This is a genomic window from Photobacterium alginatilyticum, from assembly GCF_009910675.1.
Taxonomy (GTDB): domain Bacteria; phylum Pseudomonadota; class Gammaproteobacteria; order Enterobacterales; family Vibrionaceae; genus Photobacterium; species Photobacterium alginatilyticum.
Genome location: NZ_RSEJ01000003.1, coordinates 57,672 through 115,342 on the forward strand (window position 1 = coordinate 57,672; position 57,671 = coordinate 115,342).

Consider the following 57,671-nt stretch of genomic DNA (forward strand, 5'->3'; position numbering starts at 1 on the left):
AAATTAGGGATACAGACACTGCGTCTTAGCCAGGCTAGCCTGACGATGCTTTCCCAGTATGGCTGGCCGGGTAATATCCGCGAGCTGGAGCACTGTATCCACCGCGCGGCTATTTTGGCCCGTTCTGAATATGGTGCCGAATCACCACAGATTCATCCTCATCACTTTAATTTTGACGGTGTTGTCCAAGATGGCTTAGGTCAAGAAGGTTCAAGTCCAGAGGCTTCTAGACAGGGGATTGCGATAGCTCGATCTGCCCGGGGAGGTGTCCACTCATCGATGCCTGTGTTTACCGGTGATAACTTGCGTGATGCGACTGAGTTATTTCAGGCGCAGTATATTCGCCAAGCACTGGAGGCGAATGATAACAACTGGGCAGCGACCGCAAGGCAGCTTGGCATCGACAGCGGTAACCTGCATCGTCTGGCTAAGCGATTGGGCTTGAAGTAGCAGTGGCTGAAATCGCGGTGGTTCTAATCGCAGTAATACAAAAAGCTCCCGGAAGCTAATAACCTGCCGGGAGCGTAATTGGTTAATATCGAGTTATTCTATAGTGTTACGCCGATTGACAGAACCACACAGTTAAGCACAACAAAGAAAGCGACTAACGGGGCTATGAACTTCAGCCAGGTGATATAAGGAATACGTGCTATCGCTAATCCGCCCATTAGTACACCATAGGTTGGCGTAATAAACAGGATAGTGCCGATTCCGCTCATAAAGGCGGTTACCACTAGCTCGCGGCCTGTATTGGCAAAATCACCCAGTGGCGCCAGGATAGGCATACTCATTACCGCCAGGCCTGAGGTTGAAGGAACGATGAAAGAGAGCAGCATCTCAATCCAATAAACGGTGTTAATGAACAAGACCGAACTTTTGCCTGCCACTATCCCTTCAGCAAAGTTAAGAATGGTGTCAGTGATGTTACCGGCTTCCATGACCACAACAATTCCGCGGGCGACACCGACAATTAATGCCACACCAATTAGATCGGCCGCCCCGGCCACGAATGAGTTGATCAGATCGTCTTCTTTCAGGCGGCCGACAATCCCGCACAGAATACCCATAAAGATAAATAGCGTGGCCATCTCAGCCATCCACCATCCGAGCACAGAGACGCCATAGATCATGATGCTGAAAGTCAGGATAAACAGGATCAGCACGCCTTTCTGTGAGGCGGTTAGAACAGGCAGATTGTCAGTGGCATCTTTGTCACCCAGAAAGTGCGCTTCATGATCGTGACGCAGGTGAGCAAGCAGGGAAGCGTCTGGGTTTTTCTGGATCTTTCTGGCATAGCGCATCACATAGCCACAGCCAGCGACAAGGGCAACGGCAAGAATGACAAACCGTAATTCAACTCCGCTGAGGAAATCGACACTGGCGGCGTTAGAGGCAATGACAGTACCAAACGGGTTGATGGTTGAACCCAGCGTGCCAACACCAGTGCCGACAAATATAACGGCTACGGCAACCAGGGGATCAAAGCGGGCTGTCATAAAGATTGGGATAAGCAGGCCATAGAAGGCCAGTGATTCCTCTGCCATACCATAGGATGTCCCACCAAGTGCAAATAGGGTCATCAAGATAGGGATCATGTATATTTCCCGTCCCTTTAGGCGAACCATGATCCTGGCAATGCCTGTGTCAATGGCACCTGTCTTGGTAACTATACCGAGGAAACCGCCGACCATCAGGACGAAAAGGCTGACATCGATGGCACCGATGACGCCGCTTACCGGATCATAAAAGCCGGAGATGGGAGCCATAAGGGTATCAAAAAAACCTTGCGGCGAAGATTCAATGACATGATATGAGCCAGGAAGAGGCACTTCCCGGCCGAGCTGTTCATTCATTTCTCGGGTGTATTTACCTGCCGGCAATATATAGGTCAGCATGGCAAAGAACGAAATGAGAAAGAATAGGATCGTAAAGGTGTTGGGGAACTTCTTAATTCTTAACATGGTGCATCCTTAGCGCGATGTTGAAGTGGTATTTGCATTCATATTTTTGGTTTTAGATAAAGCGTTTTGTGATGTATTCGGAGGTCATGCATTGCAAGACGCCGCCGTAGGACAGATCGAAATCAACTAAGCTACCGATTTGGTAATCGGGTTCGCAGTCGTTGATATCGAGAATAAGGTGATCGCTGCTACCGCCAATGACGATAATGTTTGGGTCTTTCGGGGAGATCTGGCTGATATCGACATCTTGTTTTCCGACCGCGCAAATAGCACGCTTACGAAGTCCGCGATCAATAAAATCAGGCTTGTTGCCAAAAGCATCGAGGGCAGTGGAGCTGGTCGGGACTGAGGGTTTGACTTTGATCTCGACGATTTCTGCTGTGAGGTCAAAGGTATCTTGGCGGGTGTCGGGGATAGGATCATCGTTCAGCCCAATTCCCATCAGAAGTGAAGCCCCGAGTCTTAGCTGGTTGATGCCTTGTGGCAGTTCACCGCTGAACATCAGAGGCAACCCGGCTGAGCTTGCTCCGGAGATGTACTTGAGTGTGATGCCGAATGACGCTTCTATCTGTCTGGCTATCGCAATCAGCGTGTTTTGATTGTCGGAGGTGGGCTCTACGCCACCATAGCAGGCGAGGTTGCTACCGAGGCCGACAAGCTCGATCCCCGGTAGTGACACGGCCTTGCGAGCAAGGGCAAGGGTTTCTTCTTCGTAGAACCCGCCTTCCCGCAGATCGCCTAAGTCATGCATCAAAATAACCTGATGAGTTTTATGTTGCTTGACCGCTTCAGCAGACAGCGCATCTAAGGTCGCCATTTCGGAGTTAAGGGATATATCGGCGTATTTGATAACCTCGCTGATCTCACTGAGAGCCGGCAGGCGCAAAAGCAACGTCTGGGCATTGAGGTGACGTATTTTTTTTAAGTTCCTGATACGGGAATCAGCAAGCAGCTGAATGCCGCCATTTAAGATAGCCTGTCCGACATCTGGAGTGGCGCAGGCTAGCTTGGTAACACCGGCAGGCGATACGCCCTGGGCTTGACATGCTGATACCATGTGTTGGGTATTTTGGGTGATCGTATCTAAATGGATATTAATACACGGGTAAGTGCTCATAGTTTTACCTCTGGGTAATATTGTTCTTTAGGAACATTGAGCGCTTTTTAGTGAAGAAGATAAATAATGGGTTTTCTATGGTTACTTTGTATGAATTCGATATAAGAATAAAAAGTTGCATTCACGGAATAAAGGGCGAATATTCCGTGAATAAATTTCAAAGCGGTTGGATGGGATCAAACAGAGAAATGAAGTGACGGCTTTATATTTTGGTGGGCGCTGGAAATCGCATGCATTAATTCAGTTGCGGCTAATGAAAGTTCCTTGGATTCCAGGGTGGTTAAATGAAATTCAGCAATGTACTCAAGAGACGGGGCGTTGACTCTGACCATCTCTCCACGTTGTTCCCAAATCGAAGCATAGTGATCCGGCAGGTAGCCGACAAAATTGCCGGATAATACCAGATGGGCTGTTGCTTCCATATTGGTGCTGCTGGCAAGGTGTAGCAAGTTTTTAGTATTGCTGAGCGGAGTGATTTTGTGGGATACCCCTCGCTCTACAATAGGCGTATCAAGCAGATCGTCAGTCGTGATCTCTCGTGGAATTGAGAGAACCGGATGGTCCGGCGCGCAATACAGGCACTGTTTTTCACCAAATAAATAGATATATGTAAGACCGTCTTTGGGGACCTCTGAGGACGTGATCCCTAGCTCGGCCTTTCCATCAAGCACCATCATTTCAATTTGGTACGAGTCGCAGATCTCCGTATCGATTGTCACCTTTGGGTGGTCTTTGCAAAAGTGTTTGATAGCCTGCTGGATTTTACATTGCGGGTTGGTAGCAAGGTTATCAGTCAGTGCGAGTTTGATGTGCCCATGGGAGACATTTCTGATGCTATCGAGTTGATCTTCAAAGCTGGCAATATCACTAAATAACGTTTGGCAAAGCTGGTAGACCTTGTTGCCATCATGAGTCAGGCGGAACCCTCTTCGTCCCCGGTGGCACAATGTCATACCAAGCCGGGTTTCCAGATCGTTCATGCGAGTACTAATTGTCGATTGGTGCATGTTTAATTTAAATTGCGCAGCTGAAAAGCCACCGGAATCAACAATGGTCACAAATAAGTGGAGTAGCTTTAAATCAAAGTCGTGTATTTTTCGCATCTCAGTATCTCTTTTTTGGTTTGATTTTATTCTTTATTGGGATGGCGTTCTGAGATGTATCGCTAATTACAGGCTTGAATGCTTGGCTGGGGGGGATTGATAGGAGGAGAGGCAATGCTGTGCTGGGCAGGCTGGTGTCATTTTTATAAATGACACCATTTTCAATTAGATCGTTAGTTCAACTTGCTGGTGGATTTCTTCAATGAGCTTGTTTAACAAATCGTCAAGATTAGTCAGCTCAGCCTCGGTTGGTTGTTTGCCTGCCTTGACCTTCTTCTCAATGACCAGCGCCGCCTCACGGACATAGACGGCACTGATACTGCCTGACGCGCCCTTCAGAGAGTGGCTGAGCAGTATGGCAGAATCAAAATCATCCTTGGCCAGTGCCTGCCTGAGTTTGTCTATATCCTGACTGTGCTCTTCGGCAAACATCTGGAGGAACTGCATGATGATATCGTGGTCTTGATCCATCATATCAAGCAGGGCATTGATTTCGATTTGCTGGAAACTCTCGGCCAACAACTGGCTTTCACTGTTGTCGTTGGTATGGCTACCATCCTGAGTGATTTCACTGATGATCTCGTCGTTTAGCACGCTGCTGCCGACACAGCCATCCGTTAACCCCTCCCCCTCTTGCTCAATGACGTCAATAGCATCTATCGCGTCAGCAGTATTGTCCGGAGCTGTTTCTGTCTTTTGTTCGGCTTCATAGGCCGCGCGTAATAATGCCATATGGGTGATCTTGCTTTTAAAGCGCTGGAGGGCGTCAAGTAGCTTTTGTTCATCGAGAGGTTTGGTGATCACGCAGTCGACGCCGGCAATAATCATGTTCTTTTGGGTTTCTTCAAACACATCGGCCGTGCAGGCAAAAATAGGGATCTGGCTAACTGGAGAGTGTAAAGCCCGGATTTTAGAGGTTGCCTCGATACCGTCCATGATTGGCATATGGTTATCCATGAGAACAACATCGAAAAACTCGTTTTCGAGGATCGCCAGGGCTTCGGCTCCGTTTTCGGCCACACTGGTCTGGAAACCGCGTTGCTTGAGGAAGGAGTCGATAATCAGGACATTGAGGTTGTTGTCTTCGACGATCAATACCCGGAGGTTGGCAAAGGCACGGTGGTCAAACTCGAGGCTTTCTTGTGCCGGTACCATGTACTGCCCTTGGTGAATGCCAAGCGTGACCGTAAAGGTTGATCCTGCTCCCGGAACGCTGTCGAGGTGAATCTGCCCGCTCATCAGTTCCGCCAGCTGTTTGACTATGCTCAAACCGAGGCCTGTGCCACCGAAGCGGCGACTGGTTGAAGCCTCTGCCTGGGCAAAAGGATCGAATATGTACTGGATCCGTTCCGGGTCGATGCCAATGCCGGTATCTCGGGTCATAATGGTAAGGATCTTCTCGCCGGGGTTTTCTCCATCGTCCAGCTTCAATGTCACCTGCACCTTGCCGCGCTCCGTGAACTTGATGGCATTGCTGATCAGGTTAAATAGAATCTGGCGGATCCGAGCTTTATCGGCATAGAACCAGTCATTGGGATTGAATTCGCACTGGATGTCGAAGCCGATGCCTTTCTCTTTGGCAAGCGAATAGTAGGTACTCTCTATGGTACCGACCAAATCGGTAAAACAGAAGTTGGTGGGATCCAGCTTAAGTTGCCCTTGCTCGATCTTGGAAAAATCGAGAATGTCGTTCAGTAGCGACATCATATGTTTTCCGGAATCAAGCAGGGTACGAAGGTGGTGATCCTGCTCTTCGGTCAGTTTCGTTTTTAGCAGCAGCTGCGATAACCCCAGCATCCCGTTCATCGGGGTTCGGATTTCATGCGAAAGGTTGGCCAGAAAGGCTGATTTTGCCCGGTCGGCCGCTTCTGCCTTGTGCAGCGCCCGGTTAAGCCGTTCGGTATCGTAGGTGATTTTGTCCGCGCCCTGATTGAGTGCATCGTGCAATACCTGAAACTCATGCGGACCGTCAATGCGTTCGTTGCGGGCATAGTTGCCAAGCTTAAATTGAGCCGCAAAGCGTGACAGTTTGGCCAGCGGCATAGTGATCCGCTTGGTCAGGGCAATAGACAGGATGATCACAATACCTGCCGTCAGAAACAGGGCCAGCATGAAGTAGCGATGCAGGTAGTCAATCGCCTGGGTTACTGTATTTTGCGGAGTTATCGATACCAGTGACCAAAGAGGCTTACCGTCATTTCCCTGGGTTCCGAGGCGGGTTACGGTTGCAATCAGCGGTTCATTGTACCTGTCGGTGTAATGCATGATTTCACTGGTTGATGTGTGGGTGTTGTTATCATCCTGGTTATACACCTGCTTAAAGTTCGTAAATACTTGCAGCGGGTGGCCTTGGTTCACGCCAGAGAGAATCACGTCGCCATCTTGATCGATAAGGATGATGTAGTCAGTATCACTAATGCGTTCGCCGAGGAAGGTCAGCTGGTTATTGATTTCGCTAAGTTCGTATTTAACCACGAGCAGCTTTTGGTTGTCCTGTGTATCTGATTCAGGGGGCTGGTGTGTAACCGTGGAAATGAAGTAGATAAACGGAGTCTTGTCCAGTCCCTGCGGCAGGGAGATATAGACTTCATTGTCCTGTAGGGCAAGCCTGTCAGCCACTTCACTGAGCTGGGTAATACCAGCCTGTTTGAGCTCCTGATTAAGGGCTTGAGTTGTGTGGGATGATGAGGATTCAATGAGCTCGAAGCGGTCCTGGCCGTTGTCATTCTGATTATTTTCAAGCAGGTAAATTGCCGAGAAAGCGGTATCGACTGACGTAATATCAGAAAGGTAGTGACTGAGAAAGCCATCGCTCGTGTTAACGGCGTCGGAAGTAAGTTCAAAAACCGGCGAGTTTGCCAATATTTTGATGCTCAGGATTCGTTTGGCAATGATATCGTCAATGTTCTGCGCGGCAAGCTCGGTTCGGCTACTCAAACCTTGAGAGATCTGGGAAAGCGCCACAGTCGAGAGCTTCTCGCTGCTGACCCAGCTATAAATAAACGCAGGGATAATGCCGACAAACAGCATGCTCGCAAGCAATATGGGCTTAATTCTATTTGGGACTATCCGTATCAAACTGCATCTACCCCGAGTTTTGTTTTTTTATTAATTATTTGTAAATAAATCTTAGGTAATTATCAAATACTACGCGTGATAGAGGGAAGGAAAGTTGATCTGTCCAGCAAAGCGTGGCTCATTTTAAACAGAAGAGGATGACATTGAGTGTTAAGCATGACGGAAGCTGAGTGTTTGCACTCTGGTCGGGCTTCCCAGCTGATGTGGGACATGTTCAGGGCGGGATGAGATGCAGAAATTGAGGCTGCCGTATTAGGCAGCCTTGGTGTTGTTATTAGTTGAGTAATTGTTCCAACGTGAGTGGTGCGGAGGTTAGCCCCATTTGCTGAGCGGGGGTTAAGCCCGAGCGGTCCTGGTGACACAGGTTATGCCAGGCGCGGTAGATATCCAGCAGTGGTAACAATCCGGCAGGGCGGAGTTTTCTGCGAGGCTCGTCTACTAGTTGGGCGAACTGGTCATGGAAGCGTTTTTGGTACTCACTGATAGCGTCGTGTGACGCCAGCTCTAGCCATTGTTGCTCGTTGCCTTTCTCGCCGCCGAGGTGACAAATGCCTTTGCCGATATCGTTGTGTCGGGTAAATGCCCAGCGATCTCGCCACCACCCCATAAGCACGATATCCACTCGACCGGCTTCCTGGCCATGTTTCCAGCCTGTGTCCGTTTCGACATAGATTGGATGAATCGTTTTGTTTTTAATACGCTCCATGAAAACCGAGATACAGGCAGAACGCAACAGTGGTTCCTGAGGCATAAAAATAGACAGCGATTCGTTGTATTCCAGCATCTGGGACAAATGCAGATAGTGGGCATATACCGTGTACTGCGGACGGATCAGGCAGCCCTTGGTCGGATAGTTTATCCGTGGCATGCTGGTTAGCGGATCTTCAAGGTTAGGGCGCGAAAGTACCTCGCGGTACTTGGTATCAACGCGTGCCAGGATCCCCTGCGGTGCCGGTGGTGGTACCTCGATCAGTCTGGCACCCGGTGCCGCCATGAATCGGGTTCCGTCTACATACGGGTCGTGCTGGTCGCTTGGGTTCTCAACATCATTTTGCTGATAGTTTACATGCTGGCCGACGACATAACCGGATGCGGCTTCACAACTGGCAATCCAGCTGACACCGTTACTGCTGTGGGGTTGCAGCGGTACCAGATCGGAGGCCAGTGACAGGTTTTGCGCATGCTTGAAGAGTCGAGCATCAAACATTGACAACTGGCGACGACAGCGGCTGGCAATATGCGATAGCTGATCGTAGAAAGATTTCGGATTCATGCCCAGACGACGACAGATATCCCGTACCGAATACCCGGTGAAAAGCAGGGCGAGCAGCTTTTGCTGTACCTGGTTTTTGCCATTGAAGCCAGACCATCGGTCAACGAAGGTAGCCTGGCAGCATTTACAGCGATAACGCTGGCGATCGCCGCTATAGCCAAAAGCATGATAGAGGTGGCGGTGGGTCAGCACGGGAAGCCCGAGGTTTTCACAGTCAGGGTTGCTGCAGGCGGGCAGGCCGCTGCTCTGTAATAATTTGAGTCGGGAAACTTCTTCGGCAACGTCATGGTTGCTCAGGACTGGCGGAAACGCACCACATTCGCGGCAGACCAGGGTCGGCCGGTTCGGGTTGGTGCGCTGAAGCACATAGTGGCTCTTGTCGTCAGAGCCAAAATTACGGCATCCGACGGTTTTGCAGTGATTAAGCTGAAGTTGGCCGCTAGCAGGTGGCAATAAGGTATCGTTGCTATCGGAGTGAAGTTTTTTCATCATATCAGCCTAACCTTATCCTTGTGCCTGAGCAATACGTGCGGCTAACCATAAGGCCGCACATAGAAGGGGGAGGGAAGGGTACTGAATAAAAGAGGTTAACCTTTTATTCAGTACTAAATTAGAAGCAATGAATTTACAGAGATACTACTTAGCACGCCTGAGGGATGCCATCTTGGCAATACTCAGTTTAAATTGTGTAAGACGCCACATTTTACAAAATTTTTGAGCCGCGGCTAAACAATATCCCTATAACTTCGTTAGCTCTAATTGTCCCTAGTTTTCACTAATACCAATATGATCAACCTATTAATAACATTAGTATTAGTGCTAGCTAGCGGAGAAAAGCGGCCAGTGCATCGGGGGCGCACCAGCCACTAAAATTGTTTAGATGTTAATTGCTGTTTCTAGTGCAACATTCATCATCTGGTTGAAAGACTTCTGACGGTCTTCAGAGCTTAGTTTCTCGCCACGCTTGATGTGGTCAGAAACAGTCAGGATTGTCAGGGCTTTCGCGCCAAGCTCAGCAGCAACACCGTAGATACCTGCAGCTTCCATATCAACACCCAGCATGCCTAGCTGTTCCATCTTGTCGAACAGGTCAGCTTCAGGGCTGTAGAACAGGTCTGCAGAGAATACGTTACCTACACGCACTGGAACGTTCTGCAGGCGAGCCTGGTTAACAGACGTTTCCAACAGGTGGAAATCAGCAATTGCTGCGAAATCGTGGTTGTTGAAACGGATGCGGTTAACTTTAGAGTCAGTTGATGCACCCATACCGATGATTACGTCCATCAGTTTTACATCATCATGTACAGCGCCACAGCTACCGACACGGATGACGTTTTTAACACCAAAATCTTTGATCAGTTCGTGAACATAGATTGAGCATGAAGGGATGCCCATACCGTGGCCCATGACAGAAACTGGCTTACCTTTATAGGTGCCGGTGTAGCCGAACATGTTGCGAACGTCACATACTAGCTTTACATCTTCCAGGAAGTTTTCTGCGATGAATTTTGCACGAAGCGGGTCGCCTGGCATCAGGACTGTTTCTGCAAAATCACCAAGTTCAGCATTGATATGTGGGGTAGCCATAGCTCACTCCTAGGAATTTGTTAATAAATAAAATACGGGGGACTTAAGAGAAAAAACGTTCAACAATATTTTGGTATGCAATGCCACCAAGGTAAACACCTACGATACCCATAATGCCCGGTAGTACTGGTGGCGCAGGAAGCGGAAGTTTGATGGCAGAAAAAAATACGCCAACAATTAGCCCTGCAAAAACCGCAAGCAGAATCTCGTTCATGTGTTTACCCTCTGTGTGTTGCATAAGTTTGTGACGGCTTGTGAGGCTGCTCTAAATGGCGCCTTTTTGTTGTTGCCGTTTGATAGAGCCAGTTTAAGGAACGCGCTCTTACATTCTCGCGATCTTGATCACAATTTGTTTCCCTATTATCTAAAAATAGCGCCTTGATTACCAATTCTGTTGAAATTGGGAAGGGAAGCGTTTGCTTTTGGGTGGTTTATATTCAGAAGGTAAATTCATGCTTTGTCATTATAATTATTACTTATCAGGTGTTTATGTGTGGTGGTGGGTAAAAAAAAGCAAATAACCAGGCAATGAAACACGAATCTTCAATGTGTGATCTTGTAATGGATTTCATCCAGGGCGAGCCTGTTTCGGACCCAATCTGCAGCCTTCTTTATGGCCAGAGCCTCATAAGGCTAGGAGCAAAATGTGACGTTGAGGTGAGTCTGTACACGGAAATGAGCGAATGCGCCGGGTTTACGGTATGTTCTTGTGAAATTCTAAGTAATAATAAAGATTACAAATGATTGGGTTCTATTTAACTGCACAAATTTTAGACGAGGGAATGTAACCATGAAGAAAACGTTGCTAGCTGCCATGTTGGCATTGACGGCCCTACCGGCAAGTGCCGATATCTTTGGCTTATCGGTCGGTGCGACTGCAGGTGCCGCTCAGTTAGACTTTCAAGGTAATAAAGAATACGGCTATGAATACGGCCTGAATGCCAGCTACGCATTGAATGACTTCTTCAGCATTAATGCTGGTGTTGTTCAGGGTAGCGGCGAGGTAGATTCAAATCTGTCGGCGTCTAAGAATGACATTGACTACACAGCCTTTCCGGTTACATTGCGAGGCGATCTACCTTTGTTGATCGGTAGCCTGTACGCCAAAGCGGGTACTAACTTTTATGATGTCGATGTCGCAAGAGATGGCGTAAAAGCGACTGATGACGGTTGGGCATTTACTGGCGGTGCGGGTTTCGTTCTTACCCTGTTACCACTTGTGGATGTGAGCCTGGGTTACGAGTATCGTGATATGGGCGAAGTAACAAACAATGCTGTTGTTGTTGGTGTGGATATTAGTTTGTAGGTTCGGCTGTCTATATTGAGTATTTAAAAAGCTGCGTTATGCAGCTTTTTTTAATTGTCTTATCACACCGTTGACTTCGAAGGAGTGATGTTCCTTGAAAGTTGTTCATAGGTGTCATTGTATGTGACGATGAGACTATTCTGGTTACAGGCTAATTGTCTAACGGTTTGGTCAGTTAATTTTTCCCGACTTAAGATTTGCATACCACAGCAAGGTATCGGGTGATGAGTAACACTCGCCCATACGCCAACAAGTACTTTAGCTTCGCTGTTTACGGGATTTTTAAAGATCAGGTGATCTTTATATTGTTCATCTTCACTGATGGCATAGAAATAGATGATCCCGTTTCTGTTTTCCAGATACCCTTTGTGAATGACTGAAGAGCCTGGGTAAGTAATCGTTGTTTTAACGCTACGTGAAAGAAAAGAGCGATATATATTGATATCGATACTGATGACTTCAGAAGGTTTACTTGGGTTAATGTAATAACCATAGTAGCTTCCCAATATATTGTTTAGTTCCTTTTTTCTACTGTTTGCAGCAAGTTTCCACGAATATGCAAACAAAGAGACAAAACAGCTGATCACAGCAGGTATCAGCATTTCTAACCAATTAACGTCAGAAAAGCTGCCTAACCCCCAAAAATCCAATCCCGACAACCATGATCCCATAGCAACTCCCCCTAGCTCTTAAATAAACCACTAATGACATTTTCTGTCTGAATAAAAAAGATGGCGGCATCATCAATTTCTATGGGATATGCAGTGTTGCGGCTTATCTCTCAATGGCAGCCCAAAAATGTAACTGATAAGTATATTGATAACGTATGGCATCACTCGTGGTGATTTTTTTAGTCAATGAATTTAATGTGTTGCAGGAATGCATTTATTGGTAAAGATTATAGAATGTAATTATCGCTAGCTTTATTTTTGGCTCTGGCAGGATAAATTGATAAAAAGACGAAACTGATCAAGGTCGATGCACTTGTAATCCTTTACTATGAACTTAACAATTTGAGGTCATCAGCGGAGGGTAGAAAATGTCAAACTATGAGCATTACCAGGCAACAGTTGCAAGGGTTAATGCTGCTATCCTTCGAAAGTTAACTCGTCCGTGGCAGGTTCAGTACCAGGACGTTAATGACTCTGATGAGCAGCAATTATTATTAGTTGCACCGAGTGGCTCTATTTGCCAGCGATTATCCTTGCCAAAAGCCATGGCTGAATCATTCTGGGCCGACAATGAACCGGTGAGCAACCAGGTAACCGAATATGTCGTGCGTGGTGCAGCACGTCTTGCACCGTTGCGTCAGACATCCTATCGAAACAACTTTCCTCACTGGCTCGAACACTGCCTGCAGCAACTGCATTATCTGATGCTCTCCAAAGAGCAGTTAATGAAGGTGATGGCAGATACCCATTATCCTTATCCCAGTAAAGTTAAGATTCAGGGGAACTACTTACCATGTTGGGTGTGGTATGCAGATGACGAGCAACGTGCCGTGTCGGTGATAGACAAACGGACCGGATTGTTCAGTAAGCCCCGGATGGTCGAAGGCTATCAGCTGGTGGATAGCGAAAAGTGGTTTGGTGCCCAAGTGATAGATTCTGCCGAGGAATCAATTGAGACAGTGACCTATTATGTTGCTGAGCAGCTGAAAGGCCAGAAAGTGCCTGATGACAGCGAACCGACTTTGACTGATGCTCTGCATAATCCTTGCTCGTCAACGTTAAGCCCGGTGTTGAGCGTAGCCTTGGTTACCGGGGTACTGGTTGGCTTCTTTATTATCTTGAAGATGCACCTAGGTTTTTAGAACCTAGAACCTAGAACCTAGAACCTAGAACCTGGTAACTGGGTGTCCAGTTGATTTAGCCCATTGGTCTGAAGCTAAAAATCGGCTAATATCGGCGCTGTGTTTTACCGTGGTACTGGGCTATGCATAATCTAACGCTGTTATCTGACGCTGAAAAAAATCGTATTGAACTCGACAAGCAGGCGGCCTACGCCGTTTGGCAAGTCAAAAATGCCAAGAAGGGATATGAGGTCTTTGCCGAGCTGAGTAATAATATTGACGATGATGACGAACGAGACTTTTTCGAGCGTTCCGTCAGTAAATACAAGTCTCAGATGGGCGTGGCATAGCTTCACTTAATGCGTTCTATGAACCGTTTACCGAACAGACGTATGAATTGAATGAAAAGCTGCTGATGGCAGCTTTTTTGATCTGGCTGTATTTTTTGCGCGCGCTTTTTATTTCTTTTCGGCCTCAATGTAGCGTAGCTGCTCAGTGATATTCGCGAAGTTCATGATTCTGAGGCATAATGCGCGCCTTTTTCTGTATGGTCTGGTATCTTAGGAAGAGACATAACCGGATGGGGTACTGATGTTTTCTGGCTTCGGCAACCTAGATATTCTGGATTAACTATTTGGTAATACACCGGTGCCCGTTAGCTCAGGCAGAGTGCTTGTAGGCATTTGTTGGCAAGTTGGGCTGCCCGGTATAAAAGGAAGATGAAATGAGTGCGAGCAAGAAGGTCCTTGTTGTTGATGACGATCAGGAGATTCGCGAGCTATTGGATGAATACCTGACGAAAGCAGGGTTTACGGTAACAACGGCTGCCGAAGGCGAAGAAATGAAGCGTCGATTGGCTCTGGGTTATCCCGATCTCATTTTATTGGATGTCATGATGCCTGGTGATGATGGCTTCACCTTGTGTCAGTACATTCGTAAAACGTCCGACGTACCTATTATTATGCTGACGGCTGTCTCAGACGAGATGGATCAGATCATCGGCCTCGAGCTAGGGGCGGACGATTATATCGCCAAGCCATTCAGCCCTCGTCAGCTGATGGCCCGTATAAAAGCCTTGATGCGCAGGGTGAAAACAACCGAGGAAGCCCAGCAGGCAGCGCCGGCCACCCCTAAAGCGATTAGGTTTGCCAACTGGCGCTTGGAAACGGCTTCGCAGCGTTTGTTTGATTTGGAAAAGGGCAAGGACTATGAGCTGTCCGGCAGTGACTTTGCCTTGCTGATGCTATTTCTTACCCGTCCGAATGAGGTGCTGGATCGCGATACTATCTCGTTTGCAACCCGTGGCCGTGAAGCACATCCCTCGGAGCGTGGTATTGATGTTCAGCTGAGCCGCCTACGTCAGCGGTTGGGTGACAAAGGCACGCAGCAAAGGCTGATCAAAACCAGCCGAGGTAACGGTTATTCGTTCAATGCCGAAGTAACCTACGAAGAATAATTTCGCCCGATTGTGACCGAAGAAGGCATTGAGACATGAATTGGAAAAAGTGGTGGCCGAAGTCTCTTCTGGCGCGCACCTTGTGGTTTACCTTGCTGGCGGTATTTCTGGCACAGCTGATTGCCACTATTATTTGGTACGGGCAGTCAAAGCAGCGGGACTTGGAAGGGCTTGAGTCGGCATCGGCCAGTATGGCCAACATGTTCGCATCGACGGTCACTTTCTTTCAGTCACTACCTCTCGAATACCGTCATATCGTCTTGGATCAGCTTCGGAATATGGGCGGTACCCGTTTCTTTGTTTCGTTTAACGAAGAAGAAATTCTGATCGACCCCATTCCGTCTTCACAGATGAAAAATACCGCGGTCAGGGTATTTGAAGAAGTGCTGAGCGAGAAATTGCCTCGGTTGGATGTTATCCGGGTTGAGTTCTCCCGTCCGGAAACTCTGCATGTGCTGAAAAATGATATTTTGCTGACCGATCTTCCTCGCTCCTGGGCACATTACACCTTGAGCCTGGAACCGTTCAACCCGCCAATTTTGGTTGTGCAGCTGGAGCTTGCAACCAATGAATGGCTGTATATTGCCGCCTTGTTGCCATCGCCGTATGTGACGCTGGAAGATGAGATCATTACCAAACAGCAGGTGATTTTTCTGATCTTTATTACTACGCTGCTTTTGGTTTTCACCTACTTCATGATCCGTCGTCAAACCAAGCCGCTTAAGCGTCTGGCAAACGCGGCCAATGCGCTCAGTCTGGATATCTATCAGCCGCCATTGGTGGAAGAAGGAGCCAGTGAACTGGTGACAGCCACGCAGGCCTTTAACCGTATGCAGCTTCGCCTGCGGCGTTATATCGACGACAGGGAACATCTGTTTTCGGCGATTTCTCATGATTTGAAAACGCCGATCACCCGGTTACGACTCCGTGCCGAGCTGATTGATGACGAGGCCAAGATTGAGAAATTCAACCGCGATCTTGATGAGCTTGAAATGATGGTCAAGGGTGCGCTGCAAACCGTGAAAGACACCGACCTTCATGAAAACCTAACCCAGGTCGATCTGTCTGAAATGCTGCGCAGCATCGCCGAGCGCCATAATACCAAAAAGATAAAGGTGCATATCCCCAATACCAAGATTGCCCCGATGACAGGTAAGCCGCTGGCGCTGAAGCGTTGCCTGAGCAACCTTATCGATAATGGCGTCAAATATGGTCACGAAGTGAGTCTAATCGTGTCTGATGAATCTGACGCACTGGTACTGATCATCAAAGATAAAGGGGACGGTATCCCTGAAGAAATGCTCGAGACCGTTTTTGAACCGTATTTCCGGATTGCCAAGGATGATGAAGGACATGGGTTGGGGATGGGGATTGCCCGAAATATTATTCACGCCCACGGCGGTGATATGACTATTCATAATGCCAAAGAAGGCGGGCTGGAGGTGAAGGTTTATATTCCCCGCCTGCTGAAAGAATAGCGTCACTGGTCGTTTTTGTAGTAAGAGCGAGATGATGAAACTAAAACAGACACTGTCAGCAATTACCCTGTCTTTGATGGCTGCCGCGTCCCATGCCGGTGAAGTGGAGGTACTCCACTGGTGGACATCCGGGGGCGAGGCCAAGTCGGTGTCGGTCCTGAAAGGGTTGATGGAAGAGCAAGGCAACAGCTGGAAAGATTTCGCGATTGCCGGTGGTGGCGGTGAAAGTGCCATGACTGTATTGAAAACCCGGGCAGTATCGGGTAACCCTCCGTCGGCGGCTCAGATCAAAGGCCATGATATCCAGGAGTGGGGCCGGTTGGGGTTTCTTACTGATTTGAGCGATGTTGCCAGAGAAGAAAACTGGGACAACGTATTGCCGGAAGTGGTTACCAAAGTCATGAAATACGATGGTGACTATGTGGCCGTGCCGGTAAACGTTCACCGTGTAAATTGGCTGTGGGTAAATCCGGACGTACTTAAAAAATCAGGCGCATCGATACCGACAACCTTGGATGAGTTTTTCAAGGTGGCCGATAAGGTCAAAGCAGCCGGATTTATCCCTCTGGCACACGGTGGCCAACCATGGCAGGACATTACATTGTTTGAAGCGGTAGCCCTTGCCGTACTGGGTGCCGAGGATTACCAGAAAGCCTTTGTTGATTTGGATATGGATGTATTGTCAGGCGAGGGGATGACGGAAGTTTTCGTCCAGTTCAGGAAAATGCGTGACTATATCGATCCTAAATATCGGGGTAGGAGCTGGAACTCGGCCACATCGATGGTGATCAATGGCGAGGCGGCCATGCAGATCATGGGAGACTGGGCCAAAGGTGAATTTGCGGCTGCTGGTAAAACGCCGGGCAAAGATTACCTTTGTGTTTCTGCTCCGGGTACCCAAGGCCAGTTCACCTACAATATTGACAGTTTTGCTTTTTTTAAGCTGAGTGAGGAAGCTGATCGCAAGGCACAGAAAGACTTGGCGCGAACCATACTCGATAAAGACTTCCAGGAAGTCTTCAATTTGAACAAAGGCTCGATTCCTGTTCGCCTGGACATGGATATGAGTCGTTTCGATAAGTGCGCACTGGATTCGATGGCAACATTCAAGACCACATCCTCAAGTGGCGGGCTGGTGCCGAGTGTCTCGCAAGGCCTCGCAACAACAAGTTATGTTCAGGCTGCCATATTCGATGTGGTGACCAATTTCTTTAATGCCAAGGATCCCAAGCCTGAGAAAGCGGCCCGAAAACTGGCGCGCGCAGTCAAAGCCGCTATGTAAGATATTTCGGCCCTGGAGACCAAGGCCGACCTTCCTCTCATCCCCATTTATTTGGGGGGTGTCTCTTTCCCTTTACCACGTTTTCAAAAGGGATCTATATACTTATACCAAACGGAATGAGTATCGACGTATGCGCTACGCTGGAGGGGACGTTGAGAATGAAGCTATTATTTTTAGTTCGCCATGCAAAGTCTTCCTGGGACGATCCGACACTTGATGATCATGAGCGTCCACTGAACGATCGAGGTATGAAGAATGCGCCGGAGATGGTGCACCGCCTTAACGCCTGGCAAACTGGTCCTCAGCTGATTATCTCCAGTTCGGCGTTAAGAGCTGCTCAGACCGCGTATTTCTTTTCCAAAGGGCTTTCCAGCGAGCCTAAACTGGAGACGTGTTCTGAACTCTATACGGAATCAGCTTTCGATTTGCTGGATGTTATCAAAGACAGCTCGACACAGGTCGATCGCCTGATGGTGGTATGCCACAATCCGGCGATCAATGACTTGGTGAACATGCTGGGTTTGCACATCGATAATATGCCAACCTGCGGCGTAGCGGTGTTTGCTTTTGAAGTTGACTGTTGGCAGGCAGTAGTGAGTGAGCAGGCCGAGGCTATCTATTACGATTACCCAAAGCGAAAAAAGAAGGTGTTTGTGATGCGGGATGACGAGTAAACCGCCCGTAATTTGCTACTCTGCTGCAAACTTCACCACTTGATTAATAAAGGCCTCTATGGTGCTTTACAAGCTTAAATGTCCTCTGTATTATTCGCCGCACTTACGGAGAGATGGCTGAGTGGTTGAAAGCACCGGTCTTGAAAACCGGCATACGTTTGTAGCGTATCTAGGGTTCAAATCCCTATCTCTCCGCCACTTTTAAAGAAAACCGCTAAGAAGTTAGCGGTTTTTTTATATCTAAAATATAGGGTTCAAATCCGCAATACCCTCGAAGCACTCCGCCACATTTGAAAAGCCAGCTTAATTGCTGGCTTTTTTACATCTGTTGCTTGGCAGAGATGCTGGGCTTTGGTCGTTTGAGCTGTTCGAACTGCAAGAGATAGCTAAAACGCCAACTGACTTCGAACGTTTGCTTTTTTCAATATCCTAGGCAACCCACCATTACTGTGATGTCAAACAGGGCCGAAGTGCAATAATTACTTATAATACTGTCATTTAATGGACTGAAGTTGGCTCAGATTCTTATGGATAACAGCTTATCAATAGAGAAGGCTATCAGTAACTTGGTGGGGCAGGCACGCCCGTTTGAGCAGGTGTTGTTTGGCAGTAACCAGCCAGCGCCGCCAGAGCTTGCCTATCAGGTCGATTTTCCGCGGATTGAGCTGGTGCTGGAGGGGCGTCTGCCGATGCAGATAGCGACCCAGGACGGTAAGTCTATCGACATTGAGTTGGTGCCGGGGAAAGTGTTGTATCTTCCTGACTTTTGCTGGAACAAACCGACTTTTACCGAGCCGGTGACTACGCTGAGTCTGCTGTTCGGTCGCCAGAGCCTGGGATTTAGCCTGTTGCACTGGAATGGCGAAGGGTTTGAGGCACCGAAAAAGCGTCATATACCTCGTCGCGGCCCACGTACCGGTACGTTTATCCTGCGGGCACTGGAAGAGCTGTGCTGGCATCAGGAAGAGCAACAAACCGCGCAGTTGTTAATCCATTCTTTGCTGAGCAATTCACAGGAACTCCTCACTCACCCGCCCGAGACACCGTCGAAGGGGCATGCGGTATTTGAGGCTATTCGGGATTATATCGATCACCATTATCAAGAGGCGATCACCCGGGAATCTGTCGCCAAAGAGTTCTATATCTGCCCGAACTACCTGTCTCAGCTGTTTTATAGCAAGGGAGGAGTGAAGTTTCAGGATTACCTCATTCAGGCCCGGCTGGAAAAGGCAAAGTACCTGCTGAAAAAATACGATATGAAGGTGAAAGAGGTCGCCCATAATTGCGGATTCAAAGACAGCAATTACTTCTGCCGGGCGTTTCGGAAAAATACCAACCGTTCACCGTCCGAGTATCGAGTCCACTACCGCAGTAAGCTGACATAGTTGTTAGCGGTAATTGCCAAAATAATATGTCATGAATCGCCGAGCTTCTGAACGCTATACAGAAGCTCGGCAATATTACTGACTGTCGCAATCCTACAGATTATTCTACATCAAGCAGCCACTTTTGTGCCGGGGTCAGGCGGCTAAGTGTCGCTTCGGTGATCCAGCGACGCTGATCCTGCTGCTGCGGATCATCACGGCGGGTGAAATAGCCATGCAGGACACGGCGCCGGCTACCGATATGGTTAATGGTGCCACCATGCCATGTGTGTGCGTTGAAGATCATGACACTGCCTGCAGGGCATTCGAGGATGATTTCGTCGGGGTGCGGGGCATCGGGATCTTGCAAGGCTTCCTCGGGAAGTTCGGGGCGATTGTGTGTGCCGGGAATAATTCGTGGTGAGCCGTTCTCAGCACTTAGATCATCAATGGCCCAAATGGAGTTGAGAACATGTACTCTCGGGAAGTCGGGTCTTGGTTGTTTCCAGTCACCATGGAGGGGCTGGTGGCCACCGCCGGGGTGCGCTTCTCGGCCATTAAGGCTTGATACCCGAAACTCGCCGCCGAAAACGTGCTTGGCCGCGGCAAGAAGCAAAGGGTGGCTCCAGACTTTTTCCCAAACGGTTCCCTTGTTGATGAGATTCGCTACACGGGTCACTGTTGCCTCTGTGTGGTGTTCTCTGGCTAAATCCTGACCTTCGCGTTCAACTAAAGCATCGAAGGTTCTGCGCATTTCATCAAGCCAGTCTGGCTCAATCATGTTGGGTACGATGGTAAAGCCGTGGGTGTCCAATTCGTCAATCATTGTTGGAGACAATGCAATATCGGCACCCAGGGCTGTTAGATGTTGGCTGGCTATCTTACTCATTGGCTGATCCTCTTTTTGTTATGGCTTGGTGTTAACTCAATCCTAAGGAATCATGCGCAAGTGATAATCAGCTCATAAGTTAGATTTACTGGATTAATGTTGACTTGTTTTCCATGTGTGATCTTTGTTGTATTTATGTTTCGTGCGTCGCAGCCTTATTTGCCGATTAATAAATACCGGCTTTGTGCAGCTGAGTCAGGTTGATCACACCCAGAAAGCGTTGTTCGTCATCAAGTACCGGTAATGCCGTAATGCTGTTGTCCAGCATTATTGTAAGAGCATGACTGCAGAGTTCTCCTTGTCGGGATGAGATAAAGTTGCGGGTCATGGTTTCACCGACGCTCTGGTTCAGGGCAGATTCTTTGGCCAGCGCACGGCGTAGATCACCATCGGTGAATACCCCGACAACCTTCTCGTTCTCGACCACGGCGAGCAGGCCTAAGCCGGAGGCACAGAGCAGCGAGATGGCTTCCACGAGCGTGCTGTGGGGCGAGCACTGCGGTGATGCCAGCGCTGTGTCTATCACTGTATCGACTTTCAACAGGAGCTTGGCACCCAGGCTGCCTGCCGGGTGAGAGCGTGCAAAGTCATGGTGGTCGAAGTTACGCATCCTCATGGCGGAGATAGCAAGCGCATCGCCCATCATCAAGGTATTGACGGCGCTGGAAGTCGGAGCCAGGCCGAGCGGGCAGGCTTCTTTGGTTGTGCTGATATCCAAGATGACATCACAACTGGTGGCCAGAAATGATGAGTGATTGCCGGTCATTGCAATGGTGTTTAGTTCGAGCTCCTGCAGCCTTGGTAGCATGAGCTTGAACTCGCTGGCTTCGCCGGAATAGGAAATCAGGATGATGAGATCGCCCTTGGTCGCCATCCCCAGATCGCCATGCAATGCCTCGGCCGGGTGAACAAAGAAGGCAGGAGAACCCGTCGAGGCCAGCGAGGCGGCAATTTTCTTTCCGATATGGCCGGATTTGCCGATACCGGTGATGATAACTTTGCCCTGGCATTGGGCAATGAGTCTGCAGGCTTCGGCGAAGTCTGTCTTCAGGCGTTGCAACAGCTGTTGGGCTTCGTTGAGCTCGGTTTGAATAACGTCCCGGCCAAACCCGATAATAGTGTCATCATGAATGTCGGCAATAAAACGTGAATCTTGCATAAGGTCCCTTAAAGTAACAAGCCCTCGATAGGGCTTGGTCGTATAGTGGAAAGCGTCAGTCGCGGATGGCAAGTTTGAGAGCTTTAAACTTCATTGTGCTAAACCTTAATTATTGGTCAGAGACTATAGTCGAAGACGATAAGATTTTTGATGATCGGACGAAAAATGACTTTCAGCGCTTCGTGTTTTGGGTGAGGAAGGTAGGCCTGTCTGGCAGCCTCGTCTTCAAAGGTCATCAAGACACAATGGGTGAAAGCCTGGTTTTTGCCTTCGGGGCTGTCATTGACTCCCCACTCGACTTCCGTAACGCCCTCAATCTGTCCGGGGATCTGCTCGAAAGCAAGCCTGACGGCATCAACCTGCTCGGGACTGGCTTCGGGATTGAGCTCTATCAGTAGAATGTGGCGTATCATGCACAATTTTCCTGTGTTTCATGTGGGTCGAGAAAGCGCTCCAGGACATTGACAATAAGCCGGTGATCTTCTTTTTGCGGTAATCCCGAGACTGAAATTGCCCCAATGACGCCGGTATTGCGGATCGTCAGCGGAAAACTGCCGCCATAGGGCGCAAATTCTCGCGGATCGATCAGAGCACTATTCTCAATTGTACTTTCTTTCGCTTTGTAATAATTCCCCATATACCACGAACTATGCTGATAACGATGAACGACATTGCGTTTTCGACGTATCCATTCCAAGTTGTCAATGGTGGTATTGTGCATGGCATAGCTGAACAGGCACTGATTGTTTACCGTAATATCAATAGCGACACTGGCGTTAAGTTGCTCGGCCGCTTCCTTGAGCGCGCAACCGAGCTCCCATGCGCGCTGGTGGTTGAAATAGGCAAACTGCAGTCGACTCTCTTCGGCCAGCAATTCGGTGAGTAGATCATTCATTATGGTGTTAGCCCTTTTGACGGCGTAGTCTGCCTTCAGCATCAGCCGCTTTCAGCGCGGCAAATACCATTTCCTTGGTGACCGGCATTGCCTCGTTGTGAATGGTCTCCCCCTCGGCACAGCTGGCTTCGGCTACGGCCATGAGTTCTTCGTCAGTGACCGCTTTCAGGCCAATTTGTTCTAGGGTGACAGGCAGTCCGACAGCTTCACAGAAGTTAAAGACTTCGTTGATTTTCGCTGCTGGCTTGTCAGTCAGGAACAGAGATGAAAGAACGCCGAAGGCAACTTTTTCACCATGCAGGTAAGCATGAGTAGGCTCGATTATCGTCAGGCCGTTGTGGATCGCATGCGAGGCGGCAAGACCACCACTTTCGAAACCCAGCCCGCTGAGCAGGGTGTTGGCCTCGATAATATGCTCAAGGGCAGCAGTCACTACGCCGGCATCATTGGCTGATTTTGCCTTGGCACCATATTCCAGCAAGGTGGTGTAGCAAAGGTGAGCCAGTGCATAGGCTGACATGGAGCCAAACCGGCCTGTCATATTGGTGGCAAAGCTCTGCTTGCACGACTCGGCTTCGAACCAGGTTGCCAGAGCATCCCCCATTCCGGCAACCAGCAGGCGGGTCGGGGCGTTGGCAATGATTTGGGTATCGACCAGTACCAGGTTCGGGTTAGTCGGCAGTACCAGGTAGCGTTTGAATTCGCCTGTCTGGGTGTAAATCACAGACAAGGCGCTGCATGGCGCATCACTGGCGGCCAGAGTCGGAGCAATGGCGACCGGCACTTTGGCTTCAAAGGCTGTGGCTTTTGCGGTATCCAATGTCTTTCCGCCACCAAGGCCGACAACAAACTGACCGTCGAAGGCTTTCAACTGCTCGACCAGTCTGGCGATCTCCTCGTCACAGCATTCCCCTTCAAAACGTACGACGTCGATCTCTACCTGGCTGCTGATATAGGGTTCGAACTCATGGCGAAGGTTGTCATATACAAACGGATCACAGATGAGAAGGCCTTTGCTGCCGAAACGAGCGAGTTCTTCGCCCAGCAACTTACGAGAGTCTTTGCCCTGGACATATCGGCCGGGAAAAATCGTTGTTGAAATCATGGCAAAATCCTTATTAATGGTTAATTGGGTGTTGGGCCGTTCTAATAGAAGTCATAGTAATATCCGGGTTGAGGGGGCCGTGAAGAGTGGTGTTGGCCCCCGAAGTAAGTACTACCTAGTCGGCAATGGCGCTTTGAAGCAGCTGTTCGATTTCCTCGGCACTGGTTGCTTTCTGAAGGCTGTCTCTGAAATCGATATGCATGATCTTCCGCGCCAGCTTGGAAAAGATCTTCATGTGCTGATCACCGGCAGCGTGCTTGTTGAGGGTCAGCATAATCACAAACTGTGCCTCGTCGTCGCCCCAAAGGATAGGCTTGGCGAGCTTGGCGACACTGATGGTCGATTGCTCGATATGCTCCGACTTGGTATGCGGGATAGCAAAGCCGAATCCGAGTCCGGTCGAGAAGACATCCTCTCGTGCCCACAGATCATCGGCAAGCTTGTCGGGGTAGCGACAGCGTCCGGCCAGATACAGGTTGTCAGACAGTGTCTTGATCACCTCTTCTTTGCTGCCAAGCTCCGCATCGAGCACAATGCATTCGGTGGTAATGAGTGGTGCATCGCTCTGTGCCATTCTGAACTGTGCCAAGAGGTGCTCGACTTCCATCGCGGTCCGGCATGCCATGGCTTTGTTGAGTAGCTGGCGGCACTCGCGGCTGTCGAGTTTGGAAAGACGCTCTTTGGTCGCAGGGATTGACGGGGCACTCATCGAGATTTCATCGAGGCCAAGGCCAACCAGCAATGGCAGTACAGAGCCCTTGGCACCCAGTTCGCCGCACAGGCCAATCCACTTGCCGTGGCGATGTACTTCGCGGACGACATGATCCAAGGTGCGCAGGAAGGCCGGGTTGAGGCTGTTATAGGTTTTGGTTACCTTGGCGTTGTCGCGGTCTACGGCCATGAGGTACTGAGTCAGATCGTTCGAGCCAATCGAGAAGAAGTCGATTTCTTCGCAGCACTGGTCGATGATGAAGGCGACAGAAGGCACTTCCAGCATGATGCCGAGCGGGATCTTCTCGTCAAACGGTACTTTTTCTTTTCGCAGTTCCTGACGCACTTCGGCCAGTACGTCTTTGACCCACAGTATTTCTTCCACAGAGGAAATCATCGGGATCATTATCTTCAGTGAACCGTGCGCCGATGCTCGCAAAATACCCCGTAGCTGGGTTTTGAATAGCTTGATGTATTCCTCGTAGATACGGATCGCACGGTAGCCAAGGAACGGGTTGTTCTCGGTCGGGATATTTAAATAATCGACCGGTTTGTCGCCGCCGATATCCATGGTGCGGATGATAATCGACTTATCACCGGCAGCCTCCAGGGCCTGGCAGAATATATTGTATAGCTCGTCTTCATCCGGGGCGGTGGTGCGATCCATATAGAGCATTTCGGTACGGAACAGACCTATACTTTCAGCCCCGTTGTTAAAGGCCGGCTCAGCCTCGATGGCATGGGCAATGTTTGCCGCGACTTCCAGCTTGATGGCATCCGCGGTACGGCCCGGCTGGTTGCGGTACTCGGCATGGCGGGCATCCAAAATATCATTGACCCGCAGCTCTTCCTGGTAATAACGCTCCAGCTCAGGGGTAATTGTGGTGATCACAACACCCTTTTTGCAGTCGATGAGTACTTCCTGATTAACAAAAGGACTCAGGGCACTTTCTTCAATACCGACCAGGGTCGGGATATTGAAAGAACGAGCCAGAATCACGGTATGGGACGTGCTGCCGCCGTGGGTTAATACCAACCCTTTGAGCAAAGATTTGTCCAGCTCAAGAAACTGGCTTGGCGTGAGATCATCGGCCAGGCAGATACTTGGTTCTGTCAGTGAGTTATCGCAACTAAACTTGCTCGAGCCGTAAATCATCTGGAGTAGCTGGAAGCAGACATCGCGGATATCCAGTTCGCGCTCACGAAGATAGGCACTGGATGATTGCTGCAACTGCTTACCGTAATGTTTGGCTGTTGCGATAATGGCTTCGGCAGCACTGTTTCCCTCGGAGATACCACTCAGCAGCTTGGCGCTGAACTCTTCGTCACGCAGGATGGAAAGGTGGGCATCAATGACTGCCACGGCCGTACCGTTGTCAGCTTTTTGCTGAAGCACTAATGCGTTGCGTAGTTGCTCCAGACCACTGCCCAAGGCGCTTTGCTCTTCATCGATCCGTTTTGAGGCAGGCAGAGTGGTAAATTTGTCGAAGTTGATGCCACCAGCCTGGATCAGCTTGCCACGGCCCTGCCCTGAGCTGACCGAGTGACCACGCACAATGACCGGGTTGAGGTTGCTGAGATTGCGGGGAAGCGGGGCAAAGTCACCCGTTTCTTCTGTTGTTTCCAGTGCTTCGTCGCAGTGGGGGAAGTCAGTTTTGATGAAGTGGGTAATTTTCTCTATTGCCTGCGCTTCATCTTCGCCAGAGACCGTGATAATGCACTCATCTCCCTGCAGAGTATCCGTGCCGATTAACGAGAGAACGCTTTTGGCATTGGCGATATTGCCTGTTCGGGTATTTTCCCATTTGATATCGGCAACAAAAGTATTGCACAACTGCTCGACATGGCTGGCTGGGCGGGCATGAACACCGTTTGGCAGTTCACAGGTAAAAGTGAGTGTTTGTGTCATCGTCAGTACCTTTCATTGAGTTGCTGCTTATTCGAGTAACAACCCGTTTTTGATTTATGTAATGACAATATGCCGAGTTGCTAGTGGCGACTATGGGAAAATAATCACATCTACTGGATTATTGTAATATCTACTCGATTCTATGAACTTGAACAAGCCTTGACATTTGAGGTGGAAACAAAGGAATAAGAATAAAGCTTTTGTTTTTCAACCATTTGGTTTTATTTTTGGTTAAGTAAAGCGATAACTGGGTGCGCTAGATCACAGCTTGGTTGCGATCTAACAATAATCCAGTTTAGTGCTTTTTTTTCTACTCCCAGCCCTTCTGACTCTGCTCCATAGTTAATAGCGAAACGAAAGCTCTCAACGGAGAAGAGGCAATGAAAGATTTAATAACAATATTAAAAAACACCCGGCAACACTTAATGACAGGTGTTTCCCATATGATCCCGTTTGTTGTTGCAGGCGGTATCCTGCTGGCGGCATCGGTCATGATTTACGGTGAAGGTGCAGTACCTGAAGAAGGCACCTGGCTGCACGATTTGTTCTTTATTGGTGTCGCCGGTTTTCAGTTAATGGTGCCTATCCTTGCTGCCTATATCGGTTTCTCGATTGCCGACCGTTCGGCGCTGGCACCATCGGCTATCGCCGCCTTTATCGGGGCGAACATGTATAACACCGGCTTCTTCGGGGCCATCTTTGCCGGTTTGCTCGGTGGTATTGTTGTCTTTTACCTGAAGAAGATAAAAGTGCCCGCGTTTGCCCGTTCGGTGATGCCTATCTTTGTAATCCCTATTATCGGCACCTTCATTACGGCAGGGGCAATTGTGTGGGGGATCGGTGAACCAATTGGTGCGTTAACGGCTTCGTTGACTGATTTCCTTAAAGGTATGCAGGGTTCAAGCATTGTTGTTCTTGCCACCATCATGGGGATGATGATTGCCTTCGATATGGGCGGTCCGGTAAACAAAGTGGCCTATGCGTTCGTAATTCTTTGTGTCGGTGAAGGCTTATATGATGTGGCCGGTATCAGTTCAGTTGCAGTTGCGGTTCCGTCTATTGGTATGGGGCTGGCAACATTCATCGGCAAAAAACTGTATGACGCCAACGAACAAGAGGCGGGCCGTGCTTCTATCCTAATGGGCACAATGGGGATCACCGAAGGTGCGATTCCATTTGCTGCCGCCGATCCGCTACGTGTTATTCCTTCCATCATGATTGGTACTGCTGCCGGTGCCGTGACTGCCGCGATTCTGGGTGTCAAAAGCTACGCCGCATGGGGTGGTCTGATTGTACTGCCGGTTGTCGAAGGTCGATTTAGCTTCATCATCGCTCTCGCTGTAGGTTCTGTGGTGACAGCATTGCTGGTCAACTTTCTTAAAGCACGCCGCCCTCAGGAAAAAGTAGAAGAGACAGAAGACGATATCGATATTGATTTCGAAATCAACTAATTGATGGGCCAAGACAGTATCGGATATGAAGTGATGTGTCTTGGCTGACTGAACAAGTGAATAAGTATTTGTATTAAAGAATTGGTGATCAAGATGAAAAAGATTATTGCAGTAACCGCGTGTCCGTCTGGCGTAGCTCATACCTATATGGCCGCTGAATCCATTTCCCAGTCGGCTAAAGGTAAAGGGTGGGAGTGCAAGGTTGAAACTCAGGGTTCTATCGGTATCGAAAACGAGCTGACGGCCGCTGATATTCAGGCCGCTGACCTGGTCATTCTGACTAAAGATATCGGTATTAAGAACGAAGATCGTTTTGAAGGCAAAACAGTGGTCCGAATTGGTGTTAGCGACGCTGTTAAACGTGCTGATGCGGTAATGGCGAAAGTCGAAGCGTTCTTCAATAAACAATAAGTGACCGCCAACTTCCCACAATGACATTCAGTAGAGAAGAATGAATTAAGCAGGGAGAATTTCCCTGCTTTTATTTCCTCCACGAGCAGTGGCTCAACCTGCAGGAGAGTGAACAACCATGACGACAGAACGTATAAACCGTCTGAAAAGCAACTTATTCGCCGCCCCGCGTGAGATATCTCTGGAAAGGGCGTTGCTATACACAGAAAGTTATCAGCAGACAGAAGGCCAGCCCACCATTATTCGCCGTGCCAAGGCAACAGCCTATGTCATGGATAATGTTGAGATCGCAATCCGTGACGATGAACTGATTGCCGGTAACCGTACCGTCAAACCCCGTGCAGGTATTGTATCGCCGGAGATGGACCCATACTGGATCGACAAAGAGCTAGATAGCTTCCATTCACGGCCGCAGGACAAGTTTGTCATCTCCGAGCAAGACAAGCAGATCTACCGCGAGACGTTGTTGCCGTATTGGTCGCAGCGTTCGATGAAGGATTTCATTAATAGCCAGTTCCCGGACGATATCAGAGAGGCAGCCAGTCAGAAGGTCTTTTCGGTTAACCAGACCGACAAAGGACAGGGGCATATCATTGTTGACTATGATCGTTTGCTGAACAATGGTCTCGGCGCTCTGGTTGGTGAAATGACTTCTCTGGCAGAGCAACACCCCGATAACCATTTTTATAAGGCCGTGCAGATACTGCTCGAGGCCAGCACCCGGCATATTTGCCGCTATGAACAGCTGGCGCATGAAATGGCCGAGCGTTGTGTACGCGAAGGTAAGTCTCAGCGAGCCGCCGAGCTGAATAACATCGCCAGAATCTCGCAAAAAATAGCCATTGCGCCGCCGGAGAATTTTTACGAAGCGTGCCAGTTGTTCTGGTATATGAACATTATTCTGCAATATGAATCTAACGCCAGTTCGCTGTCGCTGGGCCGCTTCGACCAGTATATGCTCCCTTATTATCGGGCGTCATTAGCGGCAGGGGAAACGCAGGCGTCGCTGCAGGAGTTGCTCGAGAGCCTGTGGGTTAAGACCAATGACATTGTGTTGCTGCGCTCGACCAACAGCGCCAAGTTTTTTGCCGGATTTCCGACCGGTTATACCATTTTGCTGGGTGGCCTGAATGAAACGGGACACAGCGCTGTCAATGAACTGTCGACACTTTGTCTTGATGCCTACCAGAGTATCCAGTTGCCGCAACCTAACCTCGGGGTAAGGGTCAATGAGCTAATTGACAGGAAGTTTCTGCAAAAAACAGCGGAGACTATCCGCCTGGGTACCGGGATCCCGCAGATCTTCAATGATGAGGTGGTTGTTCCGGCCTTCCTCAACCGCGGTGTGTCGCTTGAGGATGCCCGGGACTACTCTGTTGTCGGATGCGTCGAACTGTCGATACCGGGTAAGACATACGGCCTGCATGATATCGCCATGTTCAACTTGCTGAAAGTGATGGAGCTGGCGCTCAAACGCAATCAGCATAATTCTGACGTCAGCTATGACAGCCTTATCGATGAGATCCGCGAGGACATTCGTCATTACGTCAAACTGATGGTCGACGGTTCGAATATCTGCGATATCGGCCATCGCGACTGGGCGCCGGTACCACTTCTTTCGTCGTTCATTAACGACTGCATCGATAAGGGCAAAGATATAACCGAAGGCGGTAGCCGCTATAACTTCTCGGGCGTACAGGGGATTGGTATTGCCAACCTGTCAGATTCGCTCCATGCGCTGAAAAAATTTGTCTTTGAAGAGCAGCGAATGGGCTACGCAGACTTTATCGAGATGCTCAACAGTAACTTCGAGAATGAAGGTGGCAGCAAGGTACGGGCGCGCCTTATCAATCGCTACGAAAAGTACGGCAACGACATTGATGAAGTGGACATGATCAGTGCTGACCTGTTGCGCCTGTTCTGCAAAGAGGTGGAGCAATACGATAATCCGCGTGGCGGCAAGTTTACTCCGGGTTCATACACAGTGTCGGCGCATGTTCCTTTGGGAGAGGTAGTCGGTGCGACGCCGGATGGTCGTCTGGCCAAAGAGCAGCTGGCTGATGGCGGGTTGTCGCCGATGCTGGGGCAGGATCAAGTTGGCCCGACGGCAGTCCTTAAATCGGTCAGCAAGCTGGATAACTACCTGCTGTCTAACGGTAGCCTGCTGAATGCTAAGTTCACACCAAGCACGCTTGAAGGCGAGCAGGGGCTTAACAAGCTGTGTGACTTCCTGCATGCGTTTATGAAACTGAAGCTGCAGCATATCCAGTTTAACGTGCTAAATGCCGAGACGCTCAAGAAAGCCCAGGAAAAGCCGGAAGACTTTGCTGGTCTGGTGGTGAGGGTTGCTGGCTACAGTGCTTTCTTTGTCGAGTTGTCCCGGGAAATACAGGACGACATTATCCGCCGTACAGCCCATGAACTGTAGTACTGAGATGATGTCGCCTCATCCGGATATTTCCCAACAGCCTAATGAGCGAATGGGCAGGGTGTTCAACATTCAGCGCTATTCGCTCAATGATGGCCTGGGGATCCGGACGGTTGTGTTCTTCAAGGGCTGTCCGCTGAGCTGCCCGTGGTGTGCCAACCCTGAGTCTCGTTCGCCGAAGCAGCAGGTGATTAAGCGAGAGGCGAAATGCATTCAATGCTCAGATTGTGTGCTTGATACTGGGGAGAGTATTGATGAGTGCCCTAGCGGCGCGCTTGAACGGGTTGGCAAGGAGATGTCGTATGACGAAATCATTGCCGAAATCGAGAAAGACAGCGTGTTCTACCGTACTTCCGGTGGTGGGGTGACGCTATCTGGTGGTGAAGTGATGGCCCAGGCACCGTTTGCGATTGAACTGGCAAAGCGGCTTAAAGGGCTGAACTACCCCGTAGCCGTTGAAACAACCGGGCAGGGCAATGCCAGGCAGTTGCTGGCTCTCGGTGAGCTGTGTGATGAAGTGCTGTTTGACTTCAAGATCATGGATCCTGAGCGGGCGAAGACTGTAACAGGGATGGATTTGCCCACGGTGCTTAATAATTTTATATCGCTGGTTGAAGCCGGGATCACTGTGATCCCACGTCTTCCGCTAATCCCGGGTTATACCCTGGACCTGATTAATGTTGATAAAGTGCTGCGCTTTTTGCAGCCGTTTGATATCGAGGAGATCCACCTGTTGCCTTTCCACCAGTACGGAGCAAATAAATACACCAGTCTGAAGATGAACTACTTGTTGAAAGATGTGCAGGTGCCGACATCGAGTGATATTGATGCGATTCGCCGCCATGTTGAAGCTGCAGGGTATCGAGTCATTATTGGAGGATGAATCTAATGAAAAAGAAAATTCTATTAACAGGGGCCAATGGCTTTTTTGGCACTCGTTTTATTAAGGCATACCAGCATCAGTTTGATATTTATGCCACGGACGTTGAGCAGCTCGATATTACTGATAAAGAGCAAGTCATGGCGACCTTTGCCGAAATACAGCCGGATTACGTTATTCATGCCGCTGCAATTGCAGTGACGGACTTTTGTAACAAGCACCCGGATATCGCCCGCAAGGTTAATATTGACGGGGCGGTAAATGTTGCCGAGGCATGCCGCCAATACGGTAGCAAACTTGTTTTCATTAGTACCGAACAAGTCTTCAATGGCAATAAAGAGCCGGGCCCCTATAGCGAGACTGATACCCCGGTGCCGGATACTGTCTACGGACAAAACAAGCTTGAGGCTGAAGGCTTGTTGAAGGAGATACTGGACGAGCTTTGGATCATCCGGTTTACCTGGCTGTTTGGCTTACCGGAGCGCCAGACCTCGATTAATCCGAATGTGGTCTGGAATACGCTGCAGAACCTGGTTTCAGGTACTACGCTGGCGGAGCGGACGAATGAGTTTCGCGGGTTAACTTATGTGCATGAGTTGATTGACCAATTCGCCAGAATTTTCGATATCCCCTATGGCACCTACCATGTGGGGGCCCAGAACGATTTGAGTCGGTATGATATTGCCCGTCATATTTTGGTTGAGCTTGGCCAGGAAGCGCGTATCGAACAGCTTCTGGAAGGTGTCGCCGCGCCGGCAACACGGGATGTTCGTCTTGATACCTCAAAGCTTGCCAAGCAAGGGATCATTTTTACCGACAGCCCGGAAGCCATTAGTCACTGCCTGAGTGAGTTTGGATTTAAGATTTAATAGTAAGTGAGTGGAGTTTACTGATGATTTATATGCTAGATACGGCCAATATCGAGGCTATTGCCATGGCGGTTGACCTGTACCCCCTTGCCGGTGTGACGACCAACCCATCGATCATTGCCAAGGAGAATAGACCGCTGCGCGAGATATTGCTGGATATCCGCGAAGTGATTGGGAGCGAACGGATGCTACATGCCCAGGTCATGGGCAAGGATGCTGAAGTCATGCTGGAAGAAGCCAAGGCACTACGTGGCATTGACCACGATATTATCGTCAAGGTACCGGTGACTCCGCAGGGGCTGAAAGCGATGAAGCTGATTGCAGCAGAAGGTATTCGGATCACGGCAACAGCTATCTTGACACCGCAACAGGCATTGATGGCAGCCGTCGCTGGTGCCGAGTTCCTGGCACCTTATGTCAACCGTCTTGATAATATCTGCTCAAATGGTGTGCAGGTTGCCAGTGAAATGGTTCACCTGATCAATACCTATCAGCTTGATGCCAAAGTGCTGGCAGCATCATTTAAGAATGTTCAGCAGGTTCATGAAGTTACGCTGGCGGGCGCGCATTCGGTGACCATTGCGCCTGATGTTTTCGACCAGTTGTTGGTGCACCCTCTGACCGAATCAGGTGTTGCGGGTTTTGTGAATGACTGGGAAGCGATTTACGGCCACGATAAAACTGTACTGGATGTGATTTAACAGACAGTTTGTATTATCAGGCTGTTACACCAATAGGGTATAATAATACCGTTATACCCTATTTAATAAGGAATGTTATGTCGAAGCTTAGCCTTGTTGCTGTTACAGCTTGTGTCAGTGGCGTTGCCCACACCTATATGGCAGCGGAGCAACTGGAAAAGCTAGCCCAAAAGCACGGCTTTCGAATCAAAATCGAAACCCAGGGGGCGCTAGGTACAGAAAATGCATTATCTGAAGAGGATATAGCATCGGCAGATCTGGCGATTATCATTTGTGACATTAGCATTGAGGGCATGGAGCGATTCAGTCGCTGTCGACAAGTGAAAATGAATATTCAAAAGGCGCTACTTTCTCCCGATATTCTATTTGCTGCCATTGAGCGCGCTAAAGTGCTTCCGTTAGGCAGTATCGTTGAGCCCAAATAAATAATCTCGCCAATATTTCCCAAAGCCCATTTCTTTTCGTTCCTGTATTTTCGTACTTGTATTTTTGTGTCGATATCTTAATACCTATATCGCTGAGCTTTGGTTCAGCGTTAATTAGCATCTTTGCTCTATCAATGTTATGGAAAGGCGGCATAAACGACTCATTTCTCCAGCTGTATGAGCTGACGCCTTGATATAAACCTTGTTTATCAAAAGTGGCTATTGTTGTTGACAATATCCCCTAGTAAAACCGCATATGAATTAATGTGCGTATTTTACTGAAAAGGTTAGGGGTTATGTTAAGAGCTAAACTGAGTCTGGCCATTTGTATGGCTATTGGTCTAACGTCTTGCGGGGGTGGTTCTGGTGGAGGGGACGGCAAAACAACGCCAGCAGAGCCATCTGTACCTCAGGTTGAGACCAAACCTGATTTTTCCGTACTGGCTATCGACGGCTATCTGCATAAGGCGCTGGTATGTGAGGATATCAATCTTGACTTACAGTGTAGCGATGAAGAACTACTGGGCCGTACAGATGAAAACGGTAGGCTTAAGGGCAAAAGGCTGAATGAAAATGCCCCGCTATTGGTTACCGCAGTGCCAGGGATGACGATCGACAGTGATCGGCCGAACCAAACAGTCGAGCATGCCTTTGCAATGTATGGCTTGCCTGGCCAAGTTGCAGTTACACCTTATACCCATCTAGCTTATTCCCTGGCAAAAGAATCTGCGGCAGGCGCTGAAATTACGCAAGGCATGTTTGCCACAGCGCAGGTTGACGTAGAAGCAATGATGAAGCGCACATTGCTGCTCGACCAACATGCTGAGATGACCCAGGTGTGGGGGGATTATATATCAGCCAGGGATTCTAGTTCTGAGCAAGAGACACTGGCTCAAATTCACTTTGTTGCAAAGCTCATGGCGAAACTTCAGTCCCAGAAAGAAGTGGTAACAGATGCGTCAGATTATTTGGTTGCTATTCCTGGTTATCAGTCAGATATAAATAGCATTGACTGGAGCAAACCTGTCCCGGAAGTGGCTTTAGATAAAGATGGCCAGTTGAATATCAACTATTCACCTACAGTAAATATGGATCTTAAGGCTGCGCTTGAGTTGGAGCTTGAGCAGGCAGGCTTTATCCAAGGTGAAGAATATGGCGCCCATTTGCAGATTGTTGAACCTTATGGCCCTTCACTGTTCAATGACGACAAACCTATTTCATTCTCCGCTATTACCTTGGATAAAACTCTAGTTAATGGCTTGACGTTTGAATTAAACTCAAGTGAGTACTATGTTCAGCTTGCGGTTAAGGGGGTTGCTGAGGTAGCTGGGAAGGTCAGTATACCGCTTACCTATACCGACAGTGATGGCGTTAAAGCAAAATTGACACTCGATTTTGAAGTGAAGCCGAGTGAGAAAAATTTCCCGCCTGTTGTGAATCAAGATGTAAAAGATCAGATTAATGGTGATATTGCCAGCCAGCTTTGGCAGCAAAAACAGCCTGTCAGCATCAATACGAATACATTATTCAGCGATCCTGAAGGTGAGGAACTGATTATTACTGCCAACCTGCCTGCTGGTTTGAGCTATAACCCGGATACAGGATTGGTCCAGGGTGAACCAGCGGTAGCCGGGACTGGGCAAATTATCTCTCTCATTGCGCAAGAAGCCACTAACCGTCAGTTTGTCGATGTTCAATTCTCTGTACCTGAGATATTACCGGCGAAAGGTGCATCCAATGACTTGATTGCAAAACTTGAGTCACAGCCGTATTACCTTGTTGAGCGGCACTCCGTTGCATCGGATTTCTTGCATAGCCTCGCTTGTAAACAGGTAACATTTGCCAATGGCAAGATACATGTAGTGGCGGGTAACAGCGATTGTGAGGCAGCAAACGCAGAGAGTACCTTGTTTGGTGAGTATCAGGTACAAGATGGCAAAGTATTTGTTACTTATCATGACGATGTCCGACGTGTCAGCTTCAGTGAATATCCGCAACCAGATATGATTTGGGGAGCCTTCTTTGTTCTTGAACAAGCCGAGGAAGAAAACAACGAAGGATTCAAGAAAGAGAGAGTTCTGCGATTCTACGACAATACGGTTGCAGCAGAGCAAGCCGTTAAACGTTCAAAAGGGCAATTCTTGTTCGATGGTGAGTTAGAGTCGGTTGAAGCCAAGGCATATCGCTATTGGGATAATGATACAACAGTGTTCGTTACTGCAGAGATCAGCTTTAAGGACCGCGATTGCTACCCATTATTCTGGCCACAATCAATCTGGGACAAGGACCAATATTACCTTACGGATATCGCGAAAGCGTCTTTTGCGATAGAGGGATATCCACAGGGGACTGTAACTACATCAGTGGCACATGATAATGGTTTTGACTGCATTATAAAGGCCAGTTTTGCTGCCGATGCTGCAACGGATAATCCGTTAGCCCAGTTAATGCCGCTTAACTCTGCTCATTTTGAGCTCAAGCCCGATTGGGTGGGAGAGATGGAAACGATAGTGCTGTCGACGCCAATTGGTCAGCCAACGTGGGACAATACGGATTTACACTCCCTGGATCTTGATACTTACTACATAGTCGCGACCAGAAAACAAAATGAGACCTCAGGCGGATCACCGGATACTCAGAGCAATGAACTTTACAAAGTGACAAGCCAAGGTGACGGCAGCTGGCATTTTGAACAGTGGCAGGACAGTCAATGGGTACTTGAAGAGCAAATTAAGGCTGTGAGCTATCACTATGACAAGCCGAAGACAAATGCACGAGGTATTCTTGCTTTCGGACCTAGTGATAGTTGGATACATGATTTGAGTAAGGCTCAACAGGAGCTGTATACCAAGCAGGATCCGTCAGCTAAAGAAGGGGCGATTTTAGGAACCCCAGACTATAATCTTGGGCGTATTTACACTGAATTGAACAGTGCCTTAATGCGTTATGAGCAAGGTGCTGCTGTATCAAAGTGAGGAATCTCACCATGTAGTACGAGGCAGAACAGGTTTATATGACCTACCTCATCTCGCGGTGCCTTTAGCAAACAAGCCAGCAGAAATGCTGGCTTGTTTATTAGGGCTCACAGTTTGCTCAGGCTAGCCTATTTAGTGAGTGTAAATTCCAGCTGATAAGCATCCGGTGTGTCGGTATAGATGTTTTCTCCCTGTTTCCACATAAGAAGATCAGCTTTGAATATACCGTCGGTATTGAGTTGGTCGGTCATGCGTAACAAGTACTGACCAGGCATACTCTTACTCGCACCAAACTGACTATCAACACTGCCATCTTCACAGTAGGCAGTGGCAACGATATCACCACCGATATTATGGGTTAAATCCATCGCCACACTGTTAAGATTTTTGCCGCCACAGAAAGATGCATTAAGGGCGGTATAGTCAGCAACTGTACTCGTTGAAAATGCAAAGTTATTACCATTGTTGAACAATAGGTTCATTAACTCTGAAGATAAGTTGGAGCTTGTAACTGTCCATTTTACTGTTTCATTGAAATAGCTTTGTGAAAATGCAGGCATGTTATTTAAATGAGTCTGCTCATCAACCAACACAGTTTGCTCTGCAGTATCAAGACCCTGTACTTTCTCTGAATATTGAACAGATGTATCCACAGATACCGTTGTCTTTGGTCCTAAATCTGCGGTCAAAGTATGATTTGTATCTGGTGTAATCGGGAAGAACTTAGTATCTGCTGTCATGACTTTGCGCGATTCATCCCAAGCTTGCTTCACTGTTACCACAGGTACCGGCTGGTTGTTCTCACCCAGGAACGGTAAGTTCAGTGTCACATTGTCCTGACGGTTATTATCCCACTGTTGCGAGTGATCGGTCGGGGAAATAACAATGTCATACGTTTCCGATGAGCTGCTATTGTCAAACTTTTCGGAAGCGAATCCCGGAGCATATTTCCCCCAACTAACTGGGTTCCATTGACCAAGTAACTTAATTGTTGAGGCATTCTCATCTGTTTTCTGAGAAGGTCCAGGCCAGAATGGGTCACTAACTAGACGATGAAGGTAGCCTTCTGCATCGACATAGTTTTCACTTAGAGAATTAAATGGGCTTCTGTCTAGTTTAAATGATGACTTACTCTTGGCATCCCAGTCTTTATAAATATTGGTTCCTTGCCCGCCATCTAACGTCCAGTAAAACTCTCGATTCTCAAAATAGGCAATGTAGTCAGTGTTAATAGGCTGGGTTATATCATCATTCGGCTTTTTATACTCTGACATGGCATCTGTGGAGACAAAGCCTTTTACTTTATCTTTATGGTTGCCAAACTCGCGTATCTGGACCATATCAACACAGGTGTCGAGATCCTCTCCCTTCTTGTATTTGGCTAATTCAGCAGAGAGATCTAAGTTATTACAATATTCACGCTTCTGGATCGCACCACCCTCTGCAGACGGGTCACCTTCGTTGTAAAGCTCTAGCTGAGAAATCGACAATTCGCCTTGCTCATTGACTTGATAGTTACCGTTGGTAAGTTTTTCGCCTTTCAAGTCAAAACTGCCGTCCTGGTTGTAATCAAATTCCCAAGTGGTATGTATTTTTAACGTATCATCTGTCCAAATTTTATCTTCTTGGTAAGTTTGCAGCTTGGATGACAAATCCTGTTGACCTGAACCATCTAATAGCCATTGCTGTCCTTCATATCGCTCGATGGTTTTTCCATTTACGAGTTTAGATAAATATACATACTCTTCATAACGCTCAATGTACTCACTGGTATGGTACGCGTATTGGTACACATTCCATACAATAGGTTTTATTGTTTGCCACTCAGAATAGGCAGGATCACTTTTCAGTTTTTTCCTTATTTCAGCAGTACGCTTACGCCATTGTTTACTTTTCTCTGCCTTTGAAACGATCGCAGTTACAATGTTGTTTTGCGTTCCCAGATAATTGCCGAACAAGATTTTGTCTGATACAGCAGACATTTTGTTCATTTCTTTTACTTCGGGGATCACCTGAGCAACAACGGCTTCAATATCCTGACCTTGTCTTGCACCTTTCAAAATAACTTTATCGGTTACCTGAGTCGTAAAAGGTGAGATATATACAGATTGTCGGTCTGACGAGAGAGCTAGAAGTGTCTGGTAGCTTGGTGTCGTTGTGCTTTCCGATGACTTTTCAGACTTTGTTGGTGCCGAGCTTGGCTCGATTTCAACAGTTACAACTGCACGAGATAATTGGTTAAGATACGACTCTGGCACGTCGAATTCAAAATTACCGTTTGTATCTGTTTTTGTCGTGAAGCCACTTTCGCAAGACTGCAGGATATTAAAGTCTAAGCAAACGGCTGCGTTGCTAATATAATCAGAATCAAACGCTGAACCTGATACTTTAAAGGTACTTACACTCGGTTGTGTCTTTGGTGACTGACTATCACCTCCACCACATCCTGTAAGTAACGCAGAAGCCACTGATAAAGCTAATATAGTTTTATTATTCATAATTATTCTTTGTTGATAGGCAAAAATATTCACCAAAAGAATGCCTTTAAGGTTTTATATCTTCAAATTGCATATCCTTAAAATATTGCTGCGATCACTTTATGTATGGGTGAAAAATAAATGCAACAGAGAAATGTAATTTATAAAATGATTGCATGCAGTTTAAATTAATTGTGTAGACGACAAAGTGTGATCGTATGCAATATATGTTGGCTTTGGGTGATTGTTATTACTTCGCTGAAGTGTTCGATAGTTATTAAAGACTACTTGATCTTATATCTTCTCTCCAACACTCGGCCATATAATCGATGAATTGGCGAACAACAGGGAGCTGATAGCTTCTCGATAAGTAGACAGCCCAAAGTGAATGGTTTGGAATGGTGTAGTCAGTCAGCAAAGGGATGAGCTGGCCACTGCTTTTCCGTGAGTGGCTATGCTGTTGCAATAATTGACGAGCTAGAGGCCGGCAATTACCCAAATCAGCGTATAGGTGTGGCTTACTAGAGGGCACATCTTCGTTGTAGTGTTTAGCCGATAGATATTAAAACGCCTCCCTTAAGAGAGGCGTCGATGGTTAGATACTGGCAGGATTAACCAAATAGGTAGGTATACAGGTAACCTGCTCCGATTGCCATACCGAGGATAACGGTAAGGAATGCGGCTATCATTTGGTTTTTGAAGATAGACTTCAGCAAGATAACCTCGGTTAAGCTTGCCCCCGCACTGCCGATAATCAATGCCATTACTGAGCCAAGAGCCATTCCTTTCTGAACCAACGCAGCACTTAGCGGAATAACCGCTTCTGCGCGAATGTACAGAGGAATACCAATTACCGCGGCAACAGGAATTGCATACCAGTTAGCGGCACCTGCATATTTCGCAATCATGTCCGTCGGGATGAAGCCGTAAATGAACGAGCCAAGTAAGATACCCGCAAGCAAGTAAGGAAATACTTGTTTGAAGTCCTTCCATGTTGCACGCCATACACGTATCCAACGGCTTTCTTCTTTGACGGTTAGCACCGCTTCGCCACACGCATTGACTTCGACTGATGCGCTTGAATCACAGCATGATGTTGTTGCCGGCGCCGACTTTGTAGCGCAACTAGATACTGCCGCAGGCTTGGCATCATCACAAGAAGATGCAGGAGCTGCCTCACCGCAAGATGTACCGCAGCTAGAGCCGCTATCTGCTGTCTCGTAAGCTTCTTTACGCACATATCGCTCGAAGCCCAGTTTTTCCAGTACGAAACCTGCTGTTACCGACACCACCATTGCAACAAGGAAATAGAAAACCGCGACTTTGACACCGAAGGTCACGACGAACAGACCGATAATGACAGGGTTTAGTAACGGGCTGCCAAACAGGAATACCATCATCGGGCCAAAACCTGCGCGGGCTCGAAGCAGACCTTTAAGGAAAGGGATCGTCGAGCAAGAGCAGAATGGCGTAATCGCACCCAGCAGTGCTGCAATCACATAACCCTTGCCTTTGCGCGAACTTAGGATTGACTGGATTTTCTCGGGAGTTAGGAACTCCTGCAAAATACCAACCAGGTAGCTAACGACAAGAAAGAGAATAGTTAGCTCTGCGGCTAGGAACACAAACATGTCTGCCGCTTCTTTTATCATCGTAATAATTTCAGGACTCATAACCATTGCCTAGTAAGAAGTGATGTTTCGATATGTATGGAAATATAGAATTAAGGCTGCTGGCTGTCAATACGTTATTTCTGGATTTATCGAATTGTTTTACTCATCCTGTTTTTCACAGCTTGTGGAGCAATATCTATTTACGGGGTGAATGAAGTCGATACAAATTGATAAATTTGTGATAGTTATTCTTTCTATTTGTCACTAAATGATTACAATTGCACAGCATTTAAGTGACTACTGAGGCTATTGTGACGACGCTTAAGGATACTGTTAGGCAACTCCACAGGAAACTATTGGATTCTGGTTTGAGCGAACTAAGCCGGATTTCGATTGCTTTGCTTGATGAGGAGCATATTCGTACATATGTCGACTCGACGGTGGGAAGTGTTTCCCTTAGTCATCATAGCAAAAGACTCAACGCCTCGTTGTCACTGAGTCAATTAGTGCAGACTAGAAAACCCAGAGTAGTCGATGACTACTCCTGTTACCTTGAAGGTAAAAAGGACGGGGCAAACGCATGGATTCTGAAGAACAAATTGCTCTCATCCTATACCATTCCAGTCTTCTTTAGTGGTGATTTTCTTGGCTTTATATTCTTTAACTCAAAGAGAAAATCATACTTTGACGAACAAATGCTGGCGTTGTTGAGGGATATCGTTGAAGAGATACAAACAGGCATCTATCTAGAAAGGATCATGTTCGACAAGATTGTGTCGCTGAGTAAGTTTGCTGATAAAGCTTCTGAGATCAGGGACAAAGGGACTGCGCTGCACTGTATTCGGTTGATGGAGCTAACACGTATAATATCTTCCCATGTCGCCAACACTGTCGAGATTACAGACCGGGAAATGTATTACCTCATCAAGTTTTCTCCGTTGCACGACATCGGCAAGATAGGCATTCCCGATAACATACTGCTGAAAGCAGGGCCTTTAACGCCCGATGAGTATGCTGTCATGAAGCGGCATGTTGAGTATGGCCTGGAAATGGTCAATGCTGTTTGCGACAGTAAAGTCAGGCAGCATGATGCCTATCAGATGATCCGCCATATTATAGGAGCCCACCATGAGATGCTTGACGGTTCAGGATATCCGAATGGATTAGAAGCTAGTGATATTAATATATTTTCACGCATTGTTACCGTTGCAGATATATTTGATGCTCTGACAAGTGAACGAACTTATAAAAAAGCATGGTCGGTTGAAGATGCGCTTTATGAGCTAAATGAAATGGTTCAAAGGAATAAACTTGATCCGCTTTGTGTGGAGGCGTTGGTGCTTTATTTTAATAATGTAAGTGAAATGGAATCAGCTGCATCTATTGATAATAGATGTGTAAGCGCTAAATCAAAAGATGATAGCTTACATGTCAGGGGGAATGATATGCCTTTTATTAGTGCATAGCGTACATTTCAGTAAAGTTTATAAACTTGGAAAGAACTTTAACGTAGTAATTGTTGATGATTTACAGGTAGAAATTCCATTTTTTGCTTTTATCAAGATAGGGAGGAAGCGGGCTGGAAGTTGAGAAAACCCATTGATTGTGCTCCCATTTGGCAACAAATTTTGCTAATTCGTCTACGTTGCGTCCTGTTCCGCGCAGTACTTTTCCACCGCAATCCGGGCATGGTTTTAAGTCAGACTGGGCAGATGCCATAGCCGTACGGTTACACTTAGAACAAATGGTTACCGCTTTGTGTTGGCCAACATGAATATATGCATTTGGTTTTATTTGCTTTACCGGATCTTTAGAATGAATGCAGCGAACAGTGGCCAAGTTGCTTTTTCTCACTTTATTAGAAGTGGCAACGTTGTCCTTTTTATTCTTCTTATTTGTGCGACCAAATAGCTTTGATAGCATATTGCATCCCTTGCATAGTCTGTAAGTAAATACTTAATATCAGCCCAAGATTTTGTATTTTAAGTAAAAATGCTTATTTAGCCTGTCTCTTGTTAGACTAAATAAGCATATGATGGCGCTTAAGATTATCGCCATTTTAATGCTGGGCTCTCTTTGTCTACTTAAAATAGTATCAATAATTCACATTATGGTGCAATGATAAATTACTCATTTCATTAAGAAATAGATATGCGACGAAAAAGTGTTTATTTCATGCTGTTTAATAATGATATTCGGTGATGTTATTCTAAATATCTCAAAAATAATAAGAAATATAGGTCCATGTTATATAGGCCTATAATGTGTAGAGTAGTTGCTGGGCGTAATGACGCAACGATGCGAATACTATGCCAGTGCTTACTGTTTATCCTTTATATATCATCATGTTGCCGGAATGCCTGATGTCCACCTTGGTAAAGGGGCGACAATTGGCAGTGTTATTTCGGCGATGAAAGCTATCATACCCGCCGCCGTCGGTGTCGATATAGGTTGAGGTGGTCCATACCTTGCGGCAGATAGTCAATATCAAGGGTTAATTATACTTATAACAAAGGTTGGTTAGTCGACCGTCAAGTTATAGTGGATCTGGTTATGGTATTACCGCAACAGCAACTTTCATATGCGCAAGGCGTGGAGCATCTATTTCAAACATTATCAAAGCAGCATGAGCGAGTTCTGTTGTTCGGCCCGACCGGTGCCGGTAAAAGCTATCTGGCGGCCGAACTGGCAAGGCGATTGAGTGTTGCTGATCAGTCGTGTGTTTGCCTAAGTGCAGATCCCGGGTCACCGAAGTTCGGTGTGCCGGCAGCGGTTAACATCGGCGTCTGGAGAGATGGCCAGTGGCGGTTAGCCGACTTCGAAGCTTTGTGTAGCCTGGATGCTGCTCGTTTTCGTTTACCGCTGGCAGAGGCGGTGAATCGCTTGCTGCTAAGGACCACCATAAAGCACTCCTTGCTTATTGATGCGCCAGGGATGACTAGGGGAGTGGCGGCGGCAGAGTTGCTAACCACGTTGATAAACCTGACGGCTGCAACGGTACTGGTTGTATTGGACGACAATCAGGACGGCTCAATTGACCTGGAGCCCGAGATTGGCAGCATCAACCTCCCTGTTATATGGATTTCAAGCTCAGAAGATGCTCGTGCTCCCGGCCGATTTCAGCGTTTAACGTGGCGTACACAGCTGTGGGATTCCTATATGGACGGTGCAGAGGAAACCATTTTGCCGATTGATAGCGTTGCTGTGCTGGGTACGCCTCCACCGATTGAAGACCCGGAGAAATGGTGTGGCAGGCTGATCAGTCTGAGTGACGAAGACGGATTGATCTGTATGGGCGAAGTGCTTGAGCTGGAGAAGGAGAATATTAGGTTGCGGTGTCATAAGGTGGGGCGTTTACCCTCTCAATTATTGCTGCGTGACGCATGGCATTTACCGGGGCAGAAACTGGTGACGGTCAATCACAGGAAGAAGCCAAAGTCAGATACAACTGCATTTAAAGGTTCTTCGTTAGTGTATGCATCAGACCATCGAGAGTCAGTTAGCAGTACTCAGATCCGCCGCAGAGATATCACAGCAGAATTGGTAAATAGCCTGTTCGAAGATCCCCTGTTATTGCTCAAAACCAACTGGAGTCGGCGCTGCCTGTTGTTTGATCTTGGCAATACCTCACGGCTTCCCATGCGACATACTCATAATGTCAGCCATATTTTTATCACTCATGCCCACTTTGATCATATTGGTGGCTTTATGGGATTGCTTCGCGTTCGGCTAGGCGCCCCCGCCTCTTGTACCTTGTATGGCCCACCGGGCTTGGCACGACATATTGCCGGTATGCTTAGCGGTATCCTGTGGGATCGTATTGGTGATAACGGTCCAGAATTCAATATTGCCGAATTGCATGGAGAGATCTTACGCTGTTTTTGCCTTAGGGCTGGATCGGAAGAAATGGTCGTGATGCCAGATAGGCGAGTGAAGGACGGTGTCATTCACCAGGAAGAGCGTTTTTTGGTACGCGCCGTCGAGCTGGATCATGGTACGCCTGTGCTGGCTTATGCTTACGAGCCGGTGTCTGCTGTTGTTGTTAGTGAAGAAGCTCTCTCAGATCTTGAGTTACAGCCTGGCCCCTGGTTAGGCAAACTCAAGTACGCCTATATGGCGGGTGATCATGGACTCTTGGTTACATTACCTAATGGAGAAAACCGGCTGGTAGGGGAGCTGGCAAGTCCACTGCTTTATAAGCAGGCAGGTAAAAAGCTCGTATATGCCACAGATCTTGCCGATACGATTCAAAATAGGGACAAGCTGATAGCTTTGGCACACAATGCCGGTACACTGATATGTGAAGCCGCATTTTCCCGGGATGATCAGTTTCGGGCAGTTAATAACGGTCATTTGACGACTACTGCATGCGGTGAAATCGCCGCTGCAGCCGATGTTGAGCAGCTAATGCCGTTCCACTTTTCACGTCGTTATGAAGGCGATCCTGAAAGAATGTATCGCGAAATAGAAGATGTCTTTTCGCGGGTTATTAGAATATCCTGAATATTGATGTTAATTCTACAAATCAGCGTTACATCTGTTAGTTTAGAGGTGGCATATTTTGCGGTTAATACCTTAGTTAACATGCTGTTATGGTCAATTTCCTTGTGTTACGTTGTACTTATAGAGGCAATAGCTAATTACTAGGGTGACAAATGGCCATTTATTATCATTTTACTAGAAAAGATGTTTTATCAAACATTATTAAAGAAGGAATAAGGTTAGGTAAGAACCCTTGTCAAGGGAATCCTGTTATTTCACTAACAACGAATACAAGTCCTGAATCTCTTGGCTTACAGGTAGGTGCTGAACTCATAGAGGGAAGAGATCGTGAATTTGATGTGGCACTTGAAAAGTATGATGAGTTGTTCACTATAGAGCCTTGGCGGTTAAGCACCTTGAGTGATGGAAGGCGACGTATTCAGATGTTCGATCAGACTGAAGTACGATTAACTGTTGAGATAAAAAACTCAGATCCTGGTGAAATCCTTAACTTTAAGCAGCTGTACCTCAGAGACTTGGTTCCAATATTGCTGAGTGAAGGCTGTGATCGTAATAGTATGAATTTATGTATAGCTAATCTAATTCTTAGTGGAGATCATCCCTTCGGAACTGATTATCTTACTGATGAAAAACTCAGAACGGAAATAACTGGTATTATTGAGGGTTCACGCCGACATAGAGCTGATGAATGGCATTTCTATACTGTTCCTGTTAAACCTAGCCAGATAATAAATGTTGAGTATAAGCAATCAGACGATTCATATAGTTAGTGTTTTACAAATTAAGCTAATATGTAAATAGCTGATTATGCAAATAATCTCTCTACCTATGCTAATTCAATAATCAGGCCGTAGTATGTTGCTATCTTACGGCCTGACAATACTGACCATTCTATTTATTGTGGTGGATTCTCGCAAAGTGGCTATTGGCTTGGCTGATATTGATAGCGCTTAATTCAATGCTGGAGCGTAATAAGCACTTAGAGATATCAATACCAAACTCTGCCAGCACACTACCCGAAAGCTTCGGGGTTATAGGAGCGTAGCTTAGCACTACCTGACGAAGAATATTACTTACCACAAAGCAGGTGTTTTTCACATGTTGGCTATCTTGTCCTTTGCTGATAAGCCAAGGTTTTCGCTGGTGAAAGAAAGTATTGAGCAGATCAAGGATTTGTTTCAGGATTAAAGTAGCCTGATATAAATCATATTCCTTGTAACAGTGAATGGCTCTTTCAAGCTCCTGCTGACAGGATGCCAGCAACTGCTCACAGTCATCATCGAGGGAATGTTTAATGGCTTCCTCCAATTGGCCATCAAAGTACTTCAATACCAGGGTGTTATTTCGTTTCACCAGGTTGGCAAGGTTATTGGCAAGATCGGCATTAACTACCTCGGTCAGTTCTTCGCTGGCGACATTGCCATCGCGGAAAAGAGGTTTCTGTCTTACCAGCGCATAACGAAGGCCATCAGAGCTAAGCAGGTGGCTGAAGGTATTGGGGTTAATCGTTGTTTCCGGGTTAGATTTTGATATTTTTAGCCCGTTTATTGTCCACCAACCATGAACCACCAGTTTTTCAGGTAAAGGCAGATCAAGAGCGAGCAAGAAGGCTGGCCAATATAACGCGTGAAACTTAAAGATGTCTTTTCCCAAGACATGGACCGTCTGAGATATTGATTGGTTAGCGTTACCTGTTTGCTTGATAGCGGTGATATAACTGAATAAGGCATCAATCCAGACATACACCGTGTGCTCGTTATTGTTAGGGACTTTGATCCCCCATGCGTTGTTAATTCTGGATACCGAGAGATCTTCCAGCGGGCCTTCTTGAAGCAATGAAACAATAGAATCTTGAAAGTGTTTCGGGGTAATGAGATTAGGGTGTGTCAGATAGTATTCCAGTAATCGCTGGCGGTATTTTTCCAATCGGAACAGATACGTCTCTTCTTCAACCGTGTCGACTTCCCTTTTATGCACCGGGCAAAGGTTACCTTCCAACTCTCGAGGAGAGTAAAATTGCTCGCAGGCAACACAGTATTGCCCTGAGTATTTTCCCAGATAGATATCGTTATTCTCGAATAATTGTTGCCAGACAGCGCTGATATGATCTTTATGCTCTTGCTGGGTTGTTCGAATGAAAATATCGGGGTGAATATCCAGTTCCGGCCATAACCCCGAGAAAACAGCGGCTTTAGTATCAACAAACTCTGTGGCATCTGTTCCTGCTGATTGTGCCGTAGAAGCGATTTTCAATCCGTGTTCATCGGTACCGGTAATGAATATATTTTGCTGCCCTGATAGTTGCCTGAAGCGATGGAAAATGTCGGCAATGATCCCACTATAGGCGTGGCCGAGATGCGGATCGCCATTGGCGTAGAAAATAGGGGTGGTTACAAAAGAGGTCATCAGTGTGTCTCCTTGGGTTAACTTTCAAAACCGGAAGGGAACAGACACCTATTTTGCCAACGAACCATTCCAGTTTGTGATGATTGGAATGGTGTTGCTTTTATGGTTTGTTAGAACAAGCAGCCCATCCCTCGCAGCATTCGCTGTGAAGGCATGTGCATCATTGAAGTTTGGCGCAAAATTCTCTCGTTCATGTTCTTTAAGCTATCAGACGCTTAAATGTCATACAACCATTATGTTACTGATTTCTTATTAATTTGATGAAGTTGCACTAGTGTAAAGAAACAAAGTATGAGGTAGAAGTAAGCCTTTCATTTTATTTGTTTTTAAATTTCATTGTGTGATTTTTCACCACTTAGTAGCGATTAATCCGCATGGATTATTTATTATTGACTGATTTAACATTATATTAACCTTTCTTGGTTAGACATGGATGTAGTACCTATGAAATTTTCTATCGCCAGAAAGCTGAGGATTAGCTTTTTGTTGATTACCGCACTGTTTTTATGTGCAGCGGTTATCCTTTACCAACAAATCAAGCAAGTCGAAGACAACGCCCATTATCTGCTCAATGAGGATTTGCCGACGGTGGATGCCAGTCGTTCGCTTCAGCAGTCTGCGCAGTCTTCTTTATTGGTGCTGAGGGCCTATATGCTGCAGGGCGGGGATGAAGCTTCCGGTCAGGTACTTAGGCAGCAGCTCACAGATACCTTTGCCCTTGTTGAACGCCAGTTAACCGAACTTAAGAGCCATTTGACCGATGAACAGTATGGCAAGGTGGGGCAGAGTTGGCAGGCACTGATGGAAAGTGAGCAGGCTATCGTTGATATTAGCCATACGCCAGACAACCTCCCGGCTCATGCCCTGATGTTCAACGAGGCCGCTCCTATTGCTGAAGTAGCACTTGATCAGCTGCAAGGACTGATAAACGAAGAAGAGAACAATGCATTTGGTGGTGAGCGGAAAAGGCTCATGAAGCTTTATGCTGATAGCTATACCTCGCTATCGAACGCGCTGGGCGCACTGCGTGATTATCTGTTTGACGGTAACCAGGATCATCTTGATAAGTACAAAGAGCTGATGACGAAGCATGCCAAGTCGGTTGCCGAAGTCAATAATCATCTGGCATTGCTCAGCGATAGCGATTTAAGCCTGTGGCAGATCTTTGAGGATATGCAGAAAATGTATCTGCCGCTAGCCGAGCAGGTGATTACCTTGCGTCAGTCCCCGGAGTGGAACAAAGCCAACTATATGATGGCGCAGCAGACCGGACCGGCTGCGGCCCAGTTCACCAAGCTTCTCGATGCAATCGTTGTTGCCCAGCAGGAGAATGCCCAGCAGGGCGGTATGGCTATCAGCGACAGTGTGTCACGGGTGATCACCACCTTGATCGCGGTGGCGATTATTGCTTGTGTCTGTTCGTTGCTTATTGCTACCTGGCTGGGGCGTAGCATCGGTTCGAGACTCACCCTGGTCGGCCAGAGGGCCGAAGAGATTTCTCACGGCAACTTCTCAGGGAAAGCACTTGAGAATAAGGGGGACGATGAGATTACATCGCTGGTGGATGCGGTAAATCGTATGACAGCATCGCTGTCGGCCTTGGTGACCGGGGTCACGGATAAGGCCAAAGACGTTGATTCAAGCATGAACCGATTGCTTGAGAACAATAGCAGCACCGCAAACGAGGCAACCAACCAGGCTGAGAAAATTCGCTCAATGGCTACGGCGATTGAGGAAATGTCGGTAACAGCCAGTGAAACGGCGCAGCATACTCAGGCTGCATCGGATGATTTGAAGCAATCTTCTGTATTGCTTGGTAGCGGTGAAAAAGCATTGGAACAAAACCAACAGACGGTGGATGAGCTTAACGCTCTTATCGGCCGGGCAAGCGAAATGGTTCAGCACCTGAGTGACGAGAGTGATCGTATTGAGCGGGTTACCGAAGTGATTGAAAGTGTTGCCGAGCAAACTAACCTGCTGGCGCTCAATGCAGCGATAGAGGCGGCGAGGGCAGGTGAGCAAGGCCGTGGATTTGCGGTAGTAGCCGATGAGGTACGTTTGCTGGCGCAACGAACGACGGAATCAACGACCGAAATCAATGCGATTGTTGATGCCATCCAGAGCTCAACCGGGCAAGTGGTGAAGGTTATCAATGATAGTCAATCGCTGGTCAAGGCAGGCACGGAGCACACCGCGCAGGCTAATACCATGCTTCAAGACACTATTCGTTATATGGGCGATGTGGCCAATAAAGTCAGTGATATGACAATCGCGACCGAGCAACAGTCCGACGTTTCTCAATCACTGGCAGATTTAGTTCACCAGTTGTCTGATTCTGCCGCCGATGTGTCGAGTAACTGTGACAGTGCCAATCAGACTTCGCAGGCTATCAAGGCGCAGGTGGATGATCTGAACCAAGAGATGAGAAAGTTCTCGGTTTAGGCTGCGTGCTGGATAGTGGCAAGAGCGCCTTCCTTGTGGGGGCGAAACTGCTAAATAACGCTGTATTGCTTAAGGTTTAATCATATAAACGGAGTTTTTGAAAATCTGCTTTACAAGCATCAGTTAGCCTCGTATTATGCGCCGCACTTACGGAGAGATGGCTGAGTGGTTGAAAGCACCGGTCTTGAAAACCGGCATACGTTTGTAGCGTATCTAGGGTTCAAATCCCTATCTCTCCGCCACATTAGAAAGCCCAGCAGAAATGCTGGGCTTTCGTCGTTTAGAGTGCTTAGTTTTGATAGGGATTTGAGATAGGGTGAAGAAGCCTGGATGAGGGTTCACCTGAGCGAAGCGAAAGCACATCGGCTCTGCCGATAGCCCGAAGGGCGCGAGCTTGCGAGTAGTTAATCCCTATCTCTCCGCCATTATGTAAACGTTGATATATTAGGGATGAAGATAACGGATTGAGATCTTGGTATTAACCATCAGTCAAATGGTCAGTCAGGTGAGTTATCACGGGCTGGGATCGTATTATCGGCACTGCCGCATTCGAGATAACTGACGATGTGACTGTTGCTTGAAAGGCCTGGCACATTTTGCGAATACAAATACGAACATCGAGGTACCACCCTTGAAAGAGTTCTTTATCGGGTGTGGATAGGTGTGCAGTGATGTGATTTATCTATTGAGTTTGGGGCATGGCGTTCACTAACAGCCTTATTTTGCTTATTTTTTAGAGGTTTCTCAGCTGCTTAGGAACAGTCTATGATAAAAATCAGATAGTTATGTTAACTTGTGTTTCTTGTTCAAAAATATGGCCAAAGAAAGTATCAAAATTAAAACGCACTCTTTTACCTATATAATTGGATGTGATCTTATTGCCTGTAACTCGCGAGCTTACTTCTTCTTTAGCAATCTTAAACTTTAACAACTGAACACCATTATATTCATCCAATGACGTTAACAGTCCGTTGCAAATATTCAACTCGTCAGACTCATCGGCAAGATATATAAATTCGGGGCGAATGCCGAACTGTACTTTATGGTTAATAAAGGCATTTAGTTTTTCTTGCTGAGATTCAGGGATAAATAAGTGAGTGCCATCATCAAGTTCGATAATGATGTCATGATCAATCCGTCGAATTGTTGAAGAAATTAGATTAATATTTTCCATAGTTATCTCGCCGTTCTCTCCAATAGCGGCCTTGCGGCCGCTATGACGTTAGGTTTTCTGGTATCAATTCAGATTCATAATTACCAAAGCGGTGAATTAACGCGTTACTGCTTCGAGTTTCCAAATGTTATTGGCATAGTCCCGAATACTGCGGTCTGAGCTGAACTTGCTCATCAATGCTGTATTCAGAATTGCTTTGCGTGCCCAGTTTTGCTGGTTACGGTATACAGCATCGATTCTCTCGTGAGTCTTCACGTAGTCGTCAAAGTCAGCCAGTACCAGATATGGGTCGCCGCCATCCAGCAGGTTGTGGCGAATCGACGCCAATTGACCTGGGTACCCTGGTGTAAACTCATCAGTCTCCAACAGATCCAGTGATGCGCGTAGTAAGCTGTCAGCATGGTAATAGCGGTAAGGGTCGTAACCCTCTTCTTTTAGTTTTTGTACCTCATCAACCAGCAAGCCGAAGATGAAGATATTTTCGTCGCCGACTTCTTCACGCATCTCCACGTTTGCACCGTCCATGGTACCGATGGTCAGGGCACCGTTCAGGGCAAACTTCATGTTACCTGTACCAGACGCTTCTTTACCTGCCGTAGAGATTTGCTCAGAAACATCGGCAGCAGGGAACAGGATTTCCGCCAGACTTACGCGATAATCAGGGATAAATACAACCTTCAGTTTGCCACCAAGACGAGGATCATTGTTCACCTTGTCGGCAATCTTGTTGATAGCGAAGATGATGTCTTTCGCCAGTGCGTAACCAGGTGCTGCCTTTGCACCGAAGAAGAATACTCGTGGGTGCATATCAAACGTCGGATCGTTTAGCAGGCGATGGTATAGCGACAGAATGTGAAGCAGGTTCAGGTGCTGGCGCTTGTATTCGTGCAGTCGCTTGATTTGGATATCGAAGATAGCATTGGTATCCAGCTCGATACCCATGTTTTCTTCAACCCAGTCAGCCAGACGCTGCTTGTTATCTTTCTTCACCGCCATATAGCGCTTCTGGAACGCCTTGTCGTCAGCAAATTTCTCAAGACCGGCAATCTTGTCCAGATCTTTTGGCCAGTCATTACCGACTTTCTCGCTGATCAGCGCAGAAAGCCCCGGGTTACAGTATTTGATCCAGCGACGCGGTGTGACACCGTTTGTTACGTTGGTCAGACGGCCAGGGAACAGCTCGTTGAACTCAGGGAACAGATCGCGCTTAACCAACTCAGAGTGCAGTGCGGCAACACCGTTTACTGCGTAAGTACCGACAACACACAGGTTAGCCATGCGAACCATACGTTGCGGGCCTTCCTGGATGATAGAAAGCTTGCGCTTCACTTCGTTGTTGCCAGGCCAGGTTTGATCAACCAGCGTCATGAAGCGGTGGTTGATCTCGAAAATGATCTCCATGTGACGAGGAAGCATCTGGGCGATTAGTGACTCGCTCCAGGTTTCCAGGGCTTCAGGAAGTAGCGTGTGGTTGGTGTAGGCAAATGTCTTGGAAGAGATCGCCCATGCCGTGTCCCAACCCAGCTTGTACTCGTCAAGCAGGACACGCATCAGCTCAGGGATCGCGATCGTCGGGTGCGTATCGTTCAGCTGGATAGTTTCCAGTTTCGCCAGATCTTCGATCTTGTTACCAGCACCGATATGACGGCGCAGGATATCGGCTACAGAGCATGCACAGTGGAAGTACTGCTGCATCAGGCGAAGTGCCTTACCCTGGTCATGGTTGTCATTCGGGTATAGCACTTTCGTTACGTTGCCTGCTTCCAGCTCTGAGTATTGGGCACCTACGTAGTCACCGTCGTTAAAACGCGCCAGGTTAAACGGTGCTGGCGAGCGGCATTCCCACAGGCGAAGCGGGTACACGCTCTTGTTGTCATAACCGACAATCGGCAGATCCCAAGCCACACCTTCTACGGTCATACCCGGTACCCAGCGACGGCATTCATGGCCGTTTTCATCGGTATAAGTTTCAACATGACCGTACAGGCTTACAGTTTGGTTCAGTTCAGGGCGAACCACTTCCCAAGGGTAACCTTCCAGGCCACGCCATGCATCAGGCGATTCAACCTGACGGCCATTTTCAAATGACTGGCGGAACAGACCGTACTCATAGTGCAGGCCATAACCAACTGCCGGGTATTCTTGTGCAGCCAGCGAATCCATGAAACATGCTGCAAGACGGCCAAGGCCACCGTTACCCAGTGCAGGATCGCGCTCTTCCTCTAGTAGGTCAGTCAGGTTCTGGCCCATTTCTTCCATTGCGACAGCAACGTTTTCATACAGGCCCATGCTGATCAGGTTGTTGCCTGTCAGACGGCCGATCAGGAATTCAAGAGACAGGTAGTTAATGCTACGCACTTTCTCTTCAGCCAGTTGGTGTTCGGTTTCCAGTAAGTCTCCGGTAGTGATTTCAGCCAAGGCACGGCCCATTGCCAGATACCAGCTACGTGAAGTCGCCGTTGCAGGCGTGTTCGCGTAAGTGGTTGTTAGGTGTTTTTCTACAGCCGCTTTAAAAGCCACCTTATCAAATTGTTGTGTCTGACCATTGGTAGTCATGGTGCAATCTCGCTCTAGGGATTAATTCCAACTGGTGACTATGTTGCCTTCATTTGTCAGTTAAAAAATCCTCCCTACCAAGGGAGGATTAGGAGTTGGCGGGAGGGTATAGCTGCTCAACCCCTCTCGGAAATGTGATCTATAGCAAGTTATTGGGGCGTAGATGGCTAACTTTGAACCCTTATTTGCTGATTGCACCACCAAATTAAATTGAATCCAATATGCGCATGAATGCTTATTTGTTGCAAAAAAAAAGTATAGAGTTGATGATTTCAGTATGAAGAAACTTGGACTCATAGACTAAAAGCAACACTCAAAACTAAAAAAGTAAGCTGTCATAATCCATGTGTTTTCCTCCCGCCAAGAAGAAAACACATGAAATATAACAGTTCATTGACAGTGAAAGGTATAGGTATAGGCTTTCTATACTGATGACTTATAGAGTCAGGTTCGCCGTAAATATGGTCACAAGACTTGAGCCTTGCCACATAGCCAGAGAAGTTCCTAGTATGGCGATCAAACCCTGGGCTACCGTCGTTTAGGGCGTTTGATTTTGATTCCTACAGCTTAAACTTGCCTGTAATTTCAGATAGGCTTTCCATGACACTCGATAATTGCTTTGTTGAGTGCTCTGTACTTTCCGCATTCTCGTTGGTTGCTTTAGCAAGGCCATTTACTTCGATGACCGATTGATTGATCTCTTGGGCTACAGCATTTTGCTCTTCTGCTGCCGTTGCTATCTGAGTATTCATATCTTGTATCTGTCCCACAGAGGTCAAAATAGCATTCAATGATTCTCTGGCTTTTGATGCCATTGAAATAGCATCTTTCGTATTACTCTTGTTGAGCTGAACGTCAGTTTTAGAGTGGGTATCGCTAACGAATAAGTTCCCTCAGTAAAATGCTGTTTATATATTGGTTTTGGGTTTCAATTTTCGAATTATCCAGAAGGAATGCTCAGAGCTTCATTCTGAATCGACTCTTTGACAAATTTTGGGGATATAGATTTGAAGATACGACTCGGTAAGGCGTACCGCCTCTTGAGCTAACTCTGGAGTGATATAACCAAATTTCCGGTAGGAAAGAGAATAGATTTTATCGGCAACTTGTAGTGATATGGCAAAAATATTAATAGGTTGCGACAGTTGAGGGATATCGAAAAAACGTCTATAAATCATTTCAACCTGATGACCTAATTCAAGATCATGTTCGGTATCGGCATGGCCTAATTCAGAGAAGGTATGGCGTCCTAATATTAGTTTTTTTGCGATAGGATTATTATTGTAATAGTCCACATAGGCAGTTTCTATCATCTTGTTAATATCAGTCCAATGCGAGACTTTTTCTTCATCTATACATCGTTCCAATAATAGGTCGAATTCTTTAAAAACATCGTTTAATAATGTATGAAACAAGTCTTCTATGTTGGGGTAGTGATGGTACAACGTTGATGTTGCCATGCCACATTCTTTAGCGACATCATACATAGAGATATCCGTTGCTTCACGCCTCTCCATCAACTGGACAACAGCCTCGTGAATTCTCCGTAATTTTTCTTCTGTCTTAACTTTTCGCATATGCTTGCCATATATCAAGTATATTATTAATTAGAAAGATAAAGGAGCGCTCGCCAAAAATCCATTGAGAGAATGAAAAGTTTAGCTAGCTCTCCTTTGATCCTATTTTACGGCTTATCAAACAATAACTGTTCTACTGGTGAATATGAGTACCGGATTTTCCTTCAATGATCTCTAACGCACAAGTCAGATCACCGATATGCCCTTGTTGTCCTGTTTCTTTGACAAACTGACAGCATGCATCCACTTTAGGCCCCATTGAGCCCGCAGGGAAGTTGTACTGTTTCATTTGCTCAACGGAGACATTTTCCAGTTTCTCTTCGTCTGGTGTTCCCCAGTTCAAACATACATGCGTGCCGTCTGTCAGGATCAGCAGGTGTTCGGCACCAATTTGCTGAGCAATCAATGCAGCAGTCATGTCTTTATCGATAACGGCTTCAAAGCCCACATAGGCACCGTCTTTTTCGACCACGGGTGCACCACCGCCGCCACCACATATGATGAGATGTTCTTTCTCTAAGAGGTCTTTAATGGCTCTGATCTCTAATACTTCCTGTGGCTTCGGAGACGGCACAACACGACGCCAATGCGCCCCATCTGGTTTTACGATCCAGCTATTTTGCTCAGCAAGCTGCTTGGCTTGCTCTTCGGTATACACAGGCCCAATAAACTTAGAAGGCTCTGCCACCGCTGGGTCGTTTTCGTCGACGACAATACGAGTCAGAATGGTGGTGGTATAACGGTCTTCAATGGCTGCATTGAGCCCTTGTTGAATAAGGTAGCCAATCATTCCTTGCGTTTCGGCACCAAGGACATCAAACGGGTAGGGTGGACAATCTTTGTAAGCATTATTTTGCAACGAAAGTAAGCCTACTTGAGGGCCATTGCCATGAACAATAACCAAACGATAATCTTTGCTGAGCTCGGCTAATGAGCTTGCTGTCTGTGCGATGCTTTTCTGTTGATTCTCACAACTCATGATTTCACCGCGTTGTAGCAAAGCATTTCCGCCTACAGCGACAACAATAATAGGCTTAGACATATCGAGTTCTCCAAATAAGTGAAGTCAAAAAGACTTATCACACTGTATTGAAATATATCTATATGATTGTGGATAAAAATCACAAATCGGTTTTTGTCCAAAAGCTGGATTATCAAACCTTGCCTAAATCACATAAATATCATTAATCGTCTTTCCAAATTGGATATGTGATCTCGTAGACATTTTAATCATCAAGTTTTTTATCGATATCCAAAAAGGCAAATATTGATCAAAATCAATTGTCCGGTTTATTGAGCATATTTTCTCTGTTTATGTTGAAGCCATTTTATTTTTAATCCTTATTAATTTCACCAAAACCGATATTCAGTTTTCATCAAAGTTCTTGTCGGAAATATCTCCTTTAATAAATAGCGAGTTGGAATTAAGGAGAGAAGAGCGATGAGTAACGAAACTCAGGGTAAAATGGGAGTCACGGCTATTGCACTATTTACTTTATGTGCAGTATTAGTCGTCGACACATTAACCGCCTCGGCCAGTATCGGTGTTAGTGCCATTGGCTGGTGGGTGTTGATGTTAATCTTTTTTGTCATCCCTTATGGGTTGATCACATCCGAATTAAGCACAACCTACCCAGGCGATGGGGGGATCTACGATTGGGTAAAACAAGCGTTTAATTTCAAATGGGCAGTCCGCACCACATGGTTCTATTGGATCAATGTTGGCTTATGGATGCCAGCGGTTTACATCATGTTTGCCGGAATGTTTGCCGAGCTATTTATGCCGGATCTCTCCCTTTGGGGGCAGATCGCCATCTGTATCTTGCTAACCTGGCTAACCGTTTGGATTTGTAATGTGTCTGCTGATATTGGCGTCTGGGTAACAAACGTCGGTGCAGTATTGAAAATCATAGTGATCGGAACACTCGGAGTGGGCGGCTTTGTCTATGCGATGAACAATGGTGTCGCTAACGAATTTAGCTTCTCAGCCATGATTCCAAATATGGATTCGGCCGTTTCCTTCTTACCCGCGATTGTCTTTAACCTAATGGGCTTCGAACTGGTTGCGACCATGACCAAAGAGATGAAAGATGTTCGCGACATGCCTAAAGCGGTCTTCCTTTCTATTGGCATCACGGCCTTCCTCTACATCTTCGGTACCGTTGGTATTTTGATGGCTCTGCCTGTTGAAAGCATTGGTCTGGTCGCCGGCCTAATCGACACCTTCAAAACCTTATTTGGTGACGGCGTATTCGGTACAGCCATGGTGTACCTGTTCGGCACACTTGCCCTGTTAACCCTTATCGGCAACATGGTGAGCTGGACAATGGGTGCAAGCCGAGCTGCTGCAGAAGCGGCACAAGAAGGCGAGCTGCCAGCCCCAGTGGCAAAAGTGTCAGAAAAAGGCTCACCAGTCGGTGCAAACAACATTACCGGTATCGTTTCTACCGTGGTGATTTTATCGTACGCATTGTTTGCACAAGGCAATGATGACTTATTCTGGTCAATCTTTGCTTTCTCTAGCTGTATTTTCCTACTGCCTTACCTGTTCATGTTTCCGGCGTATCTAAAGCTGCGCCTCGTCGATAGCGAGCGTGAGCGTCCATTTCAAGTGCCAGGTGGCATGGCTGCCCAATGGGTAATG

46 protein-coding genes, 2 tRNA genes and 1 pseudogene (2 of these 49 cut by a window edge) are annotated in these 57,671 nt (G+C 47.3%); 25 read left to right on the top strand and 24 right to left on the bottom strand.

Annotated features, from left to right (window positions below):
• Positions 1 to 450: the 3' end of a nitric oxide reductase transcriptional regulator NorR gene (gene norR, locus EIZ48_RS04075; RefSeq protein WP_160648828.1), read on the top strand. Its footprint begins 1,146 nt before the window's first position; only the last 450 of its 1,596 coding nucleotides appear in the window; the start codon falls outside the window, past its left edge; its stop codon occupies positions 448 to 450.
• 98 nt (positions 451 to 548) lie between these two features.
• On the opposite strand, the gene EIZ48_RS04080 is transcribed toward norR, so the two are convergent.
• The 7 genes from EIZ48_RS04080 to EIZ48_RS04110 all read right to left on the bottom strand — a co-directional run bounded on the left by EIZ48_RS04080 (position 549) and on the right by EIZ48_RS04110 (position 10,333).
• The gene (locus tag EIZ48_RS04080) at positions 549 to 1,961 is read right to left on the bottom strand and encodes a YfcC family protein (RefSeq protein ID WP_160648829.1); all 1,413 of its coding nucleotides are present in this window, start codon (positions 1,959 to 1,961) and stop codon (positions 549 to 551) included.
• 52 nt (positions 1,962 to 2,013) lie between these two features.
• Positions 2,014 to 3,078 (bottom strand): alanine/ornithine racemase family PLP-dependent enzyme, encoded by a 1,065-nt coding sequence (locus tag EIZ48_RS04085; RefSeq protein WP_160648830.1) that lies wholly within the window; start codon positions 3,076 to 3,078, stop codon positions 2,014 to 2,016.
• A 176-nt stretch (positions 3,079 to 3,254) separates the two neighbouring features.
• The gene (locus EIZ48_RS04090; protein WP_160648831.1) at positions 3,255 to 4,181 is read right to left on the bottom strand and encodes a LysR family transcriptional regulator; all 927 of its coding nucleotides are present in this window, start codon (positions 4,179 to 4,181) and stop codon (positions 3,255 to 3,257) included.
• A gap of 165 nt (positions 4,182 to 4,346) precedes the next feature.
• Entirely contained in the window at positions 4,347 to 7,223 is a 2,877-nt protein-coding gene (locus EIZ48_RS04095; RefSeq protein WP_240152861.1) for a hybrid sensor histidine kinase/response regulator, read from the bottom strand.
• A 310-nt stretch (positions 7,224 to 7,533) separates the two neighbouring features.
• Entirely contained in the window at positions 7,534 to 9,024 is a 1,491-nt protein-coding gene (locus EIZ48_RS04100; protein WP_160648832.1) for an IS1 family transposase, read from the bottom strand.
• 384 nt (positions 9,025 to 9,408) lie between these two features.
• Positions 9,409 to 10,119, bottom strand: a complete 711-nt coding sequence (deoD, locus tag EIZ48_RS04105; protein WP_075762664.1) for a purine-nucleoside phosphorylase — start codon at positions 10,117 to 10,119, stop codon at positions 9,409 to 9,411.
• A gap of 43 nt (positions 10,120 to 10,162) precedes the next feature.
• Positions 10,163 to 10,333 carry a XapX domain-containing protein gene (locus EIZ48_RS04110; protein WP_128783553.1) on the bottom strand — a complete coding sequence of 57 codons (171 nt, stop codon included), beginning with the start codon at positions 10,331 to 10,333 and terminating at the stop codon, positions 10,163 to 10,165.
• Positions 10,334 to 10,909: 576 nt separating this feature from the next.
• On the opposite strand from EIZ48_RS04110, the gene EIZ48_RS04115 reads away from it, so the two are divergent.
• The gene (locus EIZ48_RS04115; protein WP_160648833.1) at positions 10,910 to 11,425 is read left to right on the top strand and encodes an outer membrane beta-barrel protein; all 516 of its coding nucleotides are present in this window, start codon (positions 10,910 to 10,912) and stop codon (positions 11,423 to 11,425) included.
• Positions 11,426 to 11,487: 62 nt separating this feature from the next.
• Here the strand turns inward: EIZ48_RS04115 and EIZ48_RS04120 are convergent, their stop codons facing one another.
• Positions 11,488 to 12,096, bottom strand: a complete 609-nt coding sequence (locus tag EIZ48_RS04120; protein ID WP_160648834.1) for a hypothetical protein — start codon at positions 12,094 to 12,096, stop codon at positions 11,488 to 11,490.
• 368 nt (positions 12,097 to 12,464) lie between these two features.
• On the opposite strand from EIZ48_RS04120, the gene EIZ48_RS04125 reads away from it, so the two are divergent.
• The 8 genes from EIZ48_RS04125 (at position 12,465) to EIZ48_RS04160 (ending at position 19,492) form a co-directional block, all read left to right on the top strand.
• A complete protein-coding gene (locus tag EIZ48_RS04125; RefSeq protein ID WP_160648835.1) occupies positions 12,465 to 13,238 on the top strand; it encodes a hypothetical protein in 774 nt (257 codons plus the stop codon).
• A gap of 122 nt (positions 13,239 to 13,360) precedes the next feature.
• Positions 13,361 to 13,567: a DUF3283 family protein gene (locus EIZ48_RS04130; protein WP_075762667.1), complete on the top strand. Its 207-nt coding sequence runs from the start codon at positions 13,361 to 13,363 to the stop codon at positions 13,565 to 13,567.
• A gap of 374 nt (positions 13,568 to 13,941) precedes the next feature.
• Entirely contained in the window at positions 13,942 to 14,673 is a 732-nt protein-coding gene (locus EIZ48_RS04135) for a response regulator (RefSeq protein ID WP_075762668.1), read from the top strand.
• Between the two features lie 35 nt (positions 14,674 to 14,708).
• Entirely contained in the window at positions 14,709 to 16,151 is a 1,443-nt protein-coding gene (locus EIZ48_RS04140) for an ATP-binding protein (RefSeq protein ID WP_160648836.1), read from the top strand.
• 34 nt (positions 16,152 to 16,185) lie between these two features.
• Positions 16,186 to 17,433, top strand: a complete 1,248-nt coding sequence (locus EIZ48_RS04145) for an ABC transporter substrate-binding protein (RefSeq protein ID WP_160649010.1) — start codon at positions 16,186 to 16,188, stop codon at positions 17,431 to 17,433.
• A 158-nt stretch (positions 17,434 to 17,591) separates the two neighbouring features.
• Positions 17,592 to 18,107, top strand: coding sequence for a SixA phosphatase family protein (locus EIZ48_RS04150; RefSeq protein WP_160648837.1), 516 nt, complete (start codon positions 17,592 to 17,594; stop codon positions 18,105 to 18,107).
• A 107-nt stretch (positions 18,108 to 18,214) separates the two neighbouring features.
• A tRNA-Ser gene (locus EIZ48_RS04155) sits at positions 18,215 to 18,305 on the top strand.
• Between the two features lie 314 nt (positions 18,306 to 18,619).
• Positions 18,620 to 19,492, top strand: a complete 873-nt coding sequence (locus tag EIZ48_RS04160) for a helix-turn-helix transcriptional regulator (protein ID WP_205298570.1) — start codon at positions 18,620 to 18,622, stop codon at positions 19,490 to 19,492.
• A gap of 100 nt (positions 19,493 to 19,592) precedes the next feature.
• Here EIZ48_RS04160 and EIZ48_RS04165 read toward each other — a convergent pair whose 3' ends face one another.
• The 6 genes from EIZ48_RS04165 to ptsP all read right to left on the bottom strand — a co-directional run bounded on the left by EIZ48_RS04165 (position 19,593) and on the right by ptsP (position 26,139).
• Positions 19,593 to 20,360: a phytanoyl-CoA dioxygenase family protein gene (locus EIZ48_RS04165; protein ID WP_160648838.1), complete on the bottom strand. Its 768-nt coding sequence runs from the start codon at positions 20,358 to 20,360 to the stop codon at positions 19,593 to 19,595.
• A gap of 166 nt (positions 20,361 to 20,526) precedes the next feature.
• On the bottom strand, positions 20,527 to 21,519 hold the full coding sequence (locus EIZ48_RS04170) for a KpsF/GutQ family sugar-phosphate isomerase (RefSeq protein WP_160648839.1): 993 nt from the start codon (positions 21,517 to 21,519) through the stop codon (positions 20,527 to 20,529).
• 116 nt (positions 21,520 to 21,635) lie between these two features.
• Positions 21,636 to 21,932: a Dabb family protein gene (locus EIZ48_RS04175; protein ID WP_160648840.1), complete on the bottom strand. Its 297-nt coding sequence runs from the start codon at positions 21,930 to 21,932 to the stop codon at positions 21,636 to 21,638.
• Positions 21,929 to 22,414 carry a heme-degrading domain-containing protein gene (locus EIZ48_RS04180; protein ID WP_160648841.1) on the bottom strand — a complete coding sequence of 162 codons (486 nt, stop codon included), beginning with the start codon at positions 22,412 to 22,414 and terminating at the stop codon, positions 21,929 to 21,931. The genes EIZ48_RS04175 and EIZ48_RS04180 overlap by 4 nt, the downstream gene beginning before the upstream one ends.
• A gap of 7 nt (positions 22,415 to 22,421) precedes the next feature.
• A complete protein-coding gene (locus tag EIZ48_RS04185; RefSeq protein ID WP_160648842.1) occupies positions 22,422 to 23,519 on the bottom strand; it encodes a glycerol dehydrogenase in 1,098 nt (365 codons plus the stop codon).
• Between the two features lie 115 nt (positions 23,520 to 23,634).
• Positions 23,635 to 26,139, bottom strand: a complete 2,505-nt coding sequence (ptsP, locus tag EIZ48_RS04190) for a phosphoenolpyruvate--protein phosphotransferase (protein WP_160648843.1) — start codon at positions 26,137 to 26,139, stop codon at positions 23,635 to 23,637.
• Positions 26,140 to 26,519: 380 nt separating this feature from the next.
• On the opposite strand from ptsP, the gene EIZ48_RS04195 reads away from it, so the two are divergent.
• The 8 genes from EIZ48_RS04195 to EIZ48_RS04230 all read left to right on the top strand — a co-directional run bounded on the left by EIZ48_RS04195 (position 26,520) and on the right by EIZ48_RS04230 (position 36,279).
• Positions 26,520 to 27,590, top strand: a complete 1,071-nt coding sequence (locus EIZ48_RS04195; RefSeq protein ID WP_160648844.1) for a PTS fructose transporter subunit EIIC — start codon at positions 26,520 to 26,522, stop codon at positions 27,588 to 27,590.
• 93 nt (positions 27,591 to 27,683) lie between these two features.
• Complete coding sequence (locus EIZ48_RS04200) at positions 27,684 to 28,001, top strand: PTS fructose-like transporter subunit IIB (protein ID WP_128784777.1); 318 nt, start codon at positions 27,684 to 27,686, stop codon at positions 27,999 to 28,001.
• Positions 28,002 to 28,119: 118 nt separating this feature from the next.
• On the top strand, positions 28,120 to 30,429 hold the full coding sequence (locus tag EIZ48_RS04205; RefSeq protein ID WP_160648845.1) for a formate C-acetyltransferase: 2,310 nt from the start codon (positions 28,120 to 28,122) through the stop codon (positions 30,427 to 30,429).
• Positions 30,419 to 31,312 carry a [formate-C-acetyltransferase]-activating enzyme gene (locus EIZ48_RS04210; RefSeq protein ID WP_240152862.1) on the top strand — a complete coding sequence of 298 codons (894 nt, stop codon included), beginning with the start codon at positions 30,419 to 30,421 and terminating at the stop codon, positions 31,310 to 31,312. The genes EIZ48_RS04205 and EIZ48_RS04210 overlap by 11 nt, the downstream gene beginning before the upstream one ends.
• A gap of 5 nt (positions 31,313 to 31,317) precedes the next feature.
• Positions 31,318 to 32,178: an SDR family oxidoreductase gene (locus EIZ48_RS04215; protein ID WP_160648846.1), complete on the top strand. Its 861-nt coding sequence runs from the start codon at positions 31,318 to 31,320 to the stop codon at positions 32,176 to 32,178.
• A gap of 23 nt (positions 32,179 to 32,201) precedes the next feature.
• Positions 32,202 to 32,879 (top strand): fructose-6-phosphate aldolase, encoded by a 678-nt coding sequence (locus tag EIZ48_RS04220; protein WP_160648847.1) that lies wholly within the window; start codon positions 32,202 to 32,204, stop codon positions 32,877 to 32,879.
• Positions 32,880 to 32,956: 77 nt separating this feature from the next.
• Complete coding sequence (locus EIZ48_RS04225) at positions 32,957 to 33,304, top strand: PTS fructose transporter subunit IIB (protein ID WP_160648848.1); 348 nt, start codon at positions 32,957 to 32,959, stop codon at positions 33,302 to 33,304.
• 296 nt (positions 33,305 to 33,600) lie between these two features.
• Positions 33,601 to 36,279: an Ig domain-containing protein gene (locus EIZ48_RS04230; RefSeq protein WP_160648849.1), complete on the top strand. Its 2,679-nt coding sequence runs from the start codon at positions 33,601 to 33,603 to the stop codon at positions 36,277 to 36,279.
• 128 nt (positions 36,280 to 36,407) lie between these two features.
• On the opposite strand, the gene EIZ48_RS04235 is transcribed toward EIZ48_RS04230, so the two are convergent.
• The 3 genes and pseudogenes from EIZ48_RS04235 to EIZ48_RS04245 form a co-directional block, all read right to left on the bottom strand.
• Positions 36,408 to 38,777: a hypothetical protein gene (locus tag EIZ48_RS04235; protein WP_160648850.1), complete on the bottom strand. Its 2,370-nt coding sequence runs from the start codon at positions 38,775 to 38,777 to the stop codon at positions 36,408 to 36,410.
• Between the two features lie 256 nt (positions 38,778 to 39,033).
• Positions 39,034 to 39,237, bottom strand: a pseudogene (locus tag EIZ48_RS29365) (hypothetical protein); the annotation flags it as partial.
• 130 nt (positions 39,238 to 39,367) lie between these two features.
• Complete coding sequence (locus EIZ48_RS04245; RefSeq protein WP_160648851.1) at positions 39,368 to 40,429, bottom strand: permease; 1,062 nt, start codon at positions 40,427 to 40,429, stop codon at positions 39,368 to 39,370.
• A gap of 251 nt (positions 40,430 to 40,680) precedes the next feature.
• On the opposite strand from EIZ48_RS04245, the gene EIZ48_RS29895 reads away from it, so the two are divergent.
• Entirely contained in the window at positions 40,681 to 41,835 is a 1,155-nt protein-coding gene (locus EIZ48_RS29895; RefSeq protein WP_160648852.1) for an HD domain-containing phosphohydrolase, read from the top strand.
• Between the two features lie 61 nt (positions 41,836 to 41,896).
• Here EIZ48_RS29895 and EIZ48_RS04255 read toward each other — a convergent pair whose 3' ends face one another.
• The gene (locus EIZ48_RS04255; protein WP_160648853.1) at positions 41,897 to 42,292 is read right to left on the bottom strand and encodes a hypothetical protein; all 396 of its coding nucleotides are present in this window, start codon (positions 42,290 to 42,292) and stop codon (positions 41,897 to 41,899) included.
• A 364-nt stretch (positions 42,293 to 42,656) separates the two neighbouring features.
• On the opposite strand from EIZ48_RS04255, the gene EIZ48_RS04260 reads away from it, so the two are divergent.
• The 3 genes from EIZ48_RS04260 to EIZ48_RS04270 all read left to right on the top strand — a co-directional run bounded on the left by EIZ48_RS04260 (position 42,657) and on the right by EIZ48_RS04270 (position 45,642).
• Positions 42,657 to 42,824 carry an RtcB family protein gene (locus tag EIZ48_RS04260; protein WP_275690352.1) on the top strand — a complete coding sequence of 56 codons (168 nt, stop codon included), beginning with the start codon at positions 42,657 to 42,659 and terminating at the stop codon, positions 42,822 to 42,824.
• A 98-nt stretch (positions 42,825 to 42,922) separates the two neighbouring features.
• Positions 42,923 to 44,872, top strand: coding sequence for an MBL fold metallo-hydrolase (locus EIZ48_RS04265; protein ID WP_160648854.1), 1,950 nt, complete (start codon positions 42,923 to 42,925; stop codon positions 44,870 to 44,872).
• Between the two features lie 152 nt (positions 44,873 to 45,024).
• On the top strand, positions 45,025 to 45,642 hold the full coding sequence (locus EIZ48_RS04270) for a hypothetical protein (RefSeq protein WP_160648855.1): 618 nt from the start codon (positions 45,025 to 45,027) through the stop codon (positions 45,640 to 45,642).
• Between the two features lie 121 nt (positions 45,643 to 45,763).
• Here the strand turns inward: EIZ48_RS04270 and metG are convergent, their stop codons facing one another.
• Entirely contained in the window at positions 45,764 to 47,278 is a 1,515-nt protein-coding gene (metG, locus tag EIZ48_RS04275) for a methionine--tRNA ligase (RefSeq protein ID WP_160648856.1), read from the bottom strand.
• Positions 47,279 to 47,722: 444 nt separating this feature from the next.
• On the opposite strand from metG, the gene EIZ48_RS04280 reads away from it, so the two are divergent.
• Together EIZ48_RS04280 and EIZ48_RS04285 are read left to right on the top strand one after the other, a co-directional pair.
• Positions 47,723 to 49,720 carry a methyl-accepting chemotaxis protein gene (locus tag EIZ48_RS04280; protein WP_160648857.1) on the top strand — a complete coding sequence of 666 codons (1,998 nt, stop codon included), beginning with the start codon at positions 47,723 to 47,725 and terminating at the stop codon, positions 49,718 to 49,720.
• 151 nt (positions 49,721 to 49,871) lie between these two features.
• Positions 49,872 to 49,962: transfer RNA gene (locus EIZ48_RS04285), tRNA-Ser, on the top strand.
• A gap of 533 nt (positions 49,963 to 50,495) precedes the next feature.
• Here EIZ48_RS04285 and EIZ48_RS04290 read toward each other — a convergent pair.
• The 5 genes from EIZ48_RS04290 to arcC all read right to left on the bottom strand — a co-directional run bounded on the left by EIZ48_RS04290 (position 50,496) and on the right by arcC (position 56,069).
• Positions 50,496 to 50,894 (bottom strand): hypothetical protein, encoded by a 399-nt coding sequence (locus EIZ48_RS04290; RefSeq protein ID WP_160648858.1) that lies wholly within the window; start codon positions 50,892 to 50,894, stop codon positions 50,496 to 50,498.
• A gap of 96 nt (positions 50,895 to 50,990) precedes the next feature.
• A complete protein-coding gene (locus EIZ48_RS04295; RefSeq protein WP_160648859.1) occupies positions 50,991 to 53,450 on the bottom strand; it encodes a glycogen/starch/alpha-glucan phosphorylase in 2,460 nt (819 codons plus the stop codon).
• Between the two features lie 560 nt (positions 53,451 to 54,010).
• Positions 54,011 to 54,265, bottom strand: coding sequence for a hypothetical protein (locus EIZ48_RS04300; RefSeq protein WP_160648860.1), 255 nt, complete (start codon positions 54,263 to 54,265; stop codon positions 54,011 to 54,013).
• A gap of 150 nt (positions 54,266 to 54,415) precedes the next feature.
• Positions 54,416 to 55,027 (bottom strand): TetR/AcrR family transcriptional regulator, encoded by a 612-nt coding sequence (locus EIZ48_RS04305; protein ID WP_160648861.1) that lies wholly within the window; start codon positions 55,025 to 55,027, stop codon positions 54,416 to 54,418.
• A gap of 133 nt (positions 55,028 to 55,160) precedes the next feature.
• Positions 55,161 to 56,069, bottom strand: a complete 909-nt coding sequence (arcC, locus tag EIZ48_RS04310) for a carbamate kinase (RefSeq protein WP_160648862.1) — start codon at positions 56,067 to 56,069, stop codon at positions 55,161 to 55,163.
• Positions 56,070 to 56,468: 399 nt separating this feature from the next.
• Between arcC and EIZ48_RS04315 the strand changes: the two genes are divergently transcribed.
• Positions 56,469 to 57,671 carry the 5' portion of an APC family permease gene (locus EIZ48_RS04315; RefSeq protein WP_160648863.1) on the top strand. Its footprint extends 204 nt past the window's final position, so the window shows 1,203 of its 1,407 coding nt (coding positions 1-1,203); its start codon is at positions 56,469 to 56,471; the stop codon falls past the right edge of the window.

Bases quoted from the DNA above. Each gene is read 5' to 3' on its own strand.
- EIZ48_RS04080 (WP_160648829.1), bottom strand. From the start codon at position 1,961: ATGTTAAGAATTAAGAAGTTCCCCAACACCTTTACGATCCTATTCTTT.
- EIZ48_RS04085 (WP_160648830.1), bottom strand. From the start codon at position 3,078: ATGAGCACTTACCCGTGTATTAATATCCATTTAGATACGATCACCCAA.
- EIZ48_RS04090 (WP_160648831.1), bottom strand. From the start codon at position 4,181: ATGCGAAAAATACACGACTTTGATTTAAAGCTACTCCACTTATTTGTG.
- EIZ48_RS04100 (WP_160648832.1), bottom strand. From the start codon at position 9,024: ATGATGAAAAAACTTCACTCCGATAGCAACGATACCTTATTGCCACCT.
- deoD (WP_075762664.1), bottom strand. From the start codon at position 10,119: ATGGCTACCCCACATATCAATGCTGAACTTGGTGATTTTGCAGAAACA.
- EIZ48_RS04110 (WP_128783553.1), bottom strand. From the start codon at position 10,333: ATGAACGAGATTCTGCTTGCGGTTTTTGCAGGGCTAATTGTTGGCGTA.
- EIZ48_RS04115 (WP_160648833.1), top strand. From the start codon at position 10,910: ATGAAGAAAACGTTGCTAGCTGCCATGTTGGCATTGACGGCCCTACCG.
- EIZ48_RS04120 (WP_160648834.1), bottom strand. From the start codon at position 12,096: ATGGGATCATGGTTGTCGGGATTGGATTTTTGGGGGTTAGGCAGCTTT.
- EIZ48_RS04125 (WP_160648835.1), top strand. From the start codon at position 12,465: ATGTCAAACTATGAGCATTACCAGGCAACAGTTGCAAGGGTTAATGCT.
- EIZ48_RS04130 (WP_075762667.1), top strand. From the start codon at position 13,361: ATGCATAATCTAACGCTGTTATCTGACGCTGAAAAAAATCGTATTGAA.
- EIZ48_RS04135 (WP_075762668.1), top strand. From the start codon at position 13,942: ATGAGTGCGAGCAAGAAGGTCCTTGTTGTTGATGACGATCAGGAGATT.
- EIZ48_RS04140 (WP_160648836.1), top strand. From the start codon at position 14,709: ATGAATTGGAAAAAGTGGTGGCCGAAGTCTCTTCTGGCGCGCACCTTG.
- EIZ48_RS04145 (WP_160649010.1), top strand. From the start codon at position 16,186: ATGAAACTAAAACAGACACTGTCAGCAATTACCCTGTCTTTGATGGCT.
- EIZ48_RS04150 (WP_160648837.1), top strand. From the start codon at position 17,592: ATGAAGCTATTATTTTTAGTTCGCCATGCAAAGTCTTCCTGGGACGAT.
- EIZ48_RS04165 (WP_160648838.1), bottom strand. From the start codon at position 20,360: ATGAGTAAGATAGCCAGCCAACATCTAACAGCCCTGGGTGCCGATATT.
- EIZ48_RS04170 (WP_160648839.1), bottom strand. From the start codon at position 21,519: ATGCAAGATTCACGTTTTATTGCCGACATTCATGATGACACTATTATC.
- EIZ48_RS04175 (WP_160648840.1), bottom strand. From the start codon at position 21,932: ATGATACGCCACATTCTACTGATAGAGCTCAATCCCGAAGCCAGTCCC.
- EIZ48_RS04180 (WP_160648841.1), bottom strand. From the start codon at position 22,414: ATGAATGATCTACTCACCGAATTGCTGGCCGAAGAGAGTCGACTGCAG.
- EIZ48_RS04185 (WP_160648842.1), bottom strand. From the start codon at position 23,519: ATGATTTCAACAACGATTTTTCCCGGCCGATATGTCCAGGGCAAAGAC.
- ptsP (WP_160648843.1), bottom strand. From the start codon at position 26,139: ATGACACAAACACTCACTTTTACCTGTGAACTGCCAAACGGTGTTCAT.
- EIZ48_RS04195 (WP_160648844.1), top strand. From the start codon at position 26,520: ATGAAAGATTTAATAACAATATTAAAAAACACCCGGCAACACTTAATG.
- EIZ48_RS04200 (WP_128784777.1), top strand. From the start codon at position 27,684: ATGAAAAAGATTATTGCAGTAACCGCGTGTCCGTCTGGCGTAGCTCAT.
- EIZ48_RS04205 (WP_160648845.1), top strand. From the start codon at position 28,120: ATGACGACAGAACGTATAAACCGTCTGAAAAGCAACTTATTCGCCGCC.
- EIZ48_RS04210 (WP_240152862.1), top strand. From the start codon at position 30,419: ATGAACTGTAGTACTGAGATGATGTCGCCTCATCCGGATATTTCCCAA.
- EIZ48_RS04215 (WP_160648846.1), top strand. From the start codon at position 31,318: ATGAAAAAGAAAATTCTATTAACAGGGGCCAATGGCTTTTTTGGCACT.
- EIZ48_RS04220 (WP_160648847.1), top strand. From the start codon at position 32,202: ATGATTTATATGCTAGATACGGCCAATATCGAGGCTATTGCCATGGCG.
- EIZ48_RS04225 (WP_160648848.1), top strand. From the start codon at position 32,957: ATGTCGAAGCTTAGCCTTGTTGCTGTTACAGCTTGTGTCAGTGGCGTT.
- EIZ48_RS04230 (WP_160648849.1), top strand. From the start codon at position 33,601: ATGTTAAGAGCTAAACTGAGTCTGGCCATTTGTATGGCTATTGGTCTA.
- EIZ48_RS04235 (WP_160648850.1), bottom strand. From the start codon at position 38,777: ATGAATAATAAAACTATATTAGCTTTATCAGTGGCTTCTGCGTTACTT.
- EIZ48_RS04245 (WP_160648851.1), bottom strand. From the start codon at position 40,429: ATGAGTCCTGAAATTATTACGATGATAAAAGAAGCGGCAGACATGTTT.
- EIZ48_RS04255 (WP_160648853.1), bottom strand. From the start codon at position 42,292: ATGCTATCAAAGCTATTTGGTCGCACAAATAAGAAGAATAAAAAGGAC.
- EIZ48_RS04260 (WP_275690352.1), top strand. From the start codon at position 42,657: ATGACGCAACGATGCGAATACTATGCCAGTGCTTACTGTTTATCCTTT.
- EIZ48_RS04265 (WP_160648854.1), top strand. From the start codon at position 42,923: ATGGTATTACCGCAACAGCAACTTTCATATGCGCAAGGCGTGGAGCAT.
- EIZ48_RS04270 (WP_160648855.1), top strand. From the start codon at position 45,025: ATGGCCATTTATTATCATTTTACTAGAAAAGATGTTTTATCAAACATT.
- metG (WP_160648856.1), bottom strand. From the start codon at position 47,278: ATGACCTCTTTTGTAACCACCCCTATTTTCTACGCCAATGGCGATCCG.
- EIZ48_RS04280 (WP_160648857.1), top strand. From the start codon at position 47,723: ATGAAATTTTCTATCGCCAGAAAGCTGAGGATTAGCTTTTTGTTGATT.
- EIZ48_RS04290 (WP_160648858.1), bottom strand. From the start codon at position 50,894: ATGGAAAATATTAATCTAATTTCTTCAACAATTCGACGGATTGATCAT.
- EIZ48_RS04295 (WP_160648859.1), bottom strand. From the start codon at position 53,450: ATGACTACCAATGGTCAGACACAACAATTTGATAAGGTGGCTTTTAAA.
- EIZ48_RS04300 (WP_160648860.1), bottom strand. From the start codon at position 54,265: ATGGCATCAAAAGCCAGAGAATCATTGAATGCTATTTTGACCTCTGTG.
- EIZ48_RS04305 (WP_160648861.1), bottom strand. From the start codon at position 55,027: ATGCGAAAAGTTAAGACAGAAGAAAAATTACGGAGAATTCACGAGGCT.
- arcC (WP_160648862.1), bottom strand. From the start codon at position 56,069: ATGTCTAAGCCTATTATTGTTGTCGCTGTAGGCGGAAATGCTTTGCTA.